Genomic DNA, 57,141 nt, shown 5'->3' with positions numbered 1-57,141 from the left:
GTAAGAACCACTCTTCCAGCTGGTCAGCTATTTGGATAGGCGTACCAGCAAATGTACGATGACCGCGTCCGCCAGCTAGTCGATGAAGCAGCCCTCGAATGGTTAAATTGTCGCGCTTCGCTAGATCAGCGACCAGCTGGAAGCGGCTTTTATTCCCATTGATGGCGGACAGGCTTGGCAGCTCCGGCAGAGGTCCATCGAGCGGATAGGAGAATAAATCAATATTCAACATATTGGACAACTGATTTAGCCCATATTCCGGAACGGTTAGTTCGTTTAATTCTTGTTCTTTTTCTTTGGCTTCTGATTCGGTGCGACCGATAATAGGGCAGATGCCCGGTAAGATTTTCAACTGCTCAGGAGAACGGCCATACCCCACAAGTCTTGATTTTACATCGGAATAAAATTGTTGGGCTTCTACGAGCGTTTGCTGTGCAGTGAAAATGGCCTCCGCATACTGAGCGGCAAATTCTTTGCCTGATTCGGAAGAGCCTGCTTGAACAAGCACAGGATATCCCTGCGGAGACCTTGGTATATTCAGCGGTCCGCGCACTTTGAAGGTATCGCCGACATGATTGATTTCCCGGACTTTGCTTCGATCTGCGAAGGTGCCCGATTCTCGATCAATGATCAGGGCTTCATCTTCCCAGCTGTCCCACAGACTGGTCGTTACGTCTAGAAATTCTTTAGCCCGTTCATAGCGTTTACTGTGCTCCAAATGGTCATCTTTGCTGAAATTGCTAGCCTCAAAGGTGCTTCCGGATGTGACGATATTCCAGCCTGCTCGACCTTTGCTTATGTGATCCAACGAGGCAAATTTGCGCGCAACATGAAAGGGTTCGTTATACGTTGTGGAGACGGTGCCGATAAGTCCTATATGATCGGTTACCGCGGCTAAGGCAGATAGCAAAGTGAAGGGTTCAAGCCCAACAAACGCGCCATGCTTGATGTTTTGACTGACCGCCAACCCATCGGCCAAGAAGAGGGAGTCGAATTTAGCCTGTTCCGCAATTTGCGCAATCCGTTGAAAATAGCGAATATCTGTAATATTCTCCGGCTCTGTGTTCTTGTGTCGCCATGATGCTTCATGATGTCCCGTATTCATGATAAATACATTTAAATGCAGTTGTCTTTTCGCTTTGCTCATAATCACTCACGCACCCTTTTAATTTTTTTACTCACTATAGGTTTGCTTCCAGCCTGTTAATCTCTTCTCAAGCGTAACGAGCAGGTAATTAATGATTAAACCAATAACGGAAATCGAGATAATGCCAGCGTACATATTCGTAATTTGAAAGCTGAACTGTGCGTATTGAATTAAGTAACCGAGACCGGACTTCGCACCGACCATCTCAGCGGCGACGAGCACGAGAATAGAGCCAGCTCCAGCCTGCCGAATGCCTACGAAAATAGTCGGAGTTGCCGCGGGAATAATCACTTTGCGAAATAAACTAACTGGCGATAAACCCATCGAACGAGCTGATTTGATCAAAAGTGGATCGACATTTTTGACGCCGCTAATGGTATTGAGCAGAAGGGGGAACGTGCAGGCGTAGAATACAATAGCAATCTTCGATGTTTCACCAAGTCCGAGCAATAGAATGAAGACCGGCAGTATGGCAAGTGCAGCCGTATTTCGCAATAATTCGAGCAAGGGATTGAGATACTCCGATACCGGCTTCCACCACCCGATGGCCAGACCAAGAGGGATACTGATGAGGATGGCCAGCGTAAATCCGCCCAATGAACGCGATAAGCTGGCAATCGTATGCTCGGTAAGATCACCCGACAGCAGCAGCTGCCACCAAGCAGCCGCTATTTCGGAGATCGGAGGGAAGAACGTCCGGTCAACGAGCCCTAAGCGAGGCGCCACTTCCCATACGAAAAGCAAGGCCACGATGACAATGGCATTTTTGAACAGCTTTCTCAGCTTCGCTAAGGACCATCCGATCGTATCAGAGCTGTCTTTTTCACGTAGAACGAGGGCTTTCCCCGCATTCACACTAGCCATTCACAACGCCCCCTTTTACCGCAGATTTATTGTTCTCAAAGCTATCCAAGCTCTTGGCTATTTCTTGCTCCTGGGCTTTCGTTACTTCGTCTTTAAGCAAATCCCATACCTCATGGCGCAGCTTGACGAAGTCAGGATGTGATCGCAAATCTTCTTCACTTCTTCGTGATTCAAAAGGGATATCAATCACTTTCTTGATTCTCCCTGGACGAGAGGTCATGACAGCGACACGCTGGCCTAAGTAAACAGCTTCTTCAATGCCATGCGTGATGAAAATGATCGTTTTTTGGGTAGCCTCCCAAATACGCAGCAGTTCGCTTTGCAGGGTTTCACGAGTTTGCGCATCAAGCGCAGCAAAGGGTTCATCCATCAGCAGCACTTCAGGATCGTAGGCCAAGCTTCTGGCGATCGCAACCCGCTGTTTCATGCCTCCAGAAATCTCATGGGGATAACGGTTTTCGAAGCCGGCAAGCCCGACCAAATGAATAAACTCTAGGGCAGTTTTGCGGCGTTCTTTGCGACTCACCCCTTTGGCTTCGAGGCCAAACTCCACATTCGCAAGCGTCGTCTTCCACGGGAAAAGCGCATATTGCTGAAACACGATGCCGCGATCCAGATTCGGTCCATTAATGGCCTTGCCATCTAACAAAATCTGGCCGCTGCTTGGCTTCGTTAAGCCCGCAAGTAAGTCGAGCAATGTTGATTTGCCGCAGCCGCTAGGGCCGACGATAACCATGAACTCACCCTTCTTCACCTCCAAATTGATATCCTTTAGGGCGGAAATAGGCTGTAAATCTTCTTTCAAATGCCCTAGGTTTCTTTGGATTCGAAACGATTTCTGCACATGCTGAATGCTTATTTTAGCTGTCATTTGCAGCACCTCCTTAACGGTTTCGCCAGTCGGAATCTGGCTTTATACGCAGTTACTTTTTCTCATTTACAAAAGGATTGAATTCATTCGTATACAGACCTTTGAGCTTCAATTGCCCTTCTTTAAGGACGCCTTCATCCTCCAGCCAATGGATCCAAGTATCGAATTCCTTGTCAGAGATCAAGCCGCCTTTACCGGCAATACCGGTGCTTTTCCAAAACTTCACAATAGAAGTATCTTCTTTCCTGCCTCGTGCGTTAATGATTTTCTCATAACGAGCAACAACTTCATCCCGCGGAGTCGTGCGAGCCCACTCAATCGCTTTGGCAGTTGCTTCAACAAATTTACGCGAGGCATTCGGATTCGCTTTGATGAATTTATCAGTCAGCACGTAACTGCCGGCACTAAAGGTGCCAAACAGATCAATATCCTTAAATAAAGGGTGGATGCCGCCGCGCTCCAGCGCTTTGTCACGCAGTACACCGCCTAGTGTGGCTACATCGATTTGTTCCGCGCGCAGCGTCTGTTCCGTTGTGACCGGCGGTACGACAACTAGTGTGACTTGCTTAATCTCCTCCGCCGTTAGGCCTGCTCTGTGCAAGTATTCCTTAATGACGAATTCATGGTGAGCGCCTAGCGTATTGACTGCAATTTTTTTGCCAATTAAGTCCTTAGCAGATTTGATAGGGCTGCCATCCAACACGTAATATCCCGTCCACGTATTCTCATCGACACCATAATAAGCAATCACTGGCTTAATCGGAGCTTTGGCGGATATCAATTTCACGATGGCCCCATTAAAAGCTCCGCCAAAGTCGGTATCCCCTGTAACGACGGATTGAATATCTTGAGGACCGCTAATCGTGTTGCCGATAAATTTCAGCTTCAAAGGAGCTAAGTACCCCAGATCATCAGCTAATTCTGGAAAAGTAACGGAGCCAACACCTCCTTGATAACGAAGCTCGGTTACTTCAGGTGCACCGCCGCTTGCAGATACCGTCGTCTCTGTTTTGCCGCAGGCTGTCAATAATAAAGAGGAGGCAAGAAGTAATACGATGGCTGTCGTGCAGCTTTTCTTAGCAAAATGAGTCATGTTCATATCCCCCTAACGATAATTTGCTTTCGTTGATTTCTAACCAAGTTATCTCCAGAGGTCCGGTCGTAAATTGCATAATTCCTATAGACTTACTATGAATATATTTCTATAATGAAATATAATCTCAGCCTAGTGAACTGTCAATGAATTGGAAACACATGAACATGAATGACGACGAATGACCATCTTAACCCCGGCAGGAGGCGTGATGACCATGACTTCACAGCGATTCAACCTCATTTCTTTGCATGATGCGATCGATCTGCTTGGTGTAAGTCGATCCACCTTTGACAGATGGCGTAAATTAAAGCAGCTTCCTTTTGTGAAAATAGGGAAAGAGATCTTAATTGATAAGACTGAACTGGAACAGTGGGTTCGTCATCACTCTTTTAGCCTACAGAATCCGGCACTTACCTCAGGCTCCTCCAAAACCGTCACTTCCAAGGACCTGCCCACGATAACGATTGGTTATCAAAGCGGAACGGCCCATATGTGGACAGCGCTCATCATGAAAGAGCTCGGCTGGTTGGAGGAAGAGCTCATCTTAGTGAATCCTAACCGTTCTGTTCATGTAAAATGGTTGGATGCAGCTAATGGAACATTGCTTCTGCAGGGATTGATCGGGGGCAGCATACAGATTGCTTCTTTGGGAGACTATCCGATTGTGCTCAGCCAATCACTTCGTCAGACGCTGCCTGCATTTCGTCCTATTCTACTCGCCTTTGACGGTAAAACCTCCGGTGGGCAAGGGATTTCACTCGTTATGCGCAAAGGGCTGGAAATCAACGATATCTCGGAGATTATCGGGTGGCCGCTTTCATCGGCAGCGCAATCGAGCGCGGGTTATCGTTTATCGAAACTGCTTCAATCGCTTGGCGGACAGGAGAATCATTTTGAACATAAAGAAATGGATGAATGCATGGCGGGGATCGTGAAACGGAAGCTTGCCGGAAGTGTCATGTGGGAACCGTATATTAGCTTGGCACAATACCAGAGTTTAGGTCAGGTGCTTTTTCCAGAAGGAATGGGGGAGAATTATTTAACAGGAATTGTTGCGGATGAGAATTGGGCGCGACATCATGAAGGAGACGCAGTTGCTTACTTAAAAGCACATGTTCGGGTCCATACGTTTATTAGGAATAATCCTCATGCAGCTGCCGAGCTTATATCTCGAGCAAAAGGAATTCCGCATGAAATTACAGCACGCATTATCGCTAAAGTAAGATGGGACGCTGCTATTTATTCGAAAGATATGGACGCTCTACAGCAGCTATCACCTCCTGTGTCCCAAAAAATCAGTTTCAAAGGTGAATATTTGCAACTAGCCATTAAGGCATTAAAGCTGCCTCTTGTGGGCTGCGATCCGCTCGAAGGGGATTGGGCCGTGGAGCAGTTGTATTAAGTGTAAAGAGACTTTCGCTTCGCTTCATTTCGGTATATAGTAAAAAAGAATGGAAGTGTTGAAAGGAGTGTCTAAATGCTTACAAAGATGCGTGATGAGCCAAATGGCATTTTCCCAGCCGTATGCTCACTGGACTGTCCAGATCAATGCGGCCTGCTGCTTCATAAAGAAGCTGGGAAGATCGTTAAAATAGAGGGAGACCCCAATCACCCGGTAACACAAGGGGCTATTTGCAATAAAGTTCGGAATATGACGGCGCGTATATATGATGATAAAAGACTGCAGTATCCCTTGAAGCGCGTGGGCCCTAAGGGTGAAGGCAGTCAATTTGAAAGAATCACTTGGGAAGAAGCGATCGAAACCATAACAAGTCGCTGGAAGCAGCTAATCGCAGATGAAGGAGCCGAATCTATTCTGCCTTACAGCTTCTATGGCAACATGGGGCGGATTGGGACGGAAGGGATGGATCGTCGTTTTTTCAATCGGATGGGTGCGAGCCGACTGCTTTATTCGATCTGTGAATCAGCAGGTACTGAAGGCTATAAGTATACAATGGGAGGCAGCTTCGGGACCGATCCAGAGGATACGGTTCATGCCAAGCTGATCATCATGTGGGGCATTAATGCGGTCAGCACGAATATGCATCAGGTCATGTTGGCAGAGAAAGCCCGTAAGAATGGCGCGCAAATCATCGTGATTGACGCTCACAAGAACCAAACAGGCCGCTGGGCGGACTGGTTTATTCCGATTTTGCCAGGAACCGATGCTGCCCTTGCTCTCGGAATCATGCATATCTTGTTCGAGGAGAATTTGGTCGATGAAGCCTTTATGCAGCAATATACCGCTGGGCATGAGGAGCTGAGGGAACATGTGCGTCAATATGATCCTTCTGTGGTATCTACAATAACGGGCGTACCTACCCGAGACCTCTTCCGTTTAGCTCGCTTATACGGTCAGACTTCGCCATCTTTTATTCGGATTGGAAACGGCATTCAGCACCATGATAACGGTGGTATGTGTGTGCGAACAATAGCCTGCTTGCCAGCGTTAACGGGACAGTGGCTGCACAAAGGCGGCGGCGCGATTAAAGGAAATGGCAGCTACTTGGAGCACAATATTCCAGCTTTACAGCGACCTGATTTGCGGGAGAAGGAAGCTCGCCAAATCAATATGAATTTACTCGGGAGCGCCTTGCTGGAGCTTGATCCGCCTATTCATTCGCTCTATGTGTACAATTCCAATCCAGCGTTAGTTGCTCCTCATGCGAATAAGGTGAGAGAGGGACTTCAGCGGGAGGATCTGTTCACCGTGGTTCATGACCTGTTTCTGACGGAAACCGCGAAGTACGCGGATATTGTGCTTCCAGCGACGTCCTCCTTTGAAAATACGGACTTTTACCGCTCCTATTGGCATCAATATATGCACATTCAGCTTCCCGTCATGGCTCCTTATGGGGAAAGTAAAGCGAATGTGGATGTGTTTCGATTGTTGGCGGAGGGGATGGGTTATGAGGACGAAGCTTTGCGGGATACCGATGAAGCGTTGATTCGCCAGGCTTTGGATCATCCCGGAAACCCAGCTTTGAACCATATATCGTATGAAACACTACTGGAAAAACAGTTTATCAAAGCGGATGTTAAGCCATTATTCCCTGGGGAATTAAAGACACCAAGCGGGAAGATTGAGCTGTATTCTCATGTGATGGAGAGTAAAGGGTTCCCGCCGCTTCCGACATATACGCCACTAGTGGATGAAGGAGATCTGCCATTCTTGTTCATTCCAGCACCGAATCATAACTTCCTGAATTCGACGTTTGCGCATAATGAGAAGCATATCCGAATGGAGAAAACGCCGAAGCTTCATATGAATGAGACGGATGCATCCACGTTAGGCTTGGTCAGTGGTGATGTTGCCCGTGTATGGAATGATCGCGGAGAGTGCGATTTAGTCGTTGCGGCTGGCTCGGATGTGCTGCCAGGCGTGGTTGTAAGCCAAGGGCTTTGGGCGGATTTGTCGGGGAACAAAGCGTTGGTTAACGCGCTTACGCCGGACCGAGTAGCCGATATGGGCGGCGGCGCTACGTTCTTCTCGGGCCGTGTGCGGGTGGAGAAGCGCAAAGTAAACTGAACCCTTGGGCGCATCGCCGCATAAGGTAATTCAGGAGGTGATGACCTATGTCATTACAGCATAAAGCGTATGCCTGGATCGGAAGCCCAGTAGGTGTATCCCTAGTGGACGGCACCGGAGTTTCTGGTATTCTGTGTAATATTCAAGGTGGGTCTATTTATGTGATCGAATATTTATATCACACCCAATTTGCTATGAAACATTATGCCTTCAATCAAATTCAAGATATTCTCCCGTTCCCGCAATGCCCGCAGCCACAACCGCCTGTGTACCAAACGAAACCTTTATATTAGTTTTGAATAAAAGATGACAAATGCCGATTCCAGTGGATCGGTTTTTTCTTGTTGCTGCTTAGGACAATCCATCCTTTGAAATGAAAAGCGAGCTGCTGCAATTCTCGATAACTCACCCTGTTGTTTTTTGATCGTCTAATTAGGTCACACGCAAAGTATTATATCTCTTAGAGTAGCTAGCTATGTGTACTTAGTGGTGTACTTGGTCTCAGGGGAAGGATGAAAAACCAAGAGATGATGTAATTAGTGCAGCTAAATCTATCTAAATCAGCGTTTTCAGGGAGAGAAGATGCAGATATGCTCTTCTGTCAAGAAAGTGGACACTTCTTTAGTTAAGCTGCGTTCTGGTAGTACAACTTTTCGAAGCGTAACGGAGACATGTAGCCAATCGTGCTGTTAGATCGTTTCCGGTTGTAAAAGATTTCGAGGTATCGGAACAACTTCTCCTGCGCTTCTTGCTTCGTCTTAAATTTGGGTTTGCTGTAGATACACTCACGTTTTAAGATGCTGTGAAAAGCCTCAATACAAGCATTGTCATAACAGTTGCCCTTACGACTCATGCTTGGCTTCATACCGTAGCTTGCTAACTGCTCACGGTACTCCTTTGAGGCATACTGGGAGCCGCGATCAGAATGATGGATAAGACCTTTGCCTGGCTTCTTAGAGGCGTATGCCTGATTTAGCGCATCCATTACCAAGTCAGTCGTCATTCGATCGCTAAGTTTCCATCCAACGATTTGTTTCGTGTGCAGATCCATGATGCTAGCCAGATAGAGCCTCCCTTGACGGCAAGGAATGTAGGTTATGTCAGCTACCCACTTTTCATTTGGTTTCGTTGCTTTAAAGTCTTGCTCAAGGATATTGGGAGCAATGGGCTGATCGTGATTAGAATCTGTCGTAGTGACCCTGAACTTCCGCGCCATACACGAACGTAATCCATGTTCGCGCATAATAAGACCCACCGTACGTTCCGCTACGGTCCAGCCTTCTTTCACAAGTTCTTTGAATATCCTCGGGCTGCCATAAGTTTCATCCGAATCATAAAAATGCCACTTAATGCGTTTAGTTAGTTCCTCTTTGCGCTTGTTACGCTCGGACACAACAACAGTTTTCCATTTGTAATAGCCGCTCCTAGACACTTGTAGCACGTCACACATCTTCTCCAATCGAAACTCGGAGCGATGATCCTCGATGAATTGGAACCTTAGTTCTTTTCTTTGCTGAAGATGTGCAGCGCCTTTTTTAAAATAGCGAGTTCCTCTTGGAGATCTTGATTTTGGCGTTCTTTCTCCTGGTACTCCAGATCTTTTTCACGTAACTGTTGCTCAAGCTGGCGCACTCTTTCCGGAGTAATTACTGACTCCGTCTGAAATTCGTCACGGTATGTAGCTTTCCAGTTGTGCAGAACACCCGCAGATATCCCGAGCTCTTCGGACATCTGCGGCATTGATTTACCTTGCTCTAAGATGTACTTCACTGTCTGCTTCTTAAATTCTTCACTATAACGATTTCGTTCCATCCCGGACACCTCTCCCTCTTATTGATATTATCTTAGTTTCACTTAAGAGATGTCCACTTTTAATTCTAGGTGCAATAGTGCATCAAATTCGGCGGCTACTGCCCGATTTATCTTGAAATGAGGATATTTGCTGCACTTTATGCAGGTAATCCCGCCCAAAGAGCCAGCATCACTTCATTTTGCTGCACTTTTTGCATATAACGCTGGCCAAGGCTAGACCGCACTTTATGCATATAGCTGTCCGTGGCTTGCTGCCGAAGACAGCCAAATCCTAATAATACCCCTCTATAACCTAAATAAATGACAATAAAATTAGCTTGAAAGAGAGTATGATGAGGGTCACAAGGAGTCTGTATGCGCTTACATGAGAGTCGGCGGGGTCTCCCTCTCGGCTCTTTATATTTGCAAAGCCGAAGGAATTTCACATCAAGATCTGCCCTATGATACAATACGGAAAAATGAATGTTGAGTGGTGAAGCTATGACATTTGAAGAGGTAATGAATAACCTAGAGGAGCTCGGAAGCGAGCAAACGAAGAAAACGTTTCTTCGGCATGGTGCGCAGGAGCCTTTATTCGGCGTAAAAGTAGGTGATCTGAAGAAGCTGGTCAAATTCGTCAAAAAAGACCGTGCGCTAACCCTCGCTCTATACGATTCAGGCAATACGGACGCGATGTACTTAGCCGGACTCTCCATTGATCCGAAAACAATGACGAAACAAGAACTTCAGAATTGGGCGAAGCAAGCCTATTGGTATATGCTTACCGAGTATACAGTTGCGGGCGTGGCTGCAGAAAGCAGCAGCGCGCTCCAATTGGCACGGGAATGGCTGCAATCTCCCGACGAATTAATTGCCACATGCGGATGGAGCACTTATGCCAACTATATTAGTATCACACCCGATGAGAAGCTCGATCTTCATGAGATTGCGCAGCTGCTTGAGCAGGTGAGAACAACGATTCATGCGGAAAGAAATCGCGTTAGATATACAATGAACACCTTCGTGATTACGGTGGGTGCGTATTGTTTACCACTATTTGAAGCCGCGACGGAAGTCGCTAATGAGATTGGCAAGGTTCATGTCGATGTCGGTCAAACAGCTTGTAAAGTACCGCTTGCGAGTGAATATATTCATAAAGTGGAATCAATGGGCCGAGTAGGAAAGAAGAAGAAGACGTGTATTTGTTAAAAAGAATTTAACAAGGCTATGACTAAACGGCAATGAGAGATGCCGCTCGGTTGCAGCCTTTTTTAACATTTATATTTTTCCCTGTTAAAAAAAGGATAACGCTTCCCCTTGCAGAAACATTGAAAGGAATGGATCGAGGGGAGAGCCGTGTAACCATGTTATTAGAAAAATTATTTTTGAACATTCTTATCGTCCTTGCTCCTGTCTTATTACAGAGTGTCTTTGGAGAGCGATGGCGCAATGATCCGTCACCGGTCGTGATGGGCTTACTCCATGGAACAGCCTCTTCCCTTTGTTTATTATTTTCTTACTATGAACTTGATTTGTACTGGGACTTACGTTATGTTCCCCTCGTCATTTCGAGCATCTATTGGGGACCCCTAGCAGGTCTTATTAATTACATTATGATAATGCTGATGCGCACGTATCTTGGTGGTGATGCGCTTATATTTGGATACATCAGCATGACACTCAGTTTTATTATCCCCTTTATAGCTTCTTACAAGCTCAAAGAATTAACAGGAAGCTCAAGAATAAAGGCTGCTATCTTGGTTTCGTTAAGTCCGTTACTGGTTATGCTGCTCATTTTGATGAGCTATGTGTCGCTTTACAAAGGCTTTGAATCGTTTGATCTTGCTACTATTCCTGCTGTGATCTCTTTTGGCATATTATTAGTTTTAGGAACCTGGTTATCATCCATTCTGCAAGAAATACATGAAGAAAGATTTAAAATGAAAGTTCAAATCCAAAAAGCTGAAAAAATGAAAACACTAGGCGAGCTAGCTGCCTCTATTGCCCATGAGGTTCGTAATCCGTTAACGGTTGTTCAAGGGTTTCTGCAGCTTATGCGTCCGAACGAGCAAGGGAAAAATCAACAATACCTGAATATCGCAATGGAAGAGTTAGCGAGAGCAGAATCGATTATTAATGATTACTTGAATTTTTCCAAGCCTAAACTAACCAAATTAGAATCTTTTTCATTTTCTGACGTATTAAACAACATTATTGTGCTTCTGACGCCGATGGCGATGAAGAATTGTGTTGAGATTACGATCAATCTCGAGGATCATATTTATATTTATTCGGATCGTGGTCAATTGCAGCAAGCCTTGGTGAATGTGATTAAAAATGCGATCGAAGCGACGCCTGCGGGCGGAGAGGTAAAGGTAAGCTTAAAAAGATTGGTTGGCCGAGCCGAGATTAAGGTCATTGATAATGGCAAGGGAATGACAAAAGATCAGCTATCTCGTATCGGTAATTTGTTCTATTCCACGAAAGATGTTGGAACGGGGTTAGGGACAGCGGTTAGTATTCGGATTATTGAAACGATGAATGGGGAAATAATCTACGATAGTGAGGAAGGCATCGGTACGACTGTCACAATTACTTTGCCCTTGTAAGGGGAATACCGGCTTAAGTGACAGATCAGGGAGTGATGATAATGGAAATTACCATGTATGTAAGCATAGCTGTAAAGTTAGTTGTTGCATTGGTTGGATTGTTGGTCATGACACGGCTTCTGGGTAAGAAAGAGATCTCTCAGCTTACGGCTTTTGATTTTGTCTCCTCCTTAATGCTCAGTGAGTTAGTTGGAAATACGATTTATGATGAAAATGTACATCTCAGCCATCTCGTCTTCGCACTTGTGGTCTGGACACTGCTTGCCCTTGCTCTTGAGAAGTTTATTTGGACAGTCCCTTGGATTTCTCGCTATGCAACCGGAACACCCGATTTACTGATCCGTGATGGGATTATCGACTTTAAGGCGATGAAGCGCAACAATTTAGACTTTGGTCAACTTAGTATGCTGCTGCGGGAAAATGATGTGTTCTCTATGAGGGAAGTCGCTTATGCGTTGTTCGAGACGAATGGCAGCATTAGCGTGCTCCGCCAAAATGATCCGGCAAGCCTAAATAATGGGGAGGCAGATTCGCCAAAGAAAAGGGTCTGCCTGCCGGAGAGTATTATTGAGAATGGGAGTATCAATGAAGCCGCACTGGGGCGTCTCGGCCGTGACAAGGAATGGCTTAAGCAGCTTCTGCAGCTGAGTGGAATCAGCCATCATGAACGGGTTCTTTTTGCAGAATGGTCTGATTCAAACGGACTTTTCTATCAGCTTAAATAGATTTATTTCTCGATTTTACCGGTGTCAACAACTTCGAAATCACTGCCCTTCAGCTTTCCGAGGTTGTGCAGGTCATCGTCATCCCACTTCGGATTCGGTGCACCGCTGAGGTACAGATTACTGCCGTTATCGGCGACGATCATGCCATATTTCTGAAGAGCGCGAAGGATGGTCCGATTCGTGGGCGAAAAGCCAGAGATATCGAAATCGCTTCGCAGTCTCAGCCTTAGTCCCATTGGCGGGTGATTGGGATCCGTACTGCTTGAGGCGTAGTGAGTGGCAGGTGCGATGAACCCGCGCTGCGTCTTTTGCACGGTGAAACGCAGTGCATGATTGATTTCTCCTGCTGCGGCCTCTTCATATCGGACGAGTCCTGGGAAAATGGGCAAGCCCGCTGCGTCTGCAGACGTCCAATATTTCGTCCTTAGCGCATTGGATGTAAGGTCCCATTTGGCACCATTCGAAGCTGTCCACCCATCGCTTGAAAAACGCGCGTTGTACAGCTCGTATAGCAGCTGGTTGCTTTTATCGACCACGATGACATGACGATCTCCGTCGCTAGCGGAACCACCCTCTATGAGGGCATTCGCCGGAATGGGGTAAGGCCCAGGATCGCTTTCGTCGGTGTAATCCGTGAAGGTAACATTCACTTTGGGTTGATTGCCATCGACGATCGTGTACGGAATGCCAATGGGAGCACCCTCCCAGACTGTCCCGAAATCGGCATGCATCTTCGAATTCAAGCCGATCGAAGCGATGAACCCTGCAGAGTTTGCGTGAACCGGATACTTGGAGATGTCCGTATTCCAAGGGTTATCCTCGGGGAATACTTGCAATGCCGCAGAACTGGAGCCGTTACCCGACTGTTCAGGCACAGGCAGCTGTTTAGGCTTACCCCCGACATAGATGGAGCTGGTCGCATCCTCCCAAGCGACTGGCTTACCCATCGCTTCAGACATGAAGCGCAGCGGCACATAAGTCGTATTTTTATAAATGAATCCTTGTAAATCAGATGAGGGCTGTTTGTTCAACCCGTCAAAGTAATAGCGAATATCGCGAAAATAAACGTCGATGCCAACTGCACTGGTCGCCGCGTAGGTAAGTCCGGAGAAAAACACGGCTCCACAAACGAAACCAACTGCGCCTGCCTTCCATCTTCCCATCGTGTTCAACTCCTCATGAGGTTTAGTCAGTTTGGTTCCTAACCTGCTGTATCTCCCATTCTAGCTGTGTAATCCTGGGACAACCATAGGGCATCGAACTCATTTTGCTCCTAAATAAGAATCAAAAAAAGCCTAACCAACCCCTATTATCCAAGGGGCCGACTAGGCTTAATGCTTATATTTTGCCAATTAGCGATTATCGATTTTTTCCGGATAAAGATCATGGTTCATCAATCGATGCTCAGCCATCGCTTCGAACTTCGTGCCAGGTTGACCCCAGTTGCAGTAAGGATCAATAGAAATGCCGCCACGCGGGGTGAATTTGCCCCAAACCTCGATATAACGAGGCGCCATCAGCTCGATCAAATCATTCATAATAATATTGACGCAGTCCTCGTGGAAATCACCATGATTCCGGAAGCTGAACAGGTATAGCTTTAGTGATTTGCTCTCAACCATTTTAATATTCGGAATATAGGAGATGTAGAGTGTAGCAAAATCCGGCTGACCAGTTACGGGACACAAGCTAGTGAATTCAGGGAAATTAAACTTAACAAAGTAATCTCTGTTCGGGTGCTTGTTATCGAATGCTTCTAATAAAGTTGGATCATAGTTGAAGACATACTTGGTTCCTTGATTGCCTAGTAAGGTAATCTCTTTCAAATCTTCATTGCTTCTTCCTGCTGACATGGGTGGTTCCTCATTTCATAGTTTTTTAGAGAGGGAGTTTGCGAACCTCTTATATTTTTCATTAGAAATGTACCATATACGTTGAGAAAATGCATCCTTATCCCCGTTGGGATTTCATGGAGAGCCAAATGTTAGAAGGGCTGCGGGATCATCCTACGGCTCAATTCGCAGCTTCCAAAGAGTAGGCAACGAGCTGGGTTTATGGATTCCATTTTTTCTGATATTCTGTATGGGGATTATCACGAAGAAGGGAATGTGAAGACAAAGTATGACGGAGCATATGAGGGATGAACAACTTTACTTGATTCATCACGCAATGGCTGATATGGATGGAAACTATGACCATGCAATGAAATTGTTAAGGGACAAGGATAACCCGGATCAGCATTATACGCGGGGGAGCGCCCATTATGCTTTGGGACTCCTCATCCGGAACGCACCAGGAGATTATGAAAGAGCTTGCGAAGTGTTAGGAAAGGTCTTAGACATGCAGTATGACTGTCCGGATGAAATTTATCATGGAACTTTTCGTACTGCTCCTCAGGAGCCTCATCCTCCAATTGGCAACCTTCCTTGGAAAACCTTTGCGCCGGGCTTTGCCTACTTTTTAAATGATACGTTTGAAAAGATATCCGAGCAGCTCGTCGATAGGTTATCTTCAAATACGTCTGAGGACTCCAAAAACTTAGAGGCTAAGAACATAAAGCAAATTTTTCAATCAGCTGTGGATCAAGTGCTTCCTCCCGTGTGGAAAAGCTATGATCCGAATTGGCGCGAATTTATTGCTTGTGCCTTTGCCGTTATCCTAGCGAATTTTGAAAGAACGCTGCCGGAAAGTCTTATTGATCGGATGGATGCTAGCATGATCAAAGCCGTTGGCGCATCCATCGACCGGCGTTTGTCGGATGCCATACCAATGAATTCGAATATCGAGTTGATGCATATGTTCATCTGCCATTTTTTTGGTCATCGATTTGATAATGAGAACTGGGTCTCACATGCCGAGCAAGAAGCGCTGAAGTTTTACGCAGCATTCAAAGAATTTGGTTCGTTTGCAGAATTTAACACAACAACTTATTATGGCGTGGATCTCACTGTGTTAGGGCTTTGGAGAAAGTATGGAAAATCAGATGCGTTTCAACAAATCGGTCACGAAATTGAAAAAGGTCTTTGGGAAAATATAGCGTTATTCTATAACCCTAACCTGGAAAACCTTTCGGGTCCTTTCTCGCGCGCCTACGAAATGGAAATGAGGGATCATAGTTCGATTGGTGTGTTTCTCTTCCTCACATTAGGGACAGTGTACGAGTACCTGGCAGCCATCAACTGTGAATCCGAGCACGATCCGATGATTGCATTAGTCGATGTTGACGTGCCTCAGGCGATCAAGCCATCGCTAATCACACATCAAAGTGATCGACTGGTCGTGAAGCAGTTTAGGGAGCTTTGCGAACGAGACGAGCCTGGCGCAAACACGAATCTTTGTACAGCGACAGCTTGGATTGAGAAGAATCTCATGATCGGCGGCATGTCCGGAAGCCGTAATACCAATGGACAGATGCATCCTGCAACCATACATTGGATAACGGAGTCTGGAGACAAGTATTATATGAGGTTAATCCGTCGTGAAGTAGGCGGACACTGGAACTCGCATCTAAGAGGTATCACTTTCGAAGCGAAAGCGGATAAGGATCTATTAGTTGTTGATGTTCATTTTGACACGAATAAGGAAATCGAGCTGTATTTTGAAATCAGAGGCAAGAACATACTCGCGGAAAGTGTGGCTTCAGATGTTTGGACATTGCCCGGATTGACTTGCATGGTAGAAGCGGACGCGCCAGCACCTTCCATCAACAAATTTGATGAACACATTGAAATGATATATCTATATCAACCTCAAGTATCGAGCAATCATATGAGCTTTACACTCCGTTTACATATTTGATAGCTGCCCTCGCGCAGCTTTTTTGCATTCAGATCAAATAATCCGTAATTCCGAATATGGAGTTCCTCTGTTATAATGTATATTCACATTTGTAGACAGGTAGCCAAACAGGCTCTATGCGGGTAAAATAGATAAATACATGCGTAACATAGAGATGGAGGTTCGTAAGCTTGAAAGCCTATCAGGAACTATTACAAGATATTCTTACCAATGGTACGAAAAAAGAAGATAGAACAGGGACAGGGACAATTTCAGTATTTGGCAGACAGATGCGCTTCGATCTTGCGGCAGGATTTCCTTTGGTGACGACGAAAAGAGTGCCTTTTCGCTTAATTGCTAGTGAAATGCTGTGGTTTATTAAAGGCGATACGAATATTCGTTATCTGTTACAACATAATAACCATATATGGAATGAATGGGCTTTTAAGAAATGGGTGGAGAGCGCGGATTATTCGGGACCGGATATGCGTAATTTCGGGTTACGCTCACAGCAAGACGAGACATTCAAGCTTCAATATGATGAGCAAATGGATGAGTTTGTGAAAAAGGTGCTCGAGGATGACGAGTTTGCCAAGCAATACGGTGAGCTGGGGGATGTCTACGGCAAACAATGGAGGGATTGGACGACAACGCAGGGAGGCACGATTGATCAGCTCAAAGAGGTTATTCATATGATCAAAACGAACCCTGATTCTCGCCGTCTCATCGTATCTGCATGGAATCCGGAGGACGTGCCCAGTATGGCGCTTCCACCTTGTCACACCTTGTTTCAGTTTTATGTGGCGGAAGGCAAGCTATCCTGCCAATTATATCAACGCAGCGCAGATACGTTCCTCGGCGTCCCTTTCAACATCGCTGGCTATGCATTGCTGACGCATCTTATTGCGCATGAATGCGGGTTAGGCGTCGGTGAATTCGTCCATACGATCGGAGATGCCCATATCTATACGAATCATATGGATCAAATTCAAACCCTGCTCAGCCGCGAGCCGCGAGATCTGCCAACGCTCAAGCTGAATAAGGATGTCGCTTCTATATTTGATTTCGACGTTAGTGATATTGAAATGCTGGATTACAATCCGCATCCAACGATTAAAGCACCTGTGGCTGTATAAACAACATCTGACGAAAGGAGGGGCCTGTGTATGAGTATCTCATTTATTTTCGCGATGGATCGTAACCGAGCGATCGGTTTAAATAATAAATTGCCATGGCATTTACCTGGGGACCTGAAGTTTTTCAAAACCGTTACGATGGGGCACCCTATTCTCATGGGACGGAAGACATACGATTCCATTGGCAAACCTTTACCGGGCAGACGCAACGTCATTCTTACGCAGAATTCCGAGTTTGAAGCGGAGGGCTGTGAGGTCATTCACACTGTACAAGAAGCGGTTGATGCCTTCCGTGATCAGGAGCTGTTCGTTATTGGCGGAGCGGAAATTTTCCGATTGTTCGCTTCTGCAGTGGACAAGATGTACATTACGCACATCGAGCATGAGTTTGAAGCGGATACGTTTATGACCGAACTAGACTTGTCCGAATGGACGTTGGTATCCAGTGAGCAAGGCGAACGGAACGAGAAAAATCCTTACGAATACTACTTTCGAATCTACCAAAGAAAACAAGCTTAAGGAAATAGGTAAAGGCCCTGAGCTATCTGTTCACAGAGAGCTCAAGGCCTTTTTATTAGTTACGCTTTTTTGTAAGCGATAAGATCAGAGATAAAGCTCCAAGTACGACTGCCGCAATGGAGAGGTAGAGGGAAGTGTTGGATGATGTGCCACCCGCTGCAGCACTTCCAGCCGTTACCTGTCCGTGGCTATCTGTCGTTGCACCGCCTGCAGCTTTAGCTTTAACTGTTGTTACAGACGCAGGCTTGTCAGATCCATTAGCGCCGACCCATTCAACTACGCTGCCATCTTTATAGGTTTGATAGGCTTTCCATACGATCTCCGTAGCCGCATCCGCTACCTTGCCTTGCATATTGAATTCACCGAATTCCGTGCTAGCCAGTCCATCACCGATTGCTTTCCAAGTAACACCTGTAATTTTTCCAGCTGTATCTTTGGCTAGCTCGTAGGTCCAACCTGCTTTGGGCTCGAAGCGAGAAACCGCTACAGCATCCATAGGGAATTTGATTTCTACTTTTACAGTAGGAATGTCTTTCTCAGAAGGCACGCGTACCGTAAATTTCTCGTAACCGCCTTGTGTGGCTTCTTTCGGATAGACAACAACATGGGCGCTGGCGATTCCCGCGAGAAGCATGGAGCCAATCAACATAATACTTGCATTTAACATCAGTTTTTTAAACATAAATCGTGTTCCCCCTTCAAGTTATCTCTTATCATGTTGTCCATATTACCTGATCGACAAGCATAAGAGTATGACTCGACTGGGCTATTTTTTCGACTAGTTTTGTCCTTTTCGTGTCAATCCGTGCTTAATGGCGAATGCGGTGAGCTGGACACGATTCTCGAGTCCGAGCTTTACCAATATATTTTTCATATGATTTTTAACCGTATGTTCGGAGATCAGCAGCTTTTCAGCAATCTGCCGGTTGTTGTCTCCTAAGGCAACATAGGCGGTAATTTCCTGTTCCCGAGAGGTCAACATGCTCGGTGTCGGACCTTCTGTGTGCATACCCATGGGTGCGCGGAATCGTTGGAAAAGCTTATCCGCCATTCCCCGAGCGACTTCTGAGTTATCGTCGAGCAGTGCGCGAAGGTAAGTGAGCCATTCGTCAGGATCCATATTTTTTAATAAATAGCCCTGAGCTCCAAATTGCAGCGCTGTGAAGAGGTCAGCGACATCATCGGACACGGTGAGCATGACAATACGTATAGCCCCGTATGCTTGCTTAATACGTCGCGTTGCTTCAAGTCCATCCATAGGGGACATATGGATATCCATCAAAACCACATCAGGTGCGACCTCGCCGCAAAGAAGAATAGCTTCTTCTCCGCTGCTCGCTTCCCCCACGATATAAAAATCGGATACAGGCTCCAGCATGCTGCGTATCGCTTTCCTAGCTAGTGGATGATCGTCCACGATGAGAACGCGAAACGGCTGATTGCTCAGCATTAGATTTTCCTCCTATCTGCTTGTACCAAAAGTGTAGTTCCGGTTGCCATCTCGTCATGTTCTTTCATCTTAAGCTCGAAAGATGCACCTAGCTCGGCAGCGCGCTTCTGCATTAATTCAATGCCGTAGGTCTTCCCCTTTGATGTTCCGTGATGCAGCCCATTTCCGTTATCCGTAATCTGTAGTCGCCATGCCTCAGGATGAGCTTCCAGAACAATTGAAGCTTGCGTTGCCATGGAATGCTTCCGTATATTGGTGAACGCTTCTTGTATAATGCCGAAAAGTTGAACTTCTTCTCCAGAAGAGAAGCTGTTCTCCTCCACAGTTAACTTCTCATGAAGCTCAATACCCGTCACCAATTGCCAATTCTCCAGAAATTTGTGGATGCGCTGCTGGAAGTTAGCTCCTTCCTCCGGTGGCGTTCTTAGATTAAAAATGGCTTGTCGCAACGAGTTGTCGATTTCGGACACCGCTGCTTTGGCTTCTTCTATATCGCCTTGCTTCAACTTCACATTAAGGAAGAAAAGGGTTTGAGCCAAGTCATCATGCAGCTCTCTGGCCAAACGCTCGCGTTCTTCGTACACGGCTCTGCGTGCTTCACCGATTGTCACTTTCTCATTGCTGCGCTCAATACTTTGAAACATCCACGAAGCGAAAAGGTAGGAAAGCAGTAAAGTAATGATGGTAATCGTGAAATTACCAGCTTCCATGGTTAAATAGTTGAGTAAAAATTCATGACGTATATACTCAAAGCCGCCGATGATGAGAACGGGCACTAGAATCGTAAAAAGCTTGAAAACACGAAGAGACATAGGGTCGATCCATTCCTTTCCATAGTCCATCTTTGGAACGGTTTCTATTATATCAGATAAGTGTTAGATTTCTTCACAAAAAATGAGGCAGGTACTTCTCAAGTCATGCACACGTGTGCTACATTATTATTAAATCGTAACACGAAAAGAAGGGCAGGGTGCCAATCATGTGGAAATCAATACTGCAGCAGAGAAGAAACTGGGCTGGATACGTTGGTGTGATCGTCCTCTTACATATATTTGGGCTTATCGGATTATATAGTGTAGCGAAAATGACGCCTGCCTTTTGGGGGATTGGGCTCCTCGCCTACACATTAGGGATGCGGCATGCTTTCGACGTTGACCATATTGCGGCGATCGATAATACCGTACGCAAGCTCGTTCAACAGAAGAAGAACCCATTAGGTGTTGGTTTCTACTTTTCATTGGGACACTCCTCAGTCGTCTTCGTCATGGCCATTGTGACTGCATTCTCCGTACAATGGGCAGAGCGCGAGCTTCCTTGGATGCAGCGTTTTGGAGGTGTTATCGGTGCTTCGGTTTCTGGTTTGTTTCTTATCATTATTGGTGTTTTAAATTTACTCATTCTTATCAATTTATATAAAATGTTCTTGAAATTTCGCGGCGGCACCAATGACGATAAAGAGTTTGAGGAGCTTCTCGAGTCCCGTGGATTCATTGCCCGAATGATCAAACCACTTTTCTCTTTCATAGGCAAAAGCTGGCATGTATACCCGTTAGGTTTTCTATTTGGTTTAGGTTTTGATACGGCGAGCGAAATTGCGCTGCTAGCGATCTCAGCCCATGCGGCGAAGGAAGCTATTCCTTTTATTGGCGTCATTTCACTTCCTCTGCTGTTCGCGGCAGGAATGAGCCTCTTCGATACAGCCGACGGGATGTTCATGACCAAAGCTTACAAATGGGCGTTTCATACACCGGTACGCAAGCTTTACTACAATTTAACAGTGACCGCTTTGGCCGTCATTGCTGCTTTAATCATTGGCGTGATCGAGCTAGGTCAAGTTCTCTCCGAAGAATTCAGCTTGGAAGGGACCTTCTGGACGTGGCTGCAGGAGATTGATTTCGGGACGTTAGGCTATATCTTAGTTGCTCTGTTCGTGGTGGCATGGGCCATTTCCATTGCGGTTTGGAAAGGGATGAAGATAGAAGAACGCTGGCGTGCTAAAGTATAATACATCGTGAAGATTGTGGTCTCAGGTCGCTTATGAGGCCACTTTTTTGTTATGGCGAACAATGGATTATGAATATTTAATAAAGGTTATGATAGAAAAAAGGATTTTGCCGAAATACGTTGAAAATAGTCTGTCTGAACTTCAGATAATCTGTAGAAGAAAGTAGGACTTATATGATTGAGTTTAAGCATATTTCCAAAGTATATCCTAACGGAACTGTTGGTTTGAATGACATTAACTTAACTATTCATCCCGGAGAGTTCGTTGTTATTGTAGGTCTATCAGGAGCAGGTAAATCTACCTTGCTGCGTTCCATTAATCGTTTGCATGAGACGACTGATGGGGAAATATTGATCCACGGCAAATCTATAACTAAGGCGAACGGTGCCGAACTACGTCGGATGCGCAGGGATATCGGGATGATCTTCCAAACCTTTAACCTAGTCAAGCGTTCAACCGTAATTCGAAACGTATTGTCTGGTCGTGTAGGCTATCATTCCACCCTGCGTACAGTTCTTGGTTTGTTTCCCAAACACGATATCGAGCTTTCCCTGAAAGCACTAGAAAGAGTCAATATTCGGGAAAAAGCTTATTCACGCGCCGACGAATTGTCCGGCGGTCAACAGCAGCGTGTTTCGATCGCGAGAGCGCTGGCACAAGAAGCGAAAATCATTTTAGCGGATGAGCCGGTAGCCTCCCTTGATCCATTAACGACAAGACAAGTGATGGATGATTTGAAACGGATTAATACAGAGCTCGGCATAACGACTGTCGTTAACCTTCACTTTATTGACCTTGCACGTGAATATGCAACTCGAATTATCGGACTTCGCGCAGGTAAAGTCGTATACGACGGACCCGTTGCGGAAGCAACAGATGATGTATTCTCCGAGATTTATGGCCGTGCGATTAAGAAAGACGAGCTCTTGGGGGTGCAGGAGGAATGAGTGTAACGACCGTCAAGAGGCCTCCTCGTACGAAGATCTATCTCATTGCCCTGATCATGGTGCTTTTCTTGATTGGGAGTATTTATCAGACAGATGCGACGCTGACGAAGCTCGTGACCGGTACTCCGGAGATTATTAAATTCATAGCCGAGATGTTTCCACCGGACTGGCTGTTTTTTGCTGATATATGGAAGCCAATGGCACAAACGCTGCAGATGTCCATTATCGGTACAGCAATCGGAGCCCTGTTTGCATTCCCGATGGCATTGCTAGCAGCTCGTAATGTTACTACGGCCCCATGGTTGTTCTATCCAGCTAGACTTATCATGAATCTATTCCGGACAATTCCTGATTTACTCTACGCAGCACTGTTTGCCGTTCTAGTAGGCTTTGGCCCAACGGCCGGTACACTTGCACTAATTTTCTTCACGTTTGGTATTATATCTAAGCTTTCTTACGAATCAACGGAAGCTATTGACCCCGGACCGCTTGAAGCCATGACGGCTGTTGGTGCTAACAAACTTAAACTCATTCGATTCGGCGTCATTCCTCAAGTTGCTCCTACGTACTTGGCTCATTTATTGTACACATTCGAAGTAAGTATTCGGGCGTCAGCCATTCTCGGGTTGGTTGGAGCCGGCGGTATTGGCTTGCTGCTCAAAAACACGCTGGATCTGTTCCGTTACGATCAGTCCTGTGCCATCGTTATTTACACCTTATTGGTTGTTGTTATTATTGATTTGGTCAGCACAAGATTCCGTTCCTATTTGCTAAAAGGCAGCGCGAAACCGATGTCAGCTTCGCGTTCAACGACATATAAGATAATAGGTTGGATTGCGGTCATTGCTTTATTCATATGGGCACTTACGGGCCTAGAGTTGACAGGCTTCCAGCCAACGACCTGGGTTCTCACGAAATCCATGTTATCCGGTTTAGTACATCCTGACTGGGCCTATGTGTATATCCCAGAAGGAGAAGATTTACTTCGATCCTTGCTTGAAACCTTATCTATTTCCTACTTAGGGAACTTTGTTTCAGCGGTTGTCTGTATCCCGTTTGCCTTCTGGGCAGCAGCGAATATGAGCCGATTCCGTGCAGTTTCAGGCACAGGGAAATTGTTCCTAAGTGTCGTACGAACTATACCGGAGATTATTATGGCTTTGATCTTTATTAAAGCTGTAGGCCCGAATGCCTTTGCTGGGGTTATGGCATTAGGACTTCACTCCGTAGGGATGCTCGGCAAGCTTTATGCAGAAGCCATTGAGAATATGGATATGGGACCTACGGAAGCCATGACAGCTGTAGGTGCTAACATTTGGCAGCGGATGGCGTTTGCCGTGGTGCCGCAGGTCATTCCCGATTTCATTTCGTATACCTTATATCGCTTTGAGATTAATGTTCGTTCAGCGACATTGCTAGGGGTTATTGGTGCAGGCGGTATCGGTACGCCACTCATCTTCGCACTCAACGCAAGGCAGTGGCCGCGAGTAGGTATCATCCTCATCGGTATTATTGTCACCGTCTCTGTCATTGACTACATCTCGGGGACACTCCGCAAACGCATTGTGTGACGACAGGGGAAAGTCTTTATAAGTGGATTTAGTTGAAAATAAGCCTCCAATTCCAGCTATTATAGTGGTTTTGGAGGCTTCTTTGTTCGTAAATGATGGCATTTATTTAGGAGGGCCCATTTAGGGCAGTAACGTTGTTTGTTTTTAGGAGAAAAGGAGGACTGTTTTTCGGATATCGCGGATTGCGGGAAAGACGATTTGGAGGAAGATTTTTATTGGTAAAATGAAATGTTGTACAAACTGTAACTTCAAGTTGCTAAATAGCCTTTTGGCATGTGAAATGATGTAGAAAATACAACTTCCCTTGAAGGGAAGGAATTTTCTATCTACGCATTAGCTGTAGTGCCTTCCTTGGGCTACCAAGCGAAGCGACCTATTTCCACGGTGTGTCTTTGATTGGGTGAATGAATCCAAGACCGGTTCTAATACCTCAATTTGTTCGATCAGCTCTATAGGAATCAAGACGTTATTCAATTTCAAAAGTCGAAAAGTAGGATAGTAGTTCGTAATAACCCCCCTTATCTCGTCTTTACCGCAACGGATAGAGACTTCTTTTTTACAGCTAATAAGCATTTCGAACATCCAATTTTCACCTCACTATGATATATGACAGGTCCAGGTAAACGTTTGTCATGCAAAAGTAAAAAAACATTTACACGGACGTGCCACATTCATAGTATGCAAGGGGGGTTCGGAGTAGAATGCATAAAAAAACCTCTACATGATTCGAAAAAATCATGTAGAGGAATTTTCATTTTACAGGGAGCTAAGCTTATTTCAAGCCCATTTCTTTGTTAACGCTACGAACGATGTCGAATTTGGCATCGTCAGAAGCTACATAACCTTTGTGGGAGTAAACATCGAAAATGACTTTTTGACCTTCTGGGTCGTTGCCAATAGCGATGAACGCGTCCGTAATTTTCTTTTTCCATGCTGCATCCATATCGGAACGAACAGCGATAGTATCATTAGGAATTTTATCAGAGTAGCTAAGAACGCGAGTTTGTTTGAATACATCTGGATAATCTTTTGTCATATTCGTACGAATGTCTTGGAATACGCCAACTGCGTCAACTTGACCGTTAAGAAGAGCGATTACCGCTTTATCATGGCCTTGGAATTGAACGCCAGTTACATCTTTAACTGGATCAACGCCAGCTTTTTTCAATACGAATCCTGGGTATACGTAACCAGCTGCGGAAGTAACACCTTGCCATCCCATTTTCTTGCCTTTCAGATCAGCAACTGTTTTGATTGGGGAATCTGCTTTAACCAGAATTTCTGATTTATAGAAATCAACTAGATCCTTCGTTGGTTGGCCAGTTGCATCGTCAACACCCAGACGTGTTGCTTGTACAAGCAGGTCTGCTGCTTTACGATTGTCATGGGCAACAACATAGTTACTTGGAGGCAAGAAGCCAACATCAACTTGTTTGGAAGCCATTGCTTCGATAACAACGTTATAATCGGTTGAAACGGAAACCTTAACAGGGATGCCCAGCTTGTCTCCTAATAGTTTTTCAAGTGGCTTCGCTTTTGCTTCAAGCGTCTCTGCATTTTGGGAAGGAACGAACTGTACTTTAAGCTCTTTTGGTACAAAGCCTGCAGCTGCAGCCGGTGTAGCAGAAGCTTTAGCAGTTGCGGAAGCAGCAGGAGCTGTTTCCTCTTTTTTTGCACAACCTGCAAGAACACCTGCAGCAACGATCATGGACAAGCTAATGACAGTAAATTTTTTCATCATCTTCTTTTTGACCTCCGTTTAATTGTTTACTTTTATCTATGATGTACTATAACATTATCATATAATATATGGAAGATAGTGTGAAGTATTTGTTAATCTGACAATCGATATGTAAAGTGTGACAAAATAATACACTTGGAGTGGGTAATTTGACTCAATCTAGTAAGATGCAGAAAAGTAAAATAACCATATTAGAAACTAGTGACCTGCATGGAAATATGCTGCCCATTCACTATGCAAACAATCAACCTAACGATGTGGGTCTATCCAAAGTGGCTGCGCTTATTGCTGCAGAACGCAAGAAAGAAGCTCATGTTATTGTGATCGATAATGGGGATCTGATTCAAGGTACGCCACTTGCGTATCATCATGCTAGATTGAATAACGAGCCGATGGATCCAATGGTCCTTGGTTTGAACTATGTGGGTTATGACGCGGCCGTTATTGGCAATCATGAATTTAACTATGGTCTTCGAGTGCTGCAAAAAGCGGTTCAAGAATCTAAGTTTCCTTGGTTATGTGCCAACATTGTGGATGCGGAGAGCGGTGAACCGTTCCTAGGAAAGCCATATTTGATAAAAGAGTTACCGGACGGTGTTCGTATAGGTATACTGGGATTGACAACTCCCTATATTCCGAATTGGGAAAATCCCGATCATATCGAGGGTCTTCGGTTCGAAGATGCTATAGAGTCGGCTAAAAAATGGGTAAAGGTACTCAAGGAGCATGAGCAAGTGGATGCCGTTGTTGTCTCCTACCATGGCGGTTTTGAAAGACATCTAACGACGGGTGAGCCTACGGAGCCTCTAACTGGAGAAAATCAGGGCTTTCAACTATGTATGGAAGTAGAAGGTATAGATGTTCTGCTTACAGGGCATCAACACCGGAGCATCGCGGGAGTAGAAATCAATGGAGTCGTCATTGTTCAACCAGGAACTGCCGGTGTAACGCTCGGTAAAGTTGAATTAGAGCTCTCGAAAGTAGATGGCAAATGGCGCATCGATGCCAAGAAATCGGAGCTGCTTTCTGTGGCTACTATTGAAGCGGACAACAAATTGATAGAACTTATCGGTGCTTATGAAGCACAGACTCAGGAGTGGCTTGACCAACCCATCGGTAAGCTGTCCGGAGATATGCTCGTCAAAGATCCTATGCAAATTCGCTTGAAGGACAATGCGCTAATTGAGTTCATCAATCGTGTTCAAATGGAGCTCTCGGGAGCAGCCATTTCCAATACAGCGCTGTTTGATAACGTATCGCCAGGATTTCCATCGGATATTACAATGAGGGACATCGTGTCCAACTACATTTACCCGAACACACTGAAAGTGATTCGGATTTCCGGACAAGACATCAAGGATGCGTTAGAGCAGTCAGCAGAATATTTTGAGTTAACAGTAGCCGGTGAAGTTCAGGTGAGTAGCAAGTTTAGAGATCCGAAACCGTCGCATTATAACTATGATATGTGGGAAGGGATTACCTATACATTGAACATATCCCGCCCAATTGGGATGCGTGTTGTTCAACTGGAATATGAAGGGAAACCGCTGGATCTCGAAGCTTCCTACGATGTGGTTATGAATAATTACCGTGCTGCAGGAGGTGGCAATTATGCGATGTTCCAGGATAAACCGGTCATCAAGGATATCCCGACGGACGTAGCAGAACTACTGGCAGGGTACATTATGGAGCGAGGCACGATTGAAGCTAGCGTGAACGGAAATTGGGAAGTTATTTGGGACTAGGTTGTGGCGATAAATAAAGCCGTACATAAGAGAGTGCATAGACGCTTTCTTGTGTACGGCTTTTTTGTTTGAAATGCGTTAGGATTCGCGAATATATTCCCGGTCGCCTGATCTAGGATTGTAATACACGCGATAGGTGAATCCATCCTTTGGATCAATGAACACTTCTGGCGTTGAGACAAAGCCATTTGAAGGTTTACTAGGCGTCGTTGAACCGTTGTTTTTATAGCGTTTGTCATAAATGAGATAACTCAGAAGAAGGAGAATAATAAAGCCGATGACCCATGTTCCATAAATAAGTATAATCGGACCTAATCCATTCATAGCCTACGTGTCCGGACGGCAGTGCCATAAGCGACGATTTCACTCATATTTTGTCCGATGTCACCGCTATCGAAACGCATCATTACAATAGCGTCAGCGCCCATGGCTGCGGCATTTTTGACCAATCGGTCCATGGCTTGCTTGCGCCCGTCTTCTACCATCTGGGTGTACTGAGTGACTTCTCCGCCCACAAGCCCTTTTAAAGAAGCAAGTATATCGCCGCCAATCCCTCTGGCTCGCACAACGACCCCAAATGTACTGCCCAACACTTCCGTGACTTCATAGCCAGCAATGTATTCTGTTGTAGCTACTATCATGAAGATCATCTCCTTTTTTTGTCAAATAGACTCTTGCTACTTGATTGAGATTCGATATTATTAACTTAGTACGAAAATGAAAATAGGGGGTTTCACATTGAGTATGATAAAAACGATTGAATTATGGCCCGGAGCATCCAAGGATAGCATAGGTGAATATAACCAAGGATGTCCGAGTTTGACTTTATACCCTGTGTCTAAGGAAGGCCTGAGCTCTGCCGTTATAGTATGCCCAGGAGGAGGCTACGGTTTGCGTGCTCCTCATGAGGGAGAGCCAATTGCCAAATGGCTAAATGGACTTGGGATTTCAGCTTTTGTTTTGAATTACCGTGTAGCTCCTTATGAACACCCGGTTCCACTCCAAGATGCACAGCGGGCAATACGAACAGTAAGGCATCATGCGGAAGAATGGCAGATCGATCCGAACCGCATTGGTATTCTCGGCTTCTCGGCAGGTGGACACCTAGCTTCAACAGCCGGTACACATTACGATGCAGGGGATCAGGAGTCCATCGATCCGATCGAACGACAAAGCAGTCGTCCCGATGTGATGGTGCTCTGTTACCCAGTGATTACATTCTCCGGAGAGTTTGGACATGAAGGTTCAAAAATTAATTTACTGGGAAAAACACCGGATGAGAAGTTGGTCTCACTGCTATCCAATGACCAACAAGTAACAGCGCAGACGCCACCGACGTTTCTCTGGCATACAGCTGATGATGAGGCCGTTCCCGTCGAGAACAGTTTGCTATTTGCGGGGGCGCTTAGCCGCCATAAAGTGCCTTTTGATTTGCACGTTTTTGAGAGCGGGCGTCATGGTATTGGCATAGCGGATGATCATCAGGAAGCTTACATTTGGCCTGAACTTTGTGCGAATTGGCTCAAAAAGCAGCATTTTGCATGACCAAGCTTTCTTACGAATGCCATCTGCTGGGGGATTCGGCTATTGTGATTAGGCTTGGAACGGACATTGATGTATCCATTCTAAATCGAGTACGTCAGTTAACAGCTTACTTAGAGAATAATCGGTTTGAAGGTTTTATCGAAATCGTATCGGCATATACCACAATCACGATTTATTATGACAGCTTTCAGGTTTATAACCACTATTCAGAAGAGGGAACCAGTAGAAGAAGTGGGCGTTCTGGATTAACGAATACATTACTGCCCTACGATATTGTCTTATTACATATACAACATCTTTTGGGAAATTATGAAAATGAAAATAGGGATGATGGCATCGCGCCTGAACGAATCATTGAAATCCCTGTTTGTTACGATGACGATTATGGTCCAGATCTTGCGGATGTTGCGGCCTATCATCGGGTTAGTAAGGAAGAGATTGTGCGCTTGCACACCTCTCAGATCTATCCGGTATATATGATTGGCTTTGCACCTGGATTTCCTTATTTGGGTGGATTGAATGTCAAGTTAGCTACACCAAGGAAAGCGGTACCTCGGACGAGGATACCTGCCGGTTCGGTAGGCATTGGCGGTGCCCAAACAGGCATTTACCCCTTTGAAACGCCAGGCGGCTGGAATTTGATTGGTCGTACACCGCTGGCTCTATTTCATCCGGAATCCGATTCGCCATCTCTACTGAAGGTAGGAGATCATGTAAGATTTGTTTCCATCACGGCTGAGCAGTTCCAATATGAAGAAGAGAGGAACATGGGAAATGGGCTTTGAGGTCATCAAGCCAGGGGTATTATCAACCTTGCAGGATGAGGGAAGGTATGGACAGCGGAAATATGGCGTCATTACTTCAGGCCCTATGGACCTCTTTGCGCATCGAGCTGCCAATATACTTGTTGGGAATGATGGGGGAGCAGCTGTTCTAGAAATGACACTGCTAGGACCGAGCATGGTAGCGCAGAAGGATATGCTGCTATCTTTATGCGGAGCTGATATGGAAGTTGATATAGACGGCAATAGAGTCCCATTTTGGCGGCCATTTTTGATCCGTAAAGGAGATCAGTTAAATGTTCATTATGCCGTTAAGGGCTGCAGAGCCTACTTAGCCGTGTATGGTGGTTTCGAGGTGAAACCTGTAATGGGCAGCAGAAGCACCTATTTACGTGCAAGAATAGGCGGTCACCAAGGTAGGGCATTACAAGCGGGGGATGTTCTGCCGGTAAAACAAGAAGTGGTAGGCGATAATCTTCACTATCCTGGGTCTGTGAGTGCCTTTATTCGTCCGGATTATGAAGGAAATCCAGTTGTGAGGGTCGTACGAGGGAAGGAAGCCGCCCTTTTTACAGACGCAAGCAGACGGAACTTGCTGGCTCAAAGCTATATCGTTACCGCACAATCCGATCGAATGGGTTATCGATTGGAAGGGATGAAGCTTGAACTCTCTGATGGCGTACCGAGTGAGATGATCTCAGAAGCGGTCATCCAAGGTACGATTCAAGTTCCTCCAAGTGGTCAGCCCATCCTGCTGATGGCGGACTGCCAAACAACCGGAGGCTACCCGCGTATCGCGCATGTCATCACGGCCGATCTTCCCTTAGCAGCTCAGGTGAAACCAGGCGGGAAGCTTCGTTTCCGGGAGGTCAGCCACCGGGAAGCCCAAGAGCAGATCTTGCTGCAAATGATGGATTTGCGGCTGCTTGAGGCTGGGGTTCGGGCTTGGGTGCGGGATCGTGGGGGATTTAGGTGTTGAGGGATTGGAGAGAAGAAAGCTGAGGGAATGAAGGAATGAAGTGCTAAAGAGCTGGGGAGCTTAGGGCTGAAGAACGGAAGAACTGAGGAGAAGAAGAAGAACGAACTGAAGAGAAGAAGGACGGGCATTGAAGCGTTTAGTTAAGAACTGAGGAACCGCTGACTAAAAAGAAGGAAAGAACTGAAGAGCTGGGAGTGAGAATTCTGCGTATTGACTTGAATTGTGACATGGGCGAAGGCTTCGGCGCTTATCGCCTTGGCCGGGATGAGGAGCTGCTCGACTACGTCAGCTCCGCCAACATCGCCTGCGGGTTCCACGCAGGCGATCCCGCAACCATGCGCAGCACTGTGCAGCTGTGCTTGCGCAAAGGCGTTGCGATCGGGGCCCATCCGGGCCTTCCCGATCTACAGGGCTTCGGCCGGCGCGAGATCGCGATCACGCCGGCTGAGGCTTACGAGCTGACGTTGTATCAGCTCGGGGCGCTGCAGGCGTTCGTCCACGCCGAAGGCGGACGCCTGCAGCATGTAAAGCCGCATGGCGCGCTCTATCACATGGCTGCGAAGCGCCATGATCTCGCCGCGGCCATTGCGGCTGCGACCGCCAGCGTCAGCGCGGAGCTGACGCTGTTCGGACCGCCCGGCAGCGAGCTGCTGCGGGCGGGTGCCGCCGCGGGGCTGCGGCTAGCTCACGAAGCCTTCGCGGACCGCAGCTACCAGCGGGACGGCACGCTGACGCCCCGCGATCAGCCGGGGGCGCTGCTCTCCGGCGCCGCCGACGCTGCGGCGCAGGTCGTAAGGCTCGTCCGCGAAGGGAAGGTCCTCTCCCGGGAGGGAGATGACCTGAACATGCGCGCGGACACGATCTGCATCCACGGCGATGGTGCACACGCCGTGGAGTTCGCGCGCGATATCCGCGCGCTGTTAAACAGCAGCGGCATCGCAATGATGGCGCTCGGGCATTAGTCACGTCGCTCAACACAGCCGTAACATCCCTTATCCCCCATAAAAGCGTCTTATGCCGCGTTCTCAAATCGAGCGTCCAAGCGGGAAAATAAGTATTTCCTACATTGTTTTTCCGCCATCAACGCACGTTCAGCACCGTTTACCTGCATTTCCTACAGCAAAATTGTCCAAACTCTCCGATAAGTACACTTTTTAATCATTTTTGATGTACTTTCTGCATCAAATCATCCGATTTTATTCCTAGTCGACCTTTATTGATGTACTTTTGCACCTAGAATTAAAAGTGGACATCTCTTAAGTGAAACTAAGATAATATCAATAAGAGGGAGAGGTGTCCGGGATGGAACGAAATCGTTATAGTGAAGAATTTAAGAAGCAGACAGTGAAGTACATCTTAGAGCAAGGTAAATCAATGCCGCAGATGTCCGAAGAGCTCGGGATATCTGCGGGTGTTCTGCACAACTGGAAAGCTACATACCGTGACGAATTTCAGACGGAGTCAGTAATTACTCCGGAAAGAGTGCGCCAGCTTGAGCAACAGTTACGTGAAAAAGATCTGGAGTATCAGGAGAAAGAACGCCAAAATCAAGATCTCCAAGAGGAACTTGCTATTTTAAAAAAGGCGCTGCACATCTTCAGCAAAGAAAAGAACTAAGGTTCCAATTCATCGAGGATCATCGCTCCGAGTTTCGATTGGAGAAGATGTGTGACGTGCTACAAGTGTCTAGGAGCGGCTATTACAAATGGAAAACTGTTGTTGTGTCCGAGCGTAACAAGCGCAAAGAGGAACTAACTAAACGCATTAAGTGGCATTTTTATGATTCGGATGAAACTTATGGCAGCCCGAGGATATTCAAAGAACTTGTGAAAGAAGGCTGGACCGTAGCGGAACGTACGGTGGGTCTTATTATGCGCGAACATGGATTACGTTCGTGTATGGCGCGGAAGTTCAGGGTCACTACGACAGATTCTAATCACGATCAGCCCATTGCTCCCAATATCCTTGAGCAAGACTTTAAAGCAACGAAACCAAATGAAAAGTGGGTAGCTGACATAACCTACATTCCTTGCCGTCAAGGGAGGCTCTATCTGGCTAGCATCATGGATCTGCACACGAAACAAATCGTTGGATGGAAACTTAGCGATCGAATGACGACTGACTTGGTAATGGATGCGCTAAATCAGGCATACGCCTCAAAGAAGCCAGGCAAAGGCCTTATCCATCATTCTGATCGCGGCTCCCAGTATGCCTCAAAGGAGTACCGTGAGCAGTTAGCAAGCTACGGTATGAAGCCAAGCATGAGTCGTAAGGGCAACTGTTATGACAATGCTTGTATTGAGGCTTTTCACAGCATCTTAAAACGTGAGTGTATCTACAGCAAACCCAAATTTAAGACGAAGCAAGAAGCGCAGGAGAAGTTGTTCCGATACCTCGAAATCTTTTACAACCGGAAACGATCTAACAGCACGATTGGCTACATGTCTCCGTTACGCTTCGAAAAGTTGTACTACCAGAACGCAGCTTAACTAAAGAAGTGTCCACTTTCTTGACAGAAGAGCATTTCTGCAGGTAATGATCCAATTCTAGACCACCTCTATGATTCTGAGATCATTTATGCAGAAATCCTCCCCCCCTTGGCAGCTAATCTATAGGGTTTTTCTTGCGCGTTCAAGCGCCATTCCAATCATTTTGCTCAACAAAATCACCTCAACTAGGAAAGAATCTTTATAACCATTCTTTCACTTGAGAACAAGCTGGAAATATGAGTAAATATAGAGGTAGCCGGCCGGCTAATTACTTCGGAAAGGAGTGATCAAGGTGATTACAACAAAAGCAGAGGTGGTCTCTGCGTAAGCAGAGTCCATCGTTCCAAACGGGGGTCGCTAGGCCCCCGCATATTTTTCCAGAATGAGTAGACAGCGAGATGCTTTTTACATATAATGAGAATGTGAACACATAGTGAACACCATTAATTAGGAGAGACTTTGCTCTCCAACCCAAATTCCAAAAATTAAACTATCTGGTGAAAGGAGTGCTTTTTAATGAACACAATGACAGTAGCGATGAATGTTGCGGCCGCCGCAGAGGTACTCGTCTCCTAACTGAATATCATTCGTGGAATAACCGTTCACCTGAATTGTATAATTGCATACAACCGACAGGCACGATTATGATCGTGTTTTTTTTATTCCATTTTTTGAGAATGGTAGGAGGTTAAGGGGCGATGAAGATACTCTCTGCAAATCAGACAAAGTTTAACTTTGCTCGACAATTTGAGGAGGTTTTCATCCATGAGTTACAAGAACGGGAAAGACGTTCTTCCCCCTAACCTATTAAAACAATTACAAGAATATATCCAAGGTGAAATCGTATATATCCCTAAGAAAGAGCAGAAGCGCGCTGGATGGGGAGAAAATAACGGAACACGCATTATCATTGAGCGTAGAAATCGAGAAATTTTCCGGTTGTACCAAACCGGTTCCACTGTGATGGAACTAATCAAAGTCTTTCATCTGTCGGAAGACAGCATCCGCAAAATCATCGTGAAAACACGCGAATTAACAGCCAATCAAGTATAGAAGCAGCATCCCTAGAGGTGCTGCTTTTTTTTCGTTGAGCCTGCCTAGTACAATTTGTCGTCAAATTAAAGGAAATGCTTTTATTTTCTTGAAATTAAAAAGAATGAATATGTAATGAGCGTCAGGTCCGCTTTGGAGGTGGTGCAAGACAAATGAAAGATGAGCTGGATATCCGCAGTTTTATCGGCACACATGATGCCGATTTTTATGATGATGGATTTCACCGTCATTCGGCCGTTGAAGTCAGTATCGTGCTGGAAGGACGGTGCTTGTTCGAGTGGTCGAGGCGAAGCTGGATGGAAGCAGGCCATATCGTGATTATCCCGCCAGAATTGTTACACAGGTTTGAAGCGGTGACGAATGTGAGGTTTGGGGTTATTTTACTGCAGGGCGTAACGGCACGTACGTTGGAGCTGGTAGATAAGCTCGGAGGAAGCGGCTTTACTGGCGACGGAGGTGCAGATCGATCACCTATATTCCTTGCTTTATCCCGACTGGACAAAGAGCGATTCGAGCGATTGTTCCGGGAGTGGCTTCGGATGAAAGCGTCGTTCTTAAAGGAGAAGCAAGCTAATTATTCGGCATGGATGGAAGTGCTGCTGCTTTTTTTACTTGAACACTCGCAGCAGGATTTGCAGGGGATGACCGTGACGAAAGCGGCTGACTATATTCGTGAAAATGTACAGGAATCTGTTCACATGTCTGATTTGGCAGAGATGGCCGGTTTTACGGAGCCCGCTTTTCGCCGCGTCTTTGAACAAATGTACGGCGTTAGCCCAAAGCAATATCAGCAGCAGTGCCGTTTGCAGGAAGCAAAATGGCTTCTTAGCTCAACAGATAAAGATATACGTGAAATCGCCGAACAGGTAGGCTTTTTCAGGTTGCATTCCTTTTCACAGTGGTTTAAGGAGCAAGAAGGTCTCCCACCTACAGTTTGGCGGAAAAGTCAACGGTTGCAGCACGGTTTGATGTTGAACTAGCCTTCGTTTTGCGTAAATTGCGGTTCGGTTTCCCTAAATACAAGCGCTTTTTGTTCCGATATGCTAATGGAGTAAACGTAAACACATTGGGAGGGCACGACAGATGGAAAAAGTAAGAATTGGATTTATCGGTGTAGGCGGCATGGCAGAGTACCACATGAAAACATTACAGCAAATCGATGACGCAGTGATTACGGCCGTATGCGATATGAACGCGGATCGGGCGAGGGAGATAGCTGAAACTTTTGGCGCAAAGACGTACGGAACTTTGAAAGAAATGTTGGATGCGGGAGTAATCGATGCGCTCTATATATGTACGCCGCCTTTTGCTAGGGAAGGGATTGAAGAAGCGGCTGCAGCACGGGGTATACATCTGTTATCGGAGAAACCTACCGGCTTGCATATGGAGGAAGTGCGTCGTAAAGAACAGATCATTCGCGAATCCGGCATCATTCATTCGTCGGGCTATTGCTTGCGCTATCTGGACACTGTGCAGAAGGCAAAGACGTACTTGGCTGATAAGCAAGTAGACATGGTGCTCGCGTACCGAATTGGCGGCATACCAGAAGTAGGTTGGTGGAGGCTTATGAATCTTTCGGGCGGTCAACTTGTTGAGCAATCGACACATCAAGTGGATTTAATTCGTTATTTGGCTGGTGAGTTTGACTACGTCCAAGCGAACTACGAGCAGCGACACATCCATCGAAATTATCCAGAGGCAACGGTGTATGATGTGGGTATCGTATCTTTCGGCCTCCGCAGCGGGGCGCTAGGGACGATTAGCAATACGGTCTTGTCGCGCAAAATTGGACGCGGGGATGTGGAGTTTTTCGGGCATGACTTCTACGTGTCAATAAGCGGTATGACGGTTCGAATTGTAGATGACACGCAAGACGTGACTTTGACATCGGAGATGGATTTCTACCTCGAACAGAATCGGGCATTTGTCGCAGCTGTAAAAACAGGACGACAGGAGCTAGTGCTCGGTGATTATAGCGAAGCGGCTGCGACGCTTGAGGTTACGCTGGCGGCGAATGATTCTGCGGTAGCGAAACAAACGATAACGATCACTTCGGCATAAGCGTATGAATGTTTCCATTTTGAGATCCACAAAGGAGGTTAAGGCATGTTAAAAGGAGTAAATCAATGGTGTTTTCCGGAAGGGCTGCCGCTTCAGCAGTTATTCTCGATTAGCCGTGAGGCCGGGTATGACGCGGTTGAGCTGAATGTCAATCCGTTAGGCGGCGTTGGTTTGACCATGGAAATGACTGCGACGGAGGCCAAGGAGGTTGGCCGATTGGCAGAAGAGTACGGTATTCAGCTGCGAAGCTTGTCTACCTCCTTGCTATGGCAAACTCCGCTATCTTCCGCGGACGCGTCTATCCGTGAGCAGGGGCGTCGTGTTGTCGAGAAACAGCTGGAGCTAGCCGAGCTGCTAGGTATCGATACGGTACTTGTCGTGCCAGGAGCCGTCAACGAGATAACCTCGTACGATGAGTGCTACGACCGCAGCCGTGCGGAACTCGCTTTGCTGGTGAAAGAAGCAGAAAAACGGCGCGTTCGCATTGGCATCGAAAACGTGTGGAACAAATTCCTGCTTTCGCCACTTGAAATGCGTGCTTATGTCGACGATCTTCAATCTCCATATGTCGGGGTTTATTTTGATGTAGGCAATATTTTGCATAACGGTTATCCGCAGCAGTGGATTCGAATTCTTGGATCACGTATTTTCAAAATCCATGTGAAGGATTATCGGCCAAGCGTAGGCAATGGCAATGGCTTTGTCCCACTGCTCTCGGGCGATGTCAATTGGACGGCAGTTCGATCGGCGTTAGAGGACATCGGGTATACCGATACGGTAACGGCTGAAGTCGGTCTGTATGCAGAAAGTCCGCTGCAGACGGTGTATGACACTTCCCGGCATTTGGATATTATTCTTGGCGGAGCTGCGCGGTAACATCAGGGAGTGAAGCTATGATTTCAGTTTTCGTCTATGGAACGCTTCTTGTAGGGGAGAGCAACCACTATGTTGCTGAGCCTTACGTACTCTCCGTTCAGCCTGGTGCGGTTCGCGGCCGTTTGTACGATGTCGGTCTTTACCCAGCACTTGCTTTGTATAGTGACGAACATGCGGAAGCACACGAAGGTATCGTTGTCGGTGAATGGTTTGAGGTCACGGAGGAAGGGCTTAGGGCCATGGACATTTTGGAAGATTATTACGGTCCAGGTCAGTCCAATGAGTATGAACGCGTATGGATAACTGACGTGAACGGCTCACGAGAAGGTTGGGTATACATTTGGCAAGATGTCAGCGGTCTTATTGAAATAATGAGCGGGTCGTGGCGAACTAAATAACAAGGAAGGGCCAACAGGATAAAAATTCTGTAGGCTCTTTTTTGTTATCATTTGGGTTAAGGGGTGAGGCGATGAAGCTTTCTTTAGAGGTTGATTCATTCATTTTTTCACTCTTTCACTCATCCACCAACCTTAAGTGAGTATATCGTCTCTTCATAGTAAAACTTGGAACATTTTAGTTCCTTGCTTCGACACTAGATGATATAATTGGTGGTAATTCTACAGGTTGAGGAGAACGCCATGTCCGTTTATAAAATATTGCTTGCAGATGACGAAATCGCGCTGCGTTTCCTGCTTACTGAAACTCTTTCTGATGAAGGTTATGCCATCTCGGAAGTTGAAGATGGTCAACAAGCGATGGAACAATTGCAAAAAGAAACCTATGATCTTATCATTCTTGACTATATGATGCCGGAGCGGACGGGTGTTGAAGTCTGTGAATGGCTGCGGCATAGCGATAACGCCAATCGGGATATTCCGGTTATTTTGCTGACGGCTAAAGCTTTAGATAAGGACAAAGAAAAAGCCAAAGCAGCAGGCGTAACCACTTATATTGTAAAACCATTCAGCCCTCTTCAATTAATAGATACGGTCGGACAATTATTACAACGTTAATTCGAACTATATAGAGATAGAGATTATTTTATATATAAAAAGGGTGATTGGCTGTCATGAGTAATACGAACCTTGAGGGGTTGAAGGACTCCAAGTCAGAATCAGATAGAGATGCAAGAATTCTTAGACAAGGAAGAAAGCTGTTTGTTCGTGAATTTGAAAAGCAGCTCAAACAGCTTAACTCGCTGCTTGATACGATCCAGTTAGCGGCTGTGGCCGATGATTTAAAACAGTTCTATCGCATCGTACATACACTTAAAGGCAGTGCGCCTATTTTTGGTTATGTCCGGATCGGTAAACTGGCTGAGGATATGGTTCGAGCCTGGGAATGGACGCAATCCATGGATAATGACGGAGAAGAGCTGCTCTTGGCGATCAACCCCATTATTGAAAGCGCAGAACGCAGTATCATTTCACTTCGTGAAATGAATATGGAGTATGATATCTGTGTGACGGAAATCCAGATGGATGAACAGCAGGAACCTGGAGGCGGCTCTTTGCTCAGGTCCATGAAGAGTAGATTGCTTCTTGTGGATGACGACGAGGTGCTGCGTACTTATTTGACCCGTCGACTTCAACTTGATGATTGTATTGTTGACGAAGCAGCCGATGTGGAGAGTGCCATGAAATTATTACGTGAACATACGTATGATTTAGTGACGCTGGATCTTATGATGCATCCTCAGTCTGGTTATGAGCTTTTTGAATTTCTCAAAGAGGATCCAACATTGAAATGGTTACCGCTTATTGTATTGTCGGGACGTAACGATTTGAATGATAAGGTCCGCTGTTTCCACTTAGGAGCCGATGATTATGTGACAAAGCCGTTTCAGTACGAGGAATTGGCCGCAAGAATCTACGGACTGCTCAAAAGGACTAGAAATTTCGAACAGCTTGCATTCCGTGATCCACTGACCGGGGTGTTCAACCGTCGCTATTTTGATCTTCAGATTGGTATGGAATTGCAGCGCATTGAGCGCTACCCTGCACCAATCTCACTTGTTTTTATTGATATTGATTGCTTTAAACGGATCAATGATACTTATGGGCATCACGTAGGAGACCTGGTGCTCCAAGGCTTGGCTCATTTGCTGCAAGTGAACTTGCGTTCCACAGACCTGTTAGCACGTTTTGGCGGCGAAGAGTTCGTTATTGCCCTTCCGAATACATCGGTGGAGCAGGCATTTGCAACCATGCAATCCATACTTCATAAAGTACGTATAAATGCCGTAGCACAGTACGAGGGTCAAACCTTCTCGATTACTTTTTCAGCAGGTGTTGCAGAGTGGCATGAGGGGATGACGGTTGCGGAGTGGGTGGATAAGGCTGATGATGCGATGTACCAAGCTAAGCAACTAGGTAGGGATAGAATTGTTAGCGCTTCGGAAGAGGATGAAGGGTCAGAGCAACGTAAGTTAACGGCCAGTCCGCAAATTGACAAGAAAAATCTGCTCATTGTGGACGATGATCCGATTTTACGAGCGATTCTCACTTCACATTTAGAGCATTTACCGATTACAATTACCCATGCTTCAGATGGGGAAGTTGCGCTTGGCTTGCTGCTCGCGAATGCCTATGATGCTTGTATTCTCGATGGAATGATGCCGAAACTTGATGGGTTCTCATTGTTGTCGAAGATAAAGAATGATCCGCGTCTAAACGTTCGGGATATGAAGGTACTTATGCTTTCAGGTAAGAAGAAGGAAGATGATCTAGCCAAAGGCTTTCAAATGGGAGCAGACGACTATATGACGAAGCCGTTCTCGCTCGTTGAGTTGGAAGTTCGTGTGAGAAAGTTAATGAACTTTGTGTGACAAACAGCATAGAAATCCAAAGCTGCTTATGCCTTTTATGTGGGTGAGCAGCTTTTTTTTGTCAATAAATGTATTGACGGGAATAAGAAAAATTTGTATATTTATCACGTAGCAATGCTACATAATAAGGAAGAGGAGATGATTCTTATGTCGACAGCCGTATTTTATCATGCAGGATGTCCGGTATGTGTGGATGCAGAGCAATCCGTGTTAGGGTATCTCGACAAATCGAAGGTTAACGTTAAGGTGGTTCATCTGGGCCAAGAGCCATCACGCATTGCTGAAGCTGAGAAGTTGGCTGTAAAATCTGTACCTGCTTTGATTTTAGATGGCGCGGTTTATCACATTAACTTCGGAGCTAGCCTTGAAGACATTAAAAAAGGATAGCGTAAAACAGGATGCCTTGCTATAGAGGCATCTTCATTTTTTTACCTTTATTTTCTTGCGCCTTCCAATGTACAATAGGAATATTCGACATCGGAAGGATTGGTTGATATGCTATTCGAACCGCAATATCGTCATGATAATAAAGCGGCCCGGGTCGCGATGACTCTCTTTCGACTAACGCAAGCGATCAAAAAAATGACGCAGAGCGAAAGTGATCAAGCAGGGCTATCCCCTGCGCAAATTCAAGGATTATTGTTCATTTACCATACGCGTTCGGATGTTGCGAGTGTAGGGAATTTTGCCGATATGATTGGATCCTCACACGTAACTGCTGTGAAAATCATCAATGGCTTGATGGAAAAAGAATTTGTTCAAAAGGACAAGCATCCAAGTGATAAACGTATCACGCTTCTACAGTTAACAGAGAAAGGCTTTGTTATGGCGCGTCGACTTCAAGATTGGGGAAGCTCGCTAGAGGAAGTTATGTCGCAAATGAGCGATGAAGTATTGGATCATCTTGAACTGGGACTGGGTTCAGTGGCGTCGACTTTGCAGAAAAATGGCCATCTAGTCGTGTCGGAACCCTGCCTGGGGTGCATGCACTTTCAACCCAATATTGGTGACGGTAATGAACCGCATTATTGTAATTTGATTAAAAAATATCTTGCTCACGAGGCAACTTTAAAAGAATGTCCTGAACACACACCTAAACTTCGGGGGGAATAATCACATTGGTTCAACAGCGTATACTTTCATTAAATATCGGAATGCCCCTCAGGATGGAATATCAAGGGAAAGAGCTGGAAACCGGTATTTTCAAAGAAGCGACTGAGGAGGAGTTATTTCTCTCTTTTACAAATTTGAAGGGCGATGGGCAAGCGGATTTGCGTTACCACGGCGGCAAAGATAAAGCGGTATGCGTATATCCCTTTGAGCATTATGCGTATTGGGAAGATCAACTTAATCGCCCCCTTTCTTTCGGAGCATTCGGCGAAAATTTTACTTCATTAGGATTGTTGGAGTCAGAGGTATGTATAGGGGATATTTTTGCAGTAGGAAGCTCCATTTTACAAGTGAGCCAGCCCCGCCAACCCTGCCATAAGCTGGCAAAAAAATTCAATGTGACAGACCTTGCTGCACAGGTTCAAGATACTGGATTTACTGGCTTCTATTTTAGGGTATTACAGGAAGGTTTTGTGAACAAAACCGATTCGGTTATATTGAAGGAACGGAATGAACACCAAGTTACCATCCATTTTGCGAATCAATTGATGCATCATGATAAGGGAAATCAGAATGGCATCCAAAAAATACTTGCCGTTCAAGGGCTTTCTGATAGCTGGTTTCAAACTTTGAGTAAACGATTAGAAGGGCAAGATCATGATACAACTCCACGTATGTTTGGTGATTAAAAGAGCGTTAAAACGGGATAATGCTAAAAAATAAAAAGCTGCTTCTGCCCTATATGGCAAGCAGCTTTTTATTTTGTTAATTTGCATTTGACTTCCAAGGATTACAGTTGTAATATAACTATTGTATTACATATGTAATCCTTGAAAAAGTCAGGAGGTAAGCTTGTGAAAAATGTTCCCCATATATCCGATGCGGAATGGGAAGTAATGAAAGTTCTCTGGGCTAAGACACCATGTACGGCAAATGAAGTGATTGAAGCTTTGGAAGTCCGAACGGATTGGAAACCGAAAACAGTTAGAACGCTTTTAAACAGATTAGCTCAAAAACAAGCGATTTCGTATTCACAGGAAAACAGAGTGTATGCCTATTTTCCATTAGTATCCGAAGATGAATGTGTGAAGTCAGAAACGCAATCGTTCCTAAAGAGAATTTACGGCGGTGCCTTTAAGCCGTTGCTTGTTAACTTTTTGAAGGAAGAGCAGCTATCAGCGGAAGAGATTAAGGAATTGAAAAATATCCTTGATGACAAAACGAGATGATGAAGGATTTACAGACTTGCATCATGCCAGTTGATATCTCTTTGACTCTGTTTAAGGAAAGGGCAGGGTGAATGTGAAACGATTAGTGGAACACCTTATTGATCTCTTTGATTGGGTTTGGTCAGTTTCGACTATGGCAAGTGTTTTGGTTGTACTGATCATAGTGATGCAGCACGTGCTAAGGCATCGCTTGAAACCAAGATGGCATTACTTGATGTGGCTGTTGGTTATTGCACGATTAATTTTGCCATGGGGCCCAGAGAGCGAATTCAGTATTTATAATTGGATCGGTTACTCTGATGCGGTTCATTCGGCTGTGCAAGTTAATCAGGAAGAAATACTTACAAGAGCTATTGTATCGGAAACTGCTGCCCACTCTGTTTACCGGAATTTAGTTATGATATGGATGGTTGGTGTGTGCGTTTTGGGGATATATACCATCATGATCAACAGGAAATTTGCCCGGAAAATGAAAAATGAGACGGTTGCGATAACCGATGGAAGAATACTGGAGCTATTCAATCAATGTAAAAAAATGATGTCGGTACATAAACCCATTGCTCTCGTTGAATCTTGCAATTTGGCAACACCAACCCTATTTGGTTTTGTAAAACCACAATTGATTATGCCCAAAACCATTTTATACAGCTTGAACGACGATCAATTACAGCATGTGTTCTTACATGAACTGGCTCACTGCAAGCGTAATGACATTGGGGTCAATTGGTTCATGCATACTTTACTGATTATACATTGGTTTAATCCAGTTCTTTGGTATGCTTATCGGCAAATGCGGGAAGATCAAGAAATCGCAAGTGATGCTCTTGCTCTCAGCTGCCTTTCTCCTGACAAAAGTCAGGAATATGGATATACGCTTATCAAATTGCTGGAAAATTTCTCGCAACCTGTTCAAGCGATTGGAAACGTGAATCTAACAGGAAGCAAAATACAATTACAAAGGAGAATTAAAATGATCAAACAATTTAAAACAAATTCGTATCGTTGGTCGTTTCTTGGGATAGCAACCATCGTCTTCCTAAGCGGGTGCGCATTAACGAATCCTAAGGATACTTCGACATCTACATCATTGCAAAGTTCGGCAGTTTCCGAAGAGAAGGTAAAATTTCAGGATTCTATAGATTCAAAAAAAACAGTTTCCCAAGAAACGCAGAAAGTGGACGTATCCGTAGTACCGCAGGCAACGCCTTCGGATGAGAAAACGAGAACGGCACCTTCTGTAGGGGGGCAACCAACAGTGTCGGATGACAAGTCCAAACCGGCACCGGCAAGCCAAGAGCCAAGAGTGTTGGATGACAAACCAAGGGCGGCGCCGGTAAGTCCGACACCTAGAGTGTTGGATGACAAACCGAGAGCCGCGCCGGTAAGTCCGGAAACAAGAGCATTGGATGACAAACCGAGAGCCGCGCCGGTAAGTCCACAAACAAGAGCATTGGATAGCAAACCGAGAGCGGCAGCTCCCGTAGGACCACTACCAACGGCGGCTGCGGCTGCGGCTGAATAAACGTTCGAAATACAAGAGATCGACCAAATCTAAATAATGGTTAAGTGGAGGAGTTGCTCATTGGCGGCTCCTTTTTTGTTTGCTAGGGGTCTTGTTTTATGTGGAATAAAAAACCGATAATTATTTCAAAAAAAAAATGTTATAATCAGAAGTGTCTATGTATAATAACGGCTAGTTAATTATCCAGTGCGTTCAGTTAGAGTGAAAAAGGAAGGTTAAGGAAGAACGATATGCATAATTGGTCAAAGGCACTAAATCTCAGAACTCCTTTTAAAATCTCTTTGGTCTATATGCTTGTAGGAAGTCTCTGGATTATCCTGTCTGATAGAGTTATGGATATTCTTAACTTATCAGGGGCAATAACTATTCATTCAACTAAGGGTCTATTTTATGTATTACTTACGGCATTCATTCTATATTGGTGGGTAAAACGTTTGAAGAAAGCCCTTACAGAAAGCGAGGAACGGTACCGACTACTTGTAGAATACTCACCAGAACCGTTAGTTGTTCACAGTAAAGGAAAAATAGTTTATATCAATCCAGCCGGTGCCGAAATATTTGGCGCAGCTAGCTCAGAGGAACTTATTGATTATCCTATAATGAATTTCGTGCATCCCGATTATTTCGATATTGCGAAAGAACGAATTAGGATGATCGAAGAGGAGAAGGTGCCATCTGCTCCCATCGAGCAGAAATTTCTTCGTGTTGATCGCCAAGTTATTGATGTTGAAGTCAGAGCGGTACCTTGTATCTACTTAGGTAAACCGGCAGTTCAGCTTATATGTAGGGATATCACTGAGCGTAAACGAGCCAGGCGTATGCTGGAAGAGAGAGAACAGAGTTATAAGTCCCTTGTTGAAAATAACCCCGATGCTATATTTGAATTAGATCTAAATGGACGAGTACTTCATATAAATCAAGCTACCGAAAGGATTACGGGTTATCAGCAGGAAGAGCTGCTGCTTCAGAGCTTTTGTCGTTTATTGGTAGGCGAAGATCACCTTAAAGCAAGAAAGCTGTTTGAAGCGTCTACAAAAGGTGAATCAAACAATATCGAAGTCGCCATTATTAATAAACGAGGCTATAGTGTCGAATTAAATTTAAAGACGGTTCCAATTATTATAAATGATAAGATCGATGGGGTTTATGGTATTGCAAAAGACATAACCGAACGTAAAAGGACGGATGAGCTTCTGATTAAATCAGAAAAGCTATCGGTCGTGGGGCAGCTAGCCGCCGGAGTTGCTCACGAGATTCGAAATCCATTAACCTCTCTTAGAGGATTTGTCCAATTATTACAAACCAGGATGGATAATTATAATGAGTATTTTCAAATTATGTTGACGGAGTTAGACCGAATTAATTATATCGTGAGCGAGTTTTTGGTTATTGCCAAGCCGCAGGTCGTGTGTTTTGAGATGAAGGATCTTCGCAAAATTCTGCATGATGTGATCTCGCTGCTTGACACACAAGCCATTCTTAGTGATGTGCAAATTCATACGACGTTTGATCCAGACATACCGTTAATCAATTGTGAAGAAAATCAATTAAAACAGGTCTTTATTAATATTCTTAAAAATGCGATTGAAGCGATGACCGAAGGCGGTATTATCGAAATTATGATGAGGTTAGATGACAATAAAATCGTTATTCGATTTATTGATCAGGGATGTGGAATTCCTGAAGAACGAATAGGGATGTTAGGAGAACCCTTTTATACAACAAAAGAAAAAGGGACTGGATTAGGATTAATGGTGAGCCAAAAAATCATTGAAGCACATCACGGAAGTCTTCAAATTATGAGTCAGATCGGTATAGGAACAACGGTTGAGCTTATTTTACCTTTAAATCCCAAATAGATAGGCTTGGGCTAATGAACTCCTGCATAGGGGTTTATTTTTTTCTATAAATACGAAGACTTGACAAACAATTTACCCTAAAGTTAGCATAGTACTATGACAACTCGATGCAGCGAAGATTAAGAAAGGATTTACACCAAAGGAGGAACGATCATGTACCAGGGAGACGAACAAAGCCAGCTTGATTTAAGATTATTCCGAATCTGGGCTAGAGCTACTAAAGCTATAACAGATAATACCAAACGTGATATCGAAAGTCATGGAATCAGTCCTGACCATTTTATGATTCTAGAGCTCCTCTATAACAAAGGACCTCATCCTATTCAAAGGATTAGTGAAATATTTAGTATTCCAAGTGGAAGTATTACCTATGTAGTAGATAAGCTTGAACAGAAAGATTATGTAAAACGACAATCCAGTCCTACCGATAGAAGAACCTCCAATGTCGCCCTTACGGAGAAGGGGGAAACCTTATTTAACGAGATTTTCCCGAAACATGTAGCCGTTATATCTGAGAATTTCTCCTTCATAAGCAATGAGGATAAACTTCAGATGATCGATCTATTTAAGAAACTGGGGTTTGGAGCACAGGAACTCAGTAAGGATAGATAAGTGAATACAATCAAGTTCAAGTTATCCAGTCGTTACTGGATAGCTTTTTTCATTTAGATGTCTTTTAAAAATGGTTGACAAATAAATATCCTAATGTTAGTGTATATTATAATAATATTAGGATATCTAATTATATAATATATATGATTAGAGGAAATGGGGAGAGTTAGATGAATACGGTAGCTATTATTATTCAAATCATTTTAGCAGTTGGATTTTTGATGTTTGGAGCCTCGAAGTTCGGTTCGAAACAAATGGTGGATGAATTCACGCGTTACGGGATGCCTCAGTGGTTTAGGGTCATAACTGGTTTACTCGAAATTGCCGGTGCTGCACTACTGGTTGCAGGAATTTGGAACAACAGTCTTGTTGCATACGGCGGATTGCTAGTGGCCGTTATTATGGTTGGAGCCGTCATAACGCATCTACGAATTAAGGATCCTGTATCTAAAATAGGCATGCCCATTATTTTAGTTATCCTTACGTTGGTTGTCTTGTTTATAAAATGAAAATAACAAGCAAAATGCCGGGTCCTGTTCAACAGGATCCGGCATTTTAATTTTGCTTATACCCACTCGCCTTTTGCTGTGTATATCGTTTTCCCGCCGATTTGAATAGAAATGTGGTCTTCCTTCTGAGATGCTCGATGATACAGAATGGAAGGACGCATGATTTCGAAGCCTTGCTCAACGCTGATATCGATGGATTCATTGCCAAAATAGCGATACTTCACCAAGTAACCGGCCAAATCGCCATTGGCGCTACCGGTAGCCGGATCTTCGGGTGCACCATAATAGTCACCGAACACCCTTGCATTTAAAGTGTTACCTGCCTGACAAGTCTCTGGACAAAAGACTAATATCATTTTCGCTGAAAGCGGCTCAATGAGTTGGAAATATAGATCACGATTTACCTTACAGCGCTGAACGTCTTTCAAGCTTTTTAGAGGGACAATAAGGGCTGGCAGCCCAGTAGAAACCTCTTGAATGGGATACCGCGGGTCAATGGACGATGCTGGAATTCCTAAAACAGCTGCGATCGTATCTAGATCGATAATCTCTCCAAATATCGGAGGCTTCTGCTGCATCCAAGCCATGCCGGGGTTTTTCTCATCAAAAGTGACCGGTATTTGACCGATTTTTAAGTTAAGCACAATTTGCTGGACAGGGTGTCCTACGATATCTTTTTGAATGATGTAGGCTGTTCCCAAAGTCGGATGACCTGCGAACTCTACCTCTTCTTTCGGGGTGAAGATACGCACATCATATCCGCCATTCACAGGCTCTTCAGACAGGATGAACGTTGTTTCGGAGAAGTTCATCTCGCGCGTAATGGCAAGCATTTCCTCTGTGGATAGGTGGGCAGCATGCCGGAAAACGGCGAGCTGATTGCCTTCATATTTATGCTCGGCAAATACATCAACGATCGAAAATGATAATGGCTGTTTAGACATAATCCCCACTCCTATGAAAGAATTTATAGATGAATACACCTTACCATATTGTGTTTAATTTGCGAATTCGCACTGGGTAAGGTTTGCGACAGAGCTGCTTTCTGCTAGAGTAAGGGTATAGGAAATGTTAAACGAAAAGGAGTGGGGCGGATGTCTGAGAAAGAAAATCTTGTGCGCTTCGGTATCTCCATGCCGCAATCTCTCATAGAACAATATGACCGGCTCATTGCCTTACAGGGTTATGATAATCGCTCTGAAGCCATACGTGATCTTGCGCGCAAAGCGCTGTTAACGTCTAGCAGCATGCAGCCGGACGAAACCGTAGCCGGAACGATCGTGATGGTATATGACCATCATATTCGTGATTTGCCGATTACCTTGATGGATCTTCAACATGATTATCACCAAGCGATAATTTCAACGATGCATATCCATTTAAACCATCAGCAATGCTTGGAGATATTAGTTGTTCGCGGTAAGGTTCAGAAACTCAGAGAGCTTCAACAGCGGATTCAAGTCCTCAAAGGTGTAGGATACGCGGAGCTGTCTGTTACGCATGTGGACGAGCATGGGCACTCGCATGAGCATCCTCATTCTCATTTGTAGAATTCGTAGTTGTCATTTTTTTTTGTTAAAATTAGGGCACGGAGGTGCGATATGTCGGTTAAAAAGTGGTTCAGTTTAGAAGAGGCAAATGAAATGCTGCCGTTTGTTGATCAGGAATTGAAGAAAATGCAAGCATTGAAGCACAATTTTGAGGAAAAATATGCAGAGCTCCGTATAAAGAAGAACGAGCATGCAGAGAAACCAGGCGCTGAGAAAGACCCTTTTTTTGTCTTGGAAGCAGAGCTGGAATTCCTTCAAATCGAAGCGCGCGGGCTTATTCATAATTTTCAGAATACGGGTATTGAACTCAAGGATATAGAAACTGGTCTTGTCGATTTTCCCGCGTTGATGGAAGGACAAGAAGTATTGCTTTGTTGGAAACAGGGAGAGGATAGAATTCGTTATTACCACGGCAAACAGGATGGATTTGCTGGACGTAAGCCGATTTCGGAATAGAGGAACTTACGATGCAAAGATCTTTACGTTATACGTTCAAACGTTTTGTGATCATGCCTTCATTGTTGATTTGCATGTTCGCCTTCATTTTCTTGAGCGCGGTTGCTGTTCCTCAGACAGCTTCTGCTCATGCGTCATTAGTGGAGGCCCAACCTGAAGCGGGCACCAAACTTGAAAGTTCACCGCCTCAAGTTGCCGTTACCTTTAATGAACAGTTAGATGCAGGACTTTTTTATATTAAAGTATTGGATCATAACGGTGACGAAATTACAAGGAATAAAGCTTATATGAACAAAGAGCAGACAGGATTACTTCTTGATCTGCCGAAATTAACAGAGGGCTTTTATTTGATCAGCTATCACGTCATTTCCGCTGACGGTCATCCTGTAGCAGGCAGTTATCCGATAACGATTGGCAATCCACCGCAAGAAGAAGCTCTCGATCTGCCTTCCGTATACGGTGGGCACAATCATGGAACGGGTCAGTTAACAACGAAAGATATCCTGCAATATGCGTCTCGCGGACTTTGGTATTTGATGATTTTGGCGTTGACTGGTTGGGTAATCTGGTTAAGGTTGTTGGGAGCTAGAGGAGCAGAGACACAGAAATCACTTTCGGCTTGGACGCTCAATCTCCAGCGTGCACAATTAGTGGCCTTATTGCTGCTCGTTTTCACACATATCGAAGCACTTCTTGGTGGCGGTGGAGTGGAAGAGATATGGAAATTATTTAGTGCAACTACAATCGGTATTTCCTGGGCACTTATGCTAGTCCTATCCTTCCTTGGATTTGTACTTGTAGGTAGGGCAAAGTGGCTAGATTTATTATGGCCTTTGTGTTTCCTAGGGGTGAAAAGCTTTAGCGGTCATGCGGCATCCTTCACTCCTATATGGGCAACAATCGGGCTGGATTTTATTCACCTGGTCGGCGCGGCATGTTGGGTTGGGGGCTTAGTGCTGCTCTATGCGAAATGGCGTCAAAAAAGTGATGATGTCAGTTCCTATATGCAGCAATTTTCGAAAATGGCTTTGATCTCCATTCTTGTGCTTACCCTGTCCGGATCTTTATCTGTCTTGTTATTCCTGCCAAACTTACGTTACTTGCTTTACACGTCGTGGGGAATATTGATGCTTGTGAAAATTGGTGCCGTAGCACTTGTGGTACTCATTGGATTCATTATTCGCCTCAATTTGCGCAAACAAAAGGCGAAACAATCGATTGTCTGGATAAAGGTTGATCTTACCTTTATGGTGATTATCGTGCTGCTGGTAGGGCTCATCACATACATGGCGCCAATTCCTGTCAATGAGCCGCTTGAGTGGCATCAGATGGGCGAGAAGGTCCACGTATCTGCTGACATTACGCCGAAAATCCAGGGCACCAATTCTTTCGTAGCAAAAGTATGGCTGCCAGAAAAAGCAGGGAAACCGAAGCAAGTGCTCATGCTGCTTCATTATTTAGACGATAAAGAAATGGCGCCAATTTCTGTGCCAGTAACCATGTATGAGGATAACACAAAAGAAGAATCTTACGGCTTTGTGAAATTCAGCTACAAGGCGCAGGGCGCTTACCTGCCGTTCCGCGGCAATTGGGAGTTAGAGATGCGTGTCATGGACGCGGATGATAATGAAACGGTGTACAACAAGCAATTTATGGTGTATTAAAATGGTTTGAATATATGAGTGCTGAAAGTGGGTGGCGATAATGGCATGGATTCAAGTGCTTGACAAAGAACATTTATCGGTCAAATTTGATGATCAGGATGAGACGGCATTGCTGGAGATCAATGATGGCGGCATCTCGCCTAATTATGTAACCATTCGTTTAAATGAAAATGAGATTGATGATCTAATCGAGGCTTTACAGCGTATTAAACAAGCCATTCAATAGGGAGGGCTTGTGTAGGAGGAGGGGCACATTGTGCCCCTTTTTTGTATTAACTCCCTCTTAGATAAACCCGCCATTGACACGGATGGTTTGTCCCGTAATCCATTGGGATTCTTCGCTTGCCAAAAATAAGACAACACTCGCAATATCGTCAGGCTCACCGATTCGACCAAAAGCGTTCAATTTACGCAAACCGTCAATTTGCTCCTCTGTTTTTCCCACAGTGAAGAGTTCCGTGTTAACCGGACCTGGGGCGACAGCATTAATCGTAATGCCTTTTGGACCAAATTCCTTTGCAAGTTGGCGAGTGAATTGTTCTACAGCTCCTTTGGTAGCGGCATAAACGCTGTAGGTCGGGAACATACTACCGATGACAGATGTTGAGAAGTTTATGATTCGGCCATTATGACTTAAGTATTTGGCGGCTTGTTGGCAAGCAAAAAAGGTGCCTTTGACATTGACATTAAACTGCTTGTCGAAATCTTCTTCGGTGATACTAGCTATAGGCTTAGTGATCATTAGTCCTGCGTTATTGACCAAAATATCGACCTTGCCATAGGCTTCAATCGTTTTCTGGAACATGAGCTCAATGTCCGCTACGAGGCTAATATCAGCTTGAATGGCTGTTGCTATTCCACCATTTTGTTCAATCCCATGAACGACCTCCGCAGCTTTCGCTGGATTGCTGGCATAGTTTACAACAACTTTGACTCCGTTTCGAGCCAACTCCTCTGCGATCTCACGTCCTATTCCTCTAGACGCTCCGGTGACTATCGCTACTTTACCTTCTAGTTTCTTCTCCATAGTCGTTCCTCCTCAAAATGGTTCATACAGATCCGTTGATTCAAACTTGGTTGATATGGATTTGATTATAACAGTTGTGAAACAAAAATCAAGTGACAATAATATTATTTTGTCATTATAATAACAAGGTAGTATCTTTCCTTCTGACACTATCCAAAAATCGTATATCATGATATATTAATGTTATTGTATGATATAACATTTGGTTGGGTTCAGGAGGTAGTAGCATTGTCAACGGATTCGAGACCCATATACGAGCGAATATTCGAATCGCTGCGTGAAGAAATAATACAAGGTAAATATAACGTTGGAGACCGCGTTCCTTCCGAGAAGGAACTGGCGGATGAATATAACGTGAGCCGTATTACGAGTAAAAAGGCGCTGGAGATGCTGGCCGAAGAACGTCTCATCGTGCGTAAGCCAGGGAGAGGCTCCTTTGTCATGGAAGGAGGGGGGATTCTTCCATCTGAGGGTCCATCTTCGAGTGCGAGAACCAAGCATACACTGATTGGCTTAGTCATAACGGATTTCGGCAATACCTTCGGTACGGAGATGATTTATGGCATGGAGCAGGCATCCGCCGAGCACGATAGCTTCCTGGTACTGCGCAGATCGTTTGGTGTGCCTGAGAATGAAGTAAAAGCTATTCGATCGTTTCTAGAGTTAGGCGTGGATGGCATTATTGTGTTTCCTGCACAAGGGGAGTTCTATAATGATGAGCTTCTTAAATTGGTCATACAGCAATTTCCCTTAGTTCTCGTTGACCGTCATCTCAAAGGGGTAGCCGCGGCTTCCATTAGTACGGATAACATAAGCGCTGCTCGCACGGGTGCTGACTATTTACTTGATTTGGGGCATAAGCAGATTTGCTTACTTACGCCGCCGCCTATGGATACAACGGCCATTGAGGACCGTATTGAAGGCTTCGTACGGGCTCATGCGGAACGCGGGGTCATGGTTGACCGGTCACTCTGGTTAGATGAAATCACCTCAACGCTGCCCAATTCTTTTCATTCACCTAATATCGATAAAGATATCCATATGATTACGGAGCACCTGCGAAGCAATCCGCAAATTACCGCTTTGTTCGCTATGGAATATAATATTGCTCTATTAGCCAAGGCTGCCGTGGAACAAATGGGACTTCAGATACCTAAGGATATTTCCATTATTTGTTTTGATAGCCCTCCTACGACGCTTGGCAGCGGCTATCGATTTACCCATCTGATCCAAGCCGAAGATGAAATCGGCAAGCTCGCTGTTGAGAATGTGCTAAAGCTGAAGCGAGGCGAGAAGGTAGCCAATAAAACAAGCCTGGCAGCCAAACTAATCATTGGGGAGTCAACGGGACCCTCCAAATGATCGGTGGACTCATCAACATGGATTCGACACTTGAGACTGCTAATCTAGTAGTCTCTTTTCAATTGGTATATAAAACGAATTAAATGGTATGTAAATAGTATGATAAATATATATTGACATACCGTATATATACCAATATAATCGTAAATGTAAGCGGTTTATTAATCGCAAGGAGAGGAACGAACCCGATGACGAATGAGACTAAGTTACCTGCATCGATGCGTAAACTCATTGAGTTAGTAAGTAATGAATTACAGAAAGAACGACGGCCGAAGCTAGCTGCCATGTTCCGCGATTGCTTCTCCAACACGTATCAAACAACGATTCAAAGACTAGAGGACGGATCAACTTTCGTAATCACCGGTGATATACCAGCCATGTGGCTTCGTGATTCCTCGGCTCAGGTTCGAGCTTATCTGCTTCTGGCGAATGAGGATTCCAGCTTGGCGGATATGATTGAAGGTGTGGTTAAGCGGCAAATGCAATATATTCAACTTGATCCTTATGCCAATGCTTTTAATATGGAGCCAAGCAGCGCAGGTCATCAGCAGGATTTGACCCAAATGAGCCCATGGATCTGGGAGCGTAAATACGAAATCGATTCGTTATGCTATCCTATTCAGCTCAGTTATTTACTTTGGAAAGCAACAGGGAGAACTTCACATTTCAATGAAGCCTATCGATCTGCTGTTCATACGATCCTTCATCTTTGGCGTGTTGAACAAGATCATGAGACGAAGTCTCCTTATCGCTTCCAACGATTGCATTGTCCTCCGACAGACACATTAACGAGAGATGGAAAGGGCAGTCCAGTCGGCTATACAGGAATGACTTGGTCAGGTTTTCGGCCTAGCGACGATGCTTGTTCGTACGGATATTTGATTCCAGCAAACATGTTTGCTGTTGTAGTACTAGGTTATATCGCTGAAATCGCAGAGCAGGTGTGGCAGGATGCCAGTCTTAGCTATGAATCAATGAAGCTGGCCGCTGAGATTAAACAGGGAATAGAAGCTTTCGGAACGGTCGAGCATCCCAAGCTCGGTACGATGTTTGCCTATGAGACGGACGGACTTGGCAACTTCAATCTAATGGATGATGCCAACGTGCCCAGCTTGCTCTCGATTCCTTACTTGGGATATGTCGCCGAATCCGATCCCGTTTATCAGCATACACGCAGCTTTATACTTAGTGAAGAAAACCCTTACTACTATATGGGGAAAGCGGCTCAAGGGATCGGCAGTCCGCATACGCCGGATCGCTACATCTGGCATATTTCCCTTGCGGTACAAGGGCTTACGGCTTCAAGCCGGGAGGAAAAGCTGCGTATCCTTGATATATTAGCCGACACCGATGCAGGAACGGGACTGATGCATGAGGGTTTCCATGTAGACGATCCGTCACAATATACTCGGCCATGGTTCTCTTGGGCGAACTCCATGTTCAGCGAGTTGGTGTTAGACGTATGCGGCTTATCGATTGAAAAGCTAATTAAAGATCGCGTGAACGCATCGCACTCATCCTAGGTTATACAGGGGGTGGAACCCCTTTTAACATAGCAACTGCATTTATAATGTTTACTTAAAAAGGGAGGAAGAAACATGAAAAAATGGATGACCGTTTTAACTGCTCTCTTGCTCACGTTTAGTTTAGCCGCATGCAGCACGAAAACTGGCGGGGATCAACCGGCTGAAAGCAAGAAGCCTGAGGCCACGACAGCACCGGCAGCATCGACAGCCGCCACCAAAGGAGCACCGGTAGAAATTACGTTTTGGGGCGACTGGGGCGGAGAAGGTGAAAAGCAGTTTGTGATGATGGCTGATGCATTCAATAAATCGCAAGATAAGATTAAAGTTAAATATGTTTTGCAGGAAGATATGATCACGAAGTTTCTGACAGCGGCTACTTCAGGCGGCTCGCCAGATATTATGTTCTGGGACAGATGGCGTACTTCGCTGTATGCATCCAAGAATGTGCTTCACCCGATCGACGATTATTTGAAAAAAGACAACATTAACCGTGGCGATTATTACGATGAAGCTTTGAAGGAGCTTTCCTCTGGCGGTAAGCTGTATGGTCTTCCTTTGACAGTTGATGCACGCGCACTGTTTTATAATAAGAAATTGTTCGCTGAGAAAGGTCTTCAGCCGCCGAAAACCTGGGATGAGCTGGAGAATGCGGCTAAGCAGTTAACGGTATGGGAAGGCGATAAGCTGATTCGCTCCGGTATGTCGATGCAGGATAATGGCCTGTTCAATATGTGGCTGCAGCAAGCAGGCGGTTCTATGATGACCAGCGATCTGAAGAAAACGAATTTCAATAACGATCAAGGTAAGCAAGTATTGGATTTCTGGGATAAGCTGATCAATAAGGATAAAGTGTATAAGGTTGGGTTTGAAAAAGGTCTTGGCGAAGGCACGGATGCTTTTGTGACAGGAAAAGTAGCTATGACTTATACAGGTCCGTGGATGCTCTCAACTTATAAGAAATACGGCAAGGATCTTGATTTCGGTGTTGTGCCTCCTCCAGCTGGACCTGGTGGCGCCAAAGGAAGCGTAATGGGCGGCTTCGGTCTCGTGATTCCAGCGGGCTCCAAGCATAAAGACGAGGCATGGGAATTCGAGAAATGGTGGTTAGCAAATAAAGACAACGCGCTGCTATGGGCCAAAACAAGCTTAAACCTGCCGGGCTTCAAACCGGCGCTGCAGGATCCGTTCTTCAAGGACGATCCGAACTGGAAGCCATTCATGGATACCCTAGAATTCGCGAAGATTCGTCCGCAGCATCCAGGATACTCGGTTATGGAAGGCGACGGTCTCATGCCGAATATTGAGTTATTTATTCAAGGCAAGCAGGATGCGGCCGCGACGCTTAAGAAGGGGCAAGAGCAGGGCGATAAGCTGCTCGATCAGAACGCAGCAGGGAAGTAACTAGAAATGTGTGGGGAGGGTCATCCCTCCCTTTTTGTGGAAGGGGGAATTCGCTTGGCATCGATAACCAAGCTGGGTCGACATCAAGCTAGGATGGGTTATCTCTTTATTACGCCAACGATTTTGCTATTTATCATTTTTACGATTATTCCAGTCATCATGGCGTTCTATCTAAGCTTCACGAATTATGACATTGTAAGTAAAAACGATTTCGTTGGATTAGATAACTATAAGCGTCTAGCAGAAGATAACATCTTTTGGACGACTTTGAAAAACGTTTTGTTTTACTCTGTCCTCTATATTCCGCTGAATATTGCCATCTCTTTATCGATGGCTTTGCTGTTTATGCGCAGCCGCTTCGGCGTAAAGCTGTTTCGTACAGCCGGATATTTGCCGACGTTAACTTCTGGTGTTGCTGCTGCCACGGTGTGGATATGGCTGTTAAACCCCGAATTCGGACTTGTGAACGATATTCTGAGCAAGTTTGGAATTACAGGGCCTTCCTGGTTGGCTGAAATGCCTTACGCCATGTTGTCCATTGTGTTAGTGACTTTGTGGCAATCCGTTGGTTCGAACATGATCATTTATTTAGCAGGACTTAACGGGGTACCCGATCATCTGTATGAATCCGCAAAGCTGGACGGTGCTAATGCTTGGCAGTCTTTTCGCTATATTACTTGGCCAGTACTGAGGCCGACCACCTTTTTCGTAAGTACAATGGCTATTATTGGCGCGCTGCAGTTGTTTGACCAGGCGTTCGTATTGACCAAGGGCGGACCAGCCAACTCAACGAAAACAACGGTGTATCACATTTATCAGCAGGGCTTCAACCAGCTCCAGATGGGCTATGCCGATGCGATGGCGTTCGCGCTGTCTATTATTATTTTAGTATTTTCGCTCATTAATATGAGACTAAACAAAGAGGAATCCGTGATCTAGGAGGGATGGAACGTGAAACAACAAACTTATTGGCAAACGACAATCATGTATATCCTTTCCATCGCCGTCTGTATCGTCATGGTCGTCCCGTTTGTGTGGAGTCTTATCACTTCCATTCGTCCGGATGAAGAGATTTTCATGCTGCCGATTCAATGGATTCCTTCCAGCATAACGATGGAGCATTATCGCAAGGCGTTTGAGCTCGTTCCATTCGGTCTGTATTTCTGGAATTCATTTTAC

59 protein-coding genes and 1 riboswitch (2 of these 60 only partly in view) are annotated in these 57,141 nt (G+C 45.2%); of the genes, 43 read left to right on the top strand and 16 right to left on the bottom strand.

Features of this window, described 5'->3' with window-relative positions; translation table 11 throughout:
- The 4 genes in view from NYR53_RS28360 to NYR53_RS28345 are tightly spaced (at most 52 nt apart) and all read right to left on the bottom strand, a layout consistent with a single transcriptional unit that may run on beyond the window.
- Nucleotides 1–1,147: the 5' portion of an LLM class flavin-dependent oxidoreductase gene (locus NYR53_RS28360; protein ID WP_261302415.1), read on the bottom strand. Its footprint begins 197 nt before the window's first position; only the first 1,147 of its 1,344 coding nucleotides appear in the window; its start codon is at nt 1,145–1,147; its stop codon lies beyond the left edge, outside the window.
- Between the two features lie 27 nt (nt 1,148–1,174).
- Nucleotides 1,175–2,011 (bottom strand): ABC transporter permease, encoded by an 837-nt coding sequence (locus NYR53_RS28355; RefSeq protein WP_261302414.1) that lies wholly within the window; start codon nt 2,009–2,011, stop codon nt 1,175–1,177.
- Nucleotides 2,004–2,882, bottom strand: a complete 879-nt coding sequence (locus NYR53_RS28350; RefSeq protein WP_261302413.1) for an ABC transporter ATP-binding protein — start codon at nt 2,880–2,882, stop codon at nt 2,004–2,006. The genes NYR53_RS28355 and NYR53_RS28350 overlap by 8 nt, the downstream gene beginning before the upstream one ends.
- 52 nt (nt 2,883–2,934) lie before the next feature.
- On the bottom strand, nt 2,935–3,975 hold the full coding sequence (locus NYR53_RS28345; RefSeq protein WP_261302412.1) for an ABC transporter substrate-binding protein: 1,041 nt from the start codon (nt 3,973–3,975) through the stop codon (nt 2,935–2,937).
- Nucleotides 3,976–4,192: 217 nt separating this feature from the next.
- On the opposite strand from NYR53_RS28345, the gene NYR53_RS28340 reads away from it, so the two are divergent.
- The 3 genes from NYR53_RS28340 (at nt 4,193) to NYR53_RS28330 (ending at nt 7,800) form a co-directional block, all read left to right on the top strand.
- Nucleotides 4,193–5,380, top strand: coding sequence for a helix-turn-helix domain-containing protein (locus tag NYR53_RS28340; protein ID WP_261302411.1), 1,188 nt, complete (start codon nt 4,193–4,195; stop codon nt 5,378–5,380).
- 75 nt (nt 5,381–5,455) lie between these two features.
- A complete protein-coding gene (locus NYR53_RS28335; RefSeq protein ID WP_261302410.1) occupies nt 5,456–7,507 on the top strand; it encodes a molybdopterin oxidoreductase family protein in 2,052 nt (683 codons plus the stop codon).
- Between the two features lie 47 nt (nt 7,508–7,554).
- Entirely contained in the window at nt 7,555–7,800 is a 246-nt protein-coding gene (locus tag NYR53_RS28330) for a hypothetical protein (protein WP_261302409.1), read from the top strand.
- Nucleotides 7,801–8,132: 332 nt separating this feature from the next.
- Here NYR53_RS28330 and NYR53_RS28325 read toward each other — a convergent pair whose 3' ends face one another.
- Nucleotides 8,133–8,993 carry an IS3 family transposase gene (locus NYR53_RS28325; protein ID WP_261306429.1) on the bottom strand — a complete coding sequence of 287 codons (861 nt, stop codon included), beginning with the start codon at nt 8,991–8,993 and terminating at the stop codon, nt 8,133–8,135.
- Nucleotides 8,994–9,004: 11 nt separating this feature from the next.
- Nucleotides 9,005–9,319 (bottom strand): transposase, encoded by a 315-nt coding sequence (locus NYR53_RS28320; protein ID WP_261300801.1) that lies wholly within the window; start codon nt 9,317–9,319, stop codon nt 9,005–9,007.
- A gap of 480 nt (nt 9,320–9,799) precedes the next feature.
- Between NYR53_RS28320 and NYR53_RS28315 the strand changes: the two genes are divergently transcribed.
- The 3 genes from NYR53_RS28315 to NYR53_RS28305 all read left to right on the top strand — a co-directional run bounded on the left by NYR53_RS28315 (nt 9,800) and on the right by NYR53_RS28305 (nt 12,632).
- Nucleotides 9,800–10,507: a DNA alkylation repair protein gene (locus NYR53_RS28315; RefSeq protein WP_261302408.1), complete on the top strand. Its 708-nt coding sequence runs from the start codon at nt 9,800–9,802 to the stop codon at nt 10,505–10,507.
- Nucleotides 10,508–10,662: 155 nt separating this feature from the next.
- Entirely contained in the window at nt 10,663–11,907 is a 1,245-nt protein-coding gene (locus NYR53_RS28310; RefSeq protein ID WP_261302407.1) for an ATP-binding protein, read from the top strand.
- A 41-nt stretch (nt 11,908–11,948) separates the two neighbouring features.
- Entirely contained in the window at nt 11,949–12,632 is a 684-nt protein-coding gene (locus NYR53_RS28305; RefSeq protein WP_261302406.1) for a DUF421 domain-containing protein, read from the top strand.
- Nucleotides 12,633–12,634: 2 nt separating this feature from the next.
- Here the strand turns inward: NYR53_RS28305 and NYR53_RS28300 are convergent, their stop codons facing one another.
- Together NYR53_RS28300 and queF are read right to left on the bottom strand one after the other, a co-directional pair.
- A complete protein-coding gene (locus NYR53_RS28300) occupies nt 12,635–13,795 on the bottom strand; it encodes a stalk domain-containing protein (protein WP_261302405.1) in 1,161 nt (386 codons plus the stop codon).
- 189 nt (nt 13,796–13,984) lie between these two features.
- Complete coding sequence (gene queF / locus NYR53_RS28295; RefSeq protein ID WP_029198588.1) at nt 13,985–14,485, bottom strand: preQ(1) synthase; 501 nt, start codon at nt 14,483–14,485, stop codon at nt 13,985–13,987.
- Between the two features lie 11 nt (nt 14,486–14,496).
- A riboswitch (PreQ1 riboswitch) is annotated at nt 14,497–14,540 on the bottom strand.
- Nucleotides 14,541–14,753: 213 nt separating this feature from the next.
- On the opposite strand from queF, the gene NYR53_RS28290 reads away from it, so the two are divergent.
- From NYR53_RS28290 to NYR53_RS28280, 3 genes are all read left to right on the top strand, one after another.
- Nucleotides 14,754–16,430 (top strand): DUF8769 domain-containing protein, encoded by a 1,677-nt coding sequence (locus NYR53_RS28290; RefSeq protein WP_261302404.1) that lies wholly within the window; start codon nt 14,754–14,756, stop codon nt 16,428–16,430.
- Nucleotides 16,431–16,600: 170 nt separating this feature from the next.
- Complete coding sequence (locus NYR53_RS28285; RefSeq protein WP_261302403.1) at nt 16,601–17,545, top strand: thymidylate synthase; 945 nt, start codon at nt 16,601–16,603, stop codon at nt 17,543–17,545.
- A 30-nt stretch (nt 17,546–17,575) separates the two neighbouring features.
- A complete protein-coding gene (locus tag NYR53_RS28280) occupies nt 17,576–18,064 on the top strand; it encodes a dihydrofolate reductase (RefSeq protein WP_261302402.1) in 489 nt (162 codons plus the stop codon).
- Between the two features lie 55 nt (nt 18,065–18,119).
- On the opposite strand, the gene NYR53_RS28275 is transcribed toward NYR53_RS28280, so the two are convergent.
- From NYR53_RS28275 to NYR53_RS28265, 3 genes are all read right to left on the bottom strand, one after another.
- Nucleotides 18,120–18,746 (bottom strand): YcnI family copper-binding membrane protein, encoded by a 627-nt coding sequence (locus NYR53_RS28275; RefSeq protein WP_261302401.1) that lies wholly within the window; start codon nt 18,744–18,746, stop codon nt 18,120–18,122.
- A gap of 96 nt (nt 18,747–18,842) precedes the next feature.
- Nucleotides 18,843–19,514 carry a response regulator gene (locus NYR53_RS28270; protein WP_261302400.1) on the bottom strand — a complete coding sequence of 224 codons (672 nt, stop codon included), beginning with the start codon at nt 19,512–19,514 and terminating at the stop codon, nt 18,843–18,845.
- Nucleotides 19,514–20,356, bottom strand: coding sequence for a sensor histidine kinase (locus NYR53_RS28265; protein ID WP_261302399.1), 843 nt, complete (start codon nt 20,354–20,356; stop codon nt 19,514–19,516). Before NYR53_RS28265 ends, NYR53_RS28270 begins: the two co-directional genes overlap by 1 nt.
- A gap of 137 nt (nt 20,357–20,493) precedes the next feature.
- Between NYR53_RS28265 and NYR53_RS28260 the strand changes: the two genes are divergently transcribed.
- The 3 genes from NYR53_RS28260 (at nt 20,494) to phnE (ending at nt 24,037) form a co-directional block, all read left to right on the top strand.
- Nucleotides 20,494–21,519, top strand: a complete 1,026-nt coding sequence (locus tag NYR53_RS28260) for a HoxN/HupN/NixA family nickel/cobalt transporter (protein WP_261302398.1) — start codon at nt 20,494–20,496, stop codon at nt 21,517–21,519.
- Between the two features lie 173 nt (nt 21,520–21,692).
- Nucleotides 21,693–22,466, top strand: a complete 774-nt coding sequence (gene phnC, locus NYR53_RS28255; RefSeq protein ID WP_261302397.1) for a phosphonate ABC transporter ATP-binding protein — start codon at nt 21,693–21,695, stop codon at nt 22,464–22,466.
- Nucleotides 22,463–24,037, top strand: coding sequence for a phosphonate ABC transporter, permease protein PhnE (gene phnE, locus NYR53_RS34675; protein WP_437180104.1), 1,575 nt, complete (start codon nt 22,463–22,465; stop codon nt 24,035–24,037). Before phnC ends, phnE begins: the two co-directional genes overlap by 4 nt.
- Before the next feature lie 772 nt (nt 24,038–24,809).
- On the opposite strand, the gene NYR53_RS28240 is transcribed toward phnE, so the two are convergent.
- A complete protein-coding gene (locus tag NYR53_RS28240) occupies nt 24,810–25,778 on the bottom strand; it encodes a phosphate/phosphite/phosphonate ABC transporter substrate-binding protein (protein WP_261302396.1) in 969 nt (322 codons plus the stop codon).
- A 167-nt stretch (nt 25,779–25,945) separates the two neighbouring features.
- Between NYR53_RS28240 and NYR53_RS28235 the strand changes: the two genes are divergently transcribed.
- Nucleotides 25,946–27,523: a bifunctional metallophosphatase/5'-nucleotidase gene (locus NYR53_RS28235; protein WP_261302395.1), complete on the top strand. Its 1,578-nt coding sequence runs from the start codon at nt 25,946–25,948 to the stop codon at nt 27,521–27,523.
- A 78-nt stretch (nt 27,524–27,601) separates the two neighbouring features.
- Here the strand turns inward: NYR53_RS28235 and NYR53_RS28230 are convergent, their stop codons facing one another.
- Both NYR53_RS28230 and NYR53_RS28225 read right to left on the bottom strand, forming a co-directional pair.
- Complete coding sequence (locus NYR53_RS28230; RefSeq protein WP_261302394.1) at nt 27,602–27,847, bottom strand: HD family phosphohydrolase; 246 nt, start codon at nt 27,845–27,847, stop codon at nt 27,602–27,604.
- Nucleotides 27,844–28,164: a YbjQ family protein gene (locus NYR53_RS28225; protein ID WP_261302393.1), complete on the bottom strand. Its 321-nt coding sequence runs from the start codon at nt 28,162–28,164 to the stop codon at nt 27,844–27,846. Before NYR53_RS28225 ends, NYR53_RS28230 begins: the two co-directional genes overlap by 4 nt.
- Nucleotides 28,165–28,267: 103 nt before the next feature.
- On the opposite strand from NYR53_RS28225, the gene NYR53_RS28220 reads away from it, so the two are divergent.
- From NYR53_RS28220 to NYR53_RS28120, 21 genes are all read left to right on the top strand, one after another.
- A complete protein-coding gene (locus NYR53_RS28220) occupies nt 28,268–29,068 on the top strand; it encodes an alpha/beta hydrolase (protein ID WP_261306551.1) in 801 nt (266 codons plus the stop codon).
- Nucleotides 29,065–29,853 carry a 5-oxoprolinase subunit PxpB gene (gene pxpB / locus NYR53_RS28215; protein ID WP_261302392.1) on the top strand — a complete coding sequence of 263 codons (789 nt, stop codon included), beginning with the start codon at nt 29,065–29,067 and terminating at the stop codon, nt 29,851–29,853. Before NYR53_RS28220 ends, pxpB begins: the two co-directional genes overlap by 4 nt.
- Nucleotides 29,819–30,829 carry a 5-oxoprolinase subunit C family protein gene (locus NYR53_RS28210; RefSeq protein ID WP_261302391.1) on the top strand — a complete coding sequence of 337 codons (1,011 nt, stop codon included), beginning with the start codon at nt 29,819–29,821 and terminating at the stop codon, nt 30,827–30,829. The genes pxpB and NYR53_RS28210 overlap by 35 nt, the downstream gene beginning before the upstream one ends.
- A gap of 200 nt (nt 30,830–31,029) precedes the next feature.
- Nucleotides 31,030–31,791, top strand: a complete 762-nt coding sequence (locus NYR53_RS28205) for a LamB/YcsF family protein (protein ID WP_261306550.1) — start codon at nt 31,030–31,032, stop codon at nt 31,789–31,791.
- Between the two features lie 340 nt (nt 31,792–32,131).
- The gene (locus NYR53_RS28200; protein WP_261300801.1) at nt 32,132–32,446 is read left to right on the top strand and encodes a transposase; all 315 of its coding nucleotides are present in this window, start codon (nt 32,132–32,134) and stop codon (nt 32,444–32,446) included.
- Between the two features lie 11 nt (nt 32,447–32,457).
- Entirely contained in the window at nt 32,458–33,318 is an 861-nt protein-coding gene (locus NYR53_RS28195; protein ID WP_261306429.1) for an IS3 family transposase, read from the top strand.
- Nucleotides 33,319–34,083: 765 nt separating this feature from the next.
- Nucleotides 34,084–34,371: a CD3324 family protein gene (locus tag NYR53_RS28190; protein WP_261302390.1), complete on the top strand. Its 288-nt coding sequence runs from the start codon at nt 34,084–34,086 to the stop codon at nt 34,369–34,371.
- Between the two features lie 152 nt (nt 34,372–34,523).
- A complete protein-coding gene (locus tag NYR53_RS28185) occupies nt 34,524–35,351 on the top strand; it encodes a helix-turn-helix domain-containing protein (RefSeq protein ID WP_261302389.1) in 828 nt (275 codons plus the stop codon).
- A 103-nt stretch (nt 35,352–35,454) separates the two neighbouring features.
- A complete protein-coding gene (locus NYR53_RS28180; RefSeq protein WP_261302388.1) occupies nt 35,455–36,432 on the top strand; it encodes a Gfo/Idh/MocA family protein in 978 nt (325 codons plus the stop codon).
- A gap of 45 nt (nt 36,433–36,477) precedes the next feature.
- A complete protein-coding gene (locus NYR53_RS28175; RefSeq protein ID WP_261302387.1) occupies nt 36,478–37,308 on the top strand; it encodes a sugar phosphate isomerase/epimerase family protein in 831 nt (276 codons plus the stop codon).
- 17 nt (nt 37,309–37,325) lie between these two features.
- Nucleotides 37,326–37,706, top strand: a complete 381-nt coding sequence (locus NYR53_RS28170) for a gamma-glutamylcyclotransferase family protein (protein ID WP_261302386.1) — start codon at nt 37,326–37,328, stop codon at nt 37,704–37,706.
- A gap of 240 nt (nt 37,707–37,946) precedes the next feature.
- Nucleotides 37,947–38,321 (top strand): response regulator, encoded by a 375-nt coding sequence (locus tag NYR53_RS28165; protein WP_261302385.1) that lies wholly within the window; start codon nt 37,947–37,949, stop codon nt 38,319–38,321.
- A gap of 56 nt (nt 38,322–38,377) precedes the next feature.
- On the top strand, nt 38,378–40,135 hold the full coding sequence (locus NYR53_RS28160) for a response regulator (RefSeq protein ID WP_261302384.1): 1,758 nt from the start codon (nt 38,378–38,380) through the stop codon (nt 40,133–40,135).
- Nucleotides 40,136–40,282: 147 nt separating this feature from the next.
- Entirely contained in the window at nt 40,283–40,522 is a 240-nt protein-coding gene (locus NYR53_RS28155; RefSeq protein ID WP_261302383.1) for a thioredoxin family protein, read from the top strand.
- Between the two features lie 108 nt (nt 40,523–40,630).
- Nucleotides 40,631–41,248 (top strand): MarR family winged helix-turn-helix transcriptional regulator, encoded by a 618-nt coding sequence (locus NYR53_RS28150; RefSeq protein WP_261306549.1) that lies wholly within the window; start codon nt 40,631–40,633, stop codon nt 41,246–41,248.
- Nucleotides 41,249–41,253: 5 nt separating this feature from the next.
- Nucleotides 41,254–41,934, top strand: coding sequence for an MOSC domain-containing protein (locus NYR53_RS28145; RefSeq protein WP_261302382.1), 681 nt, complete (start codon nt 41,254–41,256; stop codon nt 41,932–41,934).
- Nucleotides 41,935–42,099: 165 nt separating this feature from the next.
- Nucleotides 42,100–42,474, top strand: coding sequence for a penicillinase repressor BlaI (gene blaI, locus NYR53_RS28140; protein WP_261302381.1), 375 nt, complete (start codon nt 42,100–42,102; stop codon nt 42,472–42,474).
- A 67-nt stretch (nt 42,475–42,541) separates the two neighbouring features.
- Nucleotides 42,542–43,996 carry a M56 family metallopeptidase gene (locus NYR53_RS28135; protein WP_261302380.1) on the top strand — a complete coding sequence of 485 codons (1,455 nt, stop codon included), beginning with the start codon at nt 42,542–42,544 and terminating at the stop codon, nt 43,994–43,996.
- Nucleotides 43,997–44,226: 230 nt separating this feature from the next.
- Nucleotides 44,227–45,855, top strand: a complete 1,629-nt coding sequence (locus NYR53_RS28130; RefSeq protein ID WP_261302379.1) for a PAS domain-containing sensor histidine kinase — start codon at nt 44,227–44,229, stop codon at nt 45,853–45,855.
- Between the two features lie 153 nt (nt 45,856–46,008).
- A complete protein-coding gene (locus NYR53_RS28125) occupies nt 46,009–46,467 on the top strand; it encodes a MarR family winged helix-turn-helix transcriptional regulator (protein ID WP_261302378.1) in 459 nt (152 codons plus the stop codon).
- 170 nt (nt 46,468–46,637) lie between these two features.
- The gene (locus tag NYR53_RS28120) at nt 46,638–46,976 is read left to right on the top strand and encodes a DoxX family protein (protein WP_261302377.1); all 339 of its coding nucleotides are present in this window, start codon (nt 46,638–46,640) and stop codon (nt 46,974–46,976) included.
- Between the two features lie 56 nt (nt 46,977–47,032).
- Here the strand turns inward: NYR53_RS28120 and NYR53_RS28115 are convergent, their stop codons facing one another.
- Nucleotides 47,033–47,920, bottom strand: a complete 888-nt coding sequence (locus tag NYR53_RS28115; protein ID WP_261302376.1) for a PhzF family phenazine biosynthesis protein — start codon at nt 47,918–47,920, stop codon at nt 47,033–47,035.
- A 150-nt stretch (nt 47,921–48,070) separates the two neighbouring features.
- Between NYR53_RS28115 and nikR the strand changes: the two genes are divergently transcribed.
- Genes nikR through NYR53_RS28095 form a run of 4 tightly spaced genes read left to right on the top strand, consistent with a single transcriptional unit; the run spans nt 48,071 to nt 50,872 of the window.
- Complete coding sequence (nikR, locus tag NYR53_RS28110; protein ID WP_261302375.1) at nt 48,071–48,526, top strand: nickel-responsive transcriptional regulator NikR; 456 nt, start codon at nt 48,071–48,073, stop codon at nt 48,524–48,526.
- Nucleotides 48,527–48,577: 51 nt separating this feature from the next.
- A complete protein-coding gene (locus NYR53_RS28105; RefSeq protein ID WP_261302374.1) occupies nt 48,578–48,982 on the top strand; it encodes a DUF2203 domain-containing protein in 405 nt (134 codons plus the stop codon).
- Nucleotides 48,983–48,993: 11 nt separating this feature from the next.
- Nucleotides 48,994–50,646: a copper resistance CopC/CopD family protein gene (locus NYR53_RS28100; RefSeq protein ID WP_261302373.1), complete on the top strand. Its 1,653-nt coding sequence runs from the start codon at nt 48,994–48,996 to the stop codon at nt 50,644–50,646.
- A gap of 40 nt (nt 50,647–50,686) precedes the next feature.
- Complete coding sequence (locus NYR53_RS28095) at nt 50,687–50,872, top strand: hypothetical protein (protein ID WP_261302372.1); 186 nt, start codon at nt 50,687–50,689, stop codon at nt 50,870–50,872.
- Between the two features lie 57 nt (nt 50,873–50,929).
- Here NYR53_RS28095 and NYR53_RS28090 read toward each other — a convergent pair whose 3' ends face one another.
- Nucleotides 50,930–51,673: an SDR family oxidoreductase gene (locus NYR53_RS28090; RefSeq protein ID WP_261302371.1), complete on the bottom strand. Its 744-nt coding sequence runs from the start codon at nt 51,671–51,673 to the stop codon at nt 50,930–50,932.
- A gap of 228 nt (nt 51,674–51,901) precedes the next feature.
- Here NYR53_RS28090 and NYR53_RS28085 point away from each other — a divergent pair, with 228 nt between their 5' ends.
- From NYR53_RS28085 to NYR53_RS28065, 5 genes are all read left to right on the top strand, one after another.
- The gene (locus NYR53_RS28085) at nt 51,902–53,035 is read left to right on the top strand and encodes a GntR family transcriptional regulator (protein WP_261302370.1); all 1,134 of its coding nucleotides are present in this window, start codon (nt 51,902–51,904) and stop codon (nt 53,033–53,035) included.
- Between the two features lie 188 nt (nt 53,036–53,223).
- Entirely contained in the window at nt 53,224–54,558 is a 1,335-nt protein-coding gene (locus tag NYR53_RS28080) for a glycoside hydrolase family 125 protein (RefSeq protein WP_261302369.1), read from the top strand.
- Nucleotides 54,559–54,633: 75 nt separating this feature from the next.
- Nucleotides 54,634–55,962: an ABC transporter substrate-binding protein gene (locus tag NYR53_RS28075; RefSeq protein WP_261302368.1), complete on the top strand. Its 1,329-nt coding sequence runs from the start codon at nt 54,634–54,636 to the stop codon at nt 55,960–55,962.
- 93 nt (nt 55,963–56,055) lie between these two features.
- A complete protein-coding gene (locus tag NYR53_RS28070; protein WP_084160062.1) occupies nt 56,056–56,901 on the top strand; it encodes a carbohydrate ABC transporter permease in 846 nt (281 codons plus the stop codon).
- Nucleotides 56,902–56,946: 45 nt separating this feature from the next.
- On the top strand, nt 56,947–57,141 hold the 5' portion of the coding sequence (locus tag NYR53_RS28065; RefSeq protein ID WP_261306548.1) for a carbohydrate ABC transporter permease. It continues 642 nt past the right edge of the window; the window shows 195 of its 837 coding nt (coding positions 1–195); it begins with the start codon at nt 56,947–56,949; its stop codon lies beyond the right edge, outside the window.

Origin of the sequence: Paenibacillus andongensis (genome assembly GCF_025369935.1) — a bacterium.
Lineage (GTDB): Bacteria > Bacillota > Bacilli > Paenibacillales > NBRC-103111 > Paenibacillus_E > Paenibacillus_E andongensis.
This window is presented reverse-complemented; position numbering and strand designations above follow the sequence as displayed.

Excerpts from the sequence above, each read along its gene's own strand:
- NYR53_RS28355 (WP_261302414.1), bottom strand. The coding sequence starts at position 2,011 with ATGGCTAGTGTGAATGCGGGGAAAGCCCTCGTTCTACGTGAAAAAGAC.
- NYR53_RS28350 (WP_261302413.1), bottom strand. The coding sequence starts at position 2,882 with ATGACAGCTAAAATAAGCATTCAGCATGTGCAGAAATCGTTTCGAATC.
- NYR53_RS28345 (WP_261302412.1), bottom strand. The coding sequence starts at position 3,975 with ATGACTCATTTTGCTAAGAAAAGCTGCACGACAGCCATCGTATTACTT.
- NYR53_RS28340 (WP_261302411.1), top strand. The coding sequence starts at position 4,193 with ATGACTTCACAGCGATTCAACCTCATTTCTTTGCATGATGCGATCGAT.
- NYR53_RS28335 (WP_261302410.1), top strand. The coding sequence starts at position 5,456 with ATGCTTACAAAGATGCGTGATGAGCCAAATGGCATTTTCCCAGCCGTA.
- NYR53_RS28330 (WP_261302409.1), top strand. The coding sequence starts at position 7,555 with ATGTCATTACAGCATAAAGCGTATGCCTGGATCGGAAGCCCAGTAGGT.
- NYR53_RS28320 (WP_261300801.1), bottom strand. The coding sequence starts at position 9,319 with ATGGAACGAAATCGTTATAGTGAAGAATTTAAGAAGCAGACAGTGAAG.
- NYR53_RS28315 (WP_261302408.1), top strand. The coding sequence starts at position 9,800 with ATGACATTTGAAGAGGTAATGAATAACCTAGAGGAGCTCGGAAGCGAG.
- NYR53_RS28310 (WP_261302407.1), top strand. The coding sequence starts at position 10,663 with ATGTTATTAGAAAAATTATTTTTGAACATTCTTATCGTCCTTGCTCCT.
- NYR53_RS28305 (WP_261302406.1), top strand. The coding sequence starts at position 11,949 with ATGGAAATTACCATGTATGTAAGCATAGCTGTAAAGTTAGTTGTTGCA.
- NYR53_RS28300 (WP_261302405.1), bottom strand. The coding sequence starts at position 13,795 with ATGGGAAGATGGAAGGCAGGCGCAGTTGGTTTCGTTTGTGGAGCCGTG.
- queF (WP_029198588.1), bottom strand. The coding sequence starts at position 14,485 with ATGTCAGCAGGAAGAAGCAATGAAGATTTGAAAGAGATTACCTTACTA.
- NYR53_RS28290 (WP_261302404.1), top strand. The coding sequence starts at position 14,754 with ATGACGGAGCATATGAGGGATGAACAACTTTACTTGATTCATCACGCA.
- NYR53_RS28280 (WP_261302402.1), top strand. The coding sequence starts at position 17,576 with ATGAGTATCTCATTTATTTTCGCGATGGATCGTAACCGAGCGATCGGT.
- NYR53_RS28275 (WP_261302401.1), bottom strand. The coding sequence starts at position 18,746 with ATGTTTAAAAAACTGATGTTAAATGCAAGTATTATGTTGATTGGCTCC.
- NYR53_RS28270 (WP_261302400.1), bottom strand. The coding sequence starts at position 19,514 with ATGCTGAGCAATCAGCCGTTTCGCGTTCTCATCGTGGACGATCATCCA.
- NYR53_RS28265 (WP_261302399.1), bottom strand. The coding sequence starts at position 20,356 with ATGGACTATGGAAAGGAATGGATCGACCCTATGTCTCTTCGTGTTTTC.
- NYR53_RS28260 (WP_261302398.1), top strand. The coding sequence starts at position 20,494 with ATGTGGAAATCAATACTGCAGCAGAGAAGAAACTGGGCTGGATACGTT.
- phnC (WP_261302397.1), top strand. The coding sequence starts at position 21,693 with ATGATTGAGTTTAAGCATATTTCCAAAGTATATCCTAACGGAACTGTT.
- phnE (WP_437180104.1), top strand. The coding sequence starts at position 22,463 with ATGAGTGTAACGACCGTCAAGAGGCCTCCTCGTACGAAGATCTATCTC.
- NYR53_RS28240 (WP_261302396.1), bottom strand. The coding sequence starts at position 25,778 with ATGATGAAAAAATTTACTGTCATTAGCTTGTCCATGATCGTTGCTGCA.
- NYR53_RS28235 (WP_261302395.1), top strand. The coding sequence starts at position 25,946 with ATGCAGAAAAGTAAAATAACCATATTAGAAACTAGTGACCTGCATGGA.
- NYR53_RS28230 (WP_261302394.1), bottom strand. The coding sequence starts at position 27,847 with ATGAATGGATTAGGTCCGATTATACTTATTTATGGAACATGGGTCATC.
- NYR53_RS28225 (WP_261302393.1), bottom strand. The coding sequence starts at position 28,164 with ATGATAGTAGCTACAACAGAATACATTGCTGGCTATGAAGTCACGGAA.
- NYR53_RS28220 (WP_261306551.1), top strand. The coding sequence starts at position 28,268 with ATGATAAAAACGATTGAATTATGGCCCGGAGCATCCAAGGATAGCATA.
- pxpB (WP_261302392.1), top strand. The coding sequence starts at position 29,065 with ATGACCAAGCTTTCTTACGAATGCCATCTGCTGGGGGATTCGGCTATT.
- NYR53_RS28210 (WP_261302391.1), top strand. The coding sequence starts at position 29,819 with ATGAAGAAGAGAGGAACATGGGAAATGGGCTTTGAGGTCATCAAGCCA.
- NYR53_RS28200 (WP_261300801.1), top strand. The coding sequence starts at position 32,132 with ATGGAACGAAATCGTTATAGTGAAGAATTTAAGAAGCAGACAGTGAAG.
- NYR53_RS28190 (WP_261302390.1), top strand. The coding sequence starts at position 34,084 with ATGAGTTACAAGAACGGGAAAGACGTTCTTCCCCCTAACCTATTAAAA.
- NYR53_RS28185 (WP_261302389.1), top strand. The coding sequence starts at position 34,524 with ATGAAAGATGAGCTGGATATCCGCAGTTTTATCGGCACACATGATGCC.
- NYR53_RS28180 (WP_261302388.1), top strand. The coding sequence starts at position 35,455 with ATGGAAAAAGTAAGAATTGGATTTATCGGTGTAGGCGGCATGGCAGAG.
- NYR53_RS28175 (WP_261302387.1), top strand. The coding sequence starts at position 36,478 with ATGTTAAAAGGAGTAAATCAATGGTGTTTTCCGGAAGGGCTGCCGCTT.
- NYR53_RS28170 (WP_261302386.1), top strand. The coding sequence starts at position 37,326 with ATGATTTCAGTTTTCGTCTATGGAACGCTTCTTGTAGGGGAGAGCAAC.
- NYR53_RS28165 (WP_261302385.1), top strand. The coding sequence starts at position 37,947 with ATGTCCGTTTATAAAATATTGCTTGCAGATGACGAAATCGCGCTGCGT.
- NYR53_RS28160 (WP_261302384.1), top strand. The coding sequence starts at position 38,378 with ATGAGTAATACGAACCTTGAGGGGTTGAAGGACTCCAAGTCAGAATCA.
- NYR53_RS28155 (WP_261302383.1), top strand. The coding sequence starts at position 40,283 with ATGTCGACAGCCGTATTTTATCATGCAGGATGTCCGGTATGTGTGGAT.
- NYR53_RS28150 (WP_261306549.1), top strand. The coding sequence starts at position 40,631 with ATGCTATTCGAACCGCAATATCGTCATGATAATAAAGCGGCCCGGGTC.
- NYR53_RS28130 (WP_261302379.1), top strand. The coding sequence starts at position 44,227 with ATGCATAATTGGTCAAAGGCACTAAATCTCAGAACTCCTTTTAAAATC.
- NYR53_RS28125 (WP_261302378.1), top strand. The coding sequence starts at position 46,009 with ATGTACCAGGGAGACGAACAAAGCCAGCTTGATTTAAGATTATTCCGA.
- NYR53_RS28120 (WP_261302377.1), top strand. The coding sequence starts at position 46,638 with ATGAATACGGTAGCTATTATTATTCAAATCATTTTAGCAGTTGGATTT.
- NYR53_RS28115 (WP_261302376.1), bottom strand. The coding sequence starts at position 47,920 with ATGTCTAAACAGCCATTATCATTTTCGATCGTTGATGTATTTGCCGAG.
- nikR (WP_261302375.1), top strand. The coding sequence starts at position 48,071 with ATGTCTGAGAAAGAAAATCTTGTGCGCTTCGGTATCTCCATGCCGCAA.
- NYR53_RS28105 (WP_261302374.1), top strand. The coding sequence starts at position 48,578 with ATGTCGGTTAAAAAGTGGTTCAGTTTAGAAGAGGCAAATGAAATGCTG.
- NYR53_RS28100 (WP_261302373.1), top strand. The coding sequence starts at position 48,994 with ATGCAAAGATCTTTACGTTATACGTTCAAACGTTTTGTGATCATGCCT.
- NYR53_RS28095 (WP_261302372.1), top strand. The coding sequence starts at position 50,687 with ATGGCATGGATTCAAGTGCTTGACAAAGAACATTTATCGGTCAAATTT.
- NYR53_RS28090 (WP_261302371.1), bottom strand. The coding sequence starts at position 51,673 with ATGGAGAAGAAACTAGAAGGTAAAGTAGCGATAGTCACCGGAGCGTCT.
- NYR53_RS28080 (WP_261302369.1), top strand. The coding sequence starts at position 53,224 with ATGACGAATGAGACTAAGTTACCTGCATCGATGCGTAAACTCATTGAG.
- NYR53_RS28075 (WP_261302368.1), top strand. The coding sequence starts at position 54,634 with ATGAAAAAATGGATGACCGTTTTAACTGCTCTCTTGCTCACGTTTAGT.
- NYR53_RS28070 (WP_084160062.1), top strand. The coding sequence starts at position 56,056 with ATGGGTTATCTCTTTATTACGCCAACGATTTTGCTATTTATCATTTTT.